The 52,873-nt window shown below is 51.8% G+C and carries 24 protein-coding genes (1 of these 24 cut by a window edge); 11 read left to right on the forward strand and 13 right to left on the reverse strand.

Annotation, left to right across the window (positions count from 1 at the left end; genetic code table 11):
- Positions 1-1,189: the 3' portion of an ammonium transporter gene (locus B2952_RS07655; RefSeq protein ID WP_290734517.1), read on the forward strand. The gene continues 77 nt to the left of window position 1, outside the view; 1,189 of the gene's 1,266 nt are visible here — the last part of the coding sequence; its start codon lies off the left edge, out of view; it ends in the stop codon at positions 1,187-1,189.
- 99 nt (positions 1,190-1,288) lie between these two features.
- Here B2952_RS07655 and trpA read toward each other — a convergent pair whose 3' ends face one another.
- Entirely contained in the window at positions 1,289-2,038 is a 750-nt protein-coding gene (gene trpA, locus B2952_RS07660) for a tryptophan synthase subunit alpha (protein WP_290734515.1), read from the reverse strand.
- 80 nt (positions 2,039-2,118) lie between these two features.
- A complete protein-coding gene (gene trpB / locus B2952_RS07665) occupies positions 2,119-3,393 on the reverse strand; it encodes a tryptophan synthase subunit beta (RefSeq protein WP_290734513.1) in 1,275 nt (424 codons plus the stop codon).
- A gap of 555 nt (positions 3,394-3,948) precedes the next feature.
- On the opposite strand from trpB, the gene B2952_RS07670 reads away from it, so the two are divergent.
- Together B2952_RS07670 and B2952_RS07675 are read left to right on the forward strand one after the other, a co-directional pair.
- On the forward strand, positions 3,949-4,836 hold the full coding sequence (locus B2952_RS07670) for a hypothetical protein (protein ID WP_290727431.1): 888 nt from the start codon (positions 3,949-3,951) through the stop codon (positions 4,834-4,836).
- A 34-nt stretch (positions 4,837-4,870) separates the two neighbouring features.
- The gene (locus B2952_RS07675) at positions 4,871-5,854 is read left to right on the forward strand and encodes an FISUMP domain-containing protein (protein ID WP_290730118.1); all 984 of its coding nucleotides are present in this window, start codon (positions 4,871-4,873) and stop codon (positions 5,852-5,854) included.
- A gap of 44 nt (positions 5,855-5,898) precedes the next feature.
- Here B2952_RS07675 and B2952_RS07680 read toward each other — a convergent pair whose 3' ends face one another.
- The 9 genes from B2952_RS07680 to B2952_RS07720 form a co-directional block, all read right to left on the reverse strand.
- Positions 5,899-7,404 (reverse strand): bifunctional indole-3-glycerol phosphate synthase/phosphoribosylanthranilate isomerase, encoded by a 1,506-nt coding sequence (locus B2952_RS07680; protein ID WP_290730115.1) that lies wholly within the window; start codon positions 7,402-7,404, stop codon positions 5,899-5,901.
- Between the two features lie 40 nt (positions 7,405-7,444).
- Complete coding sequence (locus B2952_RS07685; RefSeq protein ID WP_290734511.1) at positions 7,445-9,040, reverse strand: bifunctional anthranilate synthase component II/anthranilate phosphoribosyltransferase; 1,596 nt, start codon at positions 9,038-9,040, stop codon at positions 7,445-7,447.
- 1 nt (position 9,041) lies between these two features.
- Complete coding sequence (locus tag B2952_RS07690; protein ID WP_290734509.1) at positions 9,042-10,511, reverse strand: anthranilate synthase component I family protein; 1,470 nt, start codon at positions 10,509-10,511, stop codon at positions 9,042-9,044.
- A gap of 369 nt (positions 10,512-10,880) precedes the next feature.
- On the reverse strand, positions 10,881-11,882 hold the full coding sequence (gene gap, locus B2952_RS07695) for a type I glyceraldehyde-3-phosphate dehydrogenase (RefSeq protein ID WP_072811949.1): 1,002 nt from the start codon (positions 11,880-11,882) through the stop codon (positions 10,881-10,883).
- A gap of 195 nt (positions 11,883-12,077) precedes the next feature.
- A complete protein-coding gene (locus B2952_RS07700; protein WP_290781562.1) occupies positions 12,078-13,976 on the reverse strand; it encodes a hypothetical protein in 1,899 nt (632 codons plus the stop codon).
- A gap of 43 nt (positions 13,977-14,019) precedes the next feature.
- Positions 14,020-16,206 carry a hypothetical protein gene (locus tag B2952_RS07705; protein ID WP_290730100.1) on the reverse strand — a complete coding sequence of 729 codons (2,187 nt, stop codon included), beginning with the start codon at positions 16,204-16,206 and terminating at the stop codon, positions 14,020-14,022.
- Between the two features lie 8 nt (positions 16,207-16,214).
- On the reverse strand, positions 16,215-37,901 hold the full coding sequence (locus B2952_RS07710; RefSeq protein WP_290734503.1) for an LEPR-XLL domain-containing protein: 21,687 nt from the start codon (positions 37,899-37,901) through the stop codon (positions 16,215-16,217).
- A gap of 115 nt (positions 37,902-38,016) precedes the next feature.
- Positions 38,017-39,147 carry an FISUMP domain-containing protein gene (locus tag B2952_RS07715; RefSeq protein WP_290730141.1) on the reverse strand — a complete coding sequence of 377 codons (1,131 nt, stop codon included), beginning with the start codon at positions 39,145-39,147 and terminating at the stop codon, positions 38,017-38,019.
- A 137-nt stretch (positions 39,148-39,284) separates the two neighbouring features.
- On the reverse strand, positions 39,285-39,623 hold the full coding sequence (locus tag B2952_RS07720; RefSeq protein ID WP_290727442.1) for a DUF3467 domain-containing protein: 339 nt from the start codon (positions 39,621-39,623) through the stop codon (positions 39,285-39,287).
- Between the two features lie 308 nt (positions 39,624-39,931).
- Here B2952_RS07720 and B2952_RS07725 point away from each other — a divergent pair, with 308 nt between their 5' ends.
- From B2952_RS07725 to hepT, 6 genes are all read left to right on the forward strand, one after another.
- Positions 39,932-41,404, forward strand: a complete 1,473-nt coding sequence (locus B2952_RS07725; RefSeq protein ID WP_290734501.1) for a carboxypeptidase regulatory-like domain-containing protein — start codon at positions 39,932-39,934, stop codon at positions 41,402-41,404.
- Positions 41,405-42,199: an efflux RND transporter periplasmic adaptor subunit gene (locus B2952_RS07730; protein ID WP_290734499.1), complete on the forward strand. Its 795-nt coding sequence runs from the start codon at positions 41,405-41,407 to the stop codon at positions 42,197-42,199.
- Positions 42,199-43,746 carry a TolC family protein gene (locus B2952_RS07735; RefSeq protein WP_290734497.1) on the forward strand — a complete coding sequence of 516 codons (1,548 nt, stop codon included), beginning with the start codon at positions 42,199-42,201 and terminating at the stop codon, positions 43,744-43,746. The genes B2952_RS07730 and B2952_RS07735 overlap by 1 nt, the downstream gene beginning before the upstream one ends.
- Entirely contained in the window at positions 43,739-45,178 is a 1,440-nt protein-coding gene (locus B2952_RS07740; protein ID WP_290731810.1) for an efflux RND transporter periplasmic adaptor subunit, read from the forward strand. The genes B2952_RS07735 and B2952_RS07740 overlap by 8 nt, the downstream gene beginning before the upstream one ends.
- Before the next feature lie 47 nt (positions 45,179-45,225).
- The gene (mntA, locus tag B2952_RS07745; protein WP_290734494.1) at positions 45,226-45,636 is read left to right on the forward strand and encodes a type VII toxin-antitoxin system MntA family adenylyltransferase antitoxin; all 411 of its coding nucleotides are present in this window, start codon (positions 45,226-45,228) and stop codon (positions 45,634-45,636) included.
- A gap of 108 nt (positions 45,637-45,744) precedes the next feature.
- Positions 45,745-45,957, forward strand: coding sequence for a type VII toxin-antitoxin system HepT family RNase toxin (gene hepT / locus B2952_RS07750; protein ID WP_290734492.1), 213 nt, complete (start codon positions 45,745-45,747; stop codon positions 45,955-45,957).
- 197 nt (positions 45,958-46,154) lie between these two features.
- Here hepT and B2952_RS07755 read toward each other — a convergent pair whose 3' ends face one another.
- Entirely contained in the window at positions 46,155-46,325 is a 171-nt protein-coding gene (locus B2952_RS07755) for a hypothetical protein (RefSeq protein ID WP_290734490.1), read from the reverse strand.
- Positions 46,326-46,640: 315 nt separating this feature from the next.
- Here B2952_RS07755 and B2952_RS07760 point away from each other — a divergent pair, with 315 nt between their 5' ends.
- Both B2952_RS07760 and B2952_RS07765 read left to right on the forward strand, forming a co-directional pair.
- Positions 46,641-47,897, forward strand: a complete 1,257-nt coding sequence (locus tag B2952_RS07760; RefSeq protein ID WP_290734488.1) for an ATP-binding protein — start codon at positions 46,641-46,643, stop codon at positions 47,895-47,897.
- Positions 47,898-47,988: 91 nt separating this feature from the next.
- Positions 47,989-51,846 carry a transglutaminase domain-containing protein gene (locus B2952_RS07765; protein ID WP_290734486.1) on the forward strand — a complete coding sequence of 1,286 codons (3,858 nt, stop codon included), beginning with the start codon at positions 47,989-47,991 and terminating at the stop codon, positions 51,844-51,846.
- A gap of 122 nt (positions 51,847-51,968) precedes the next feature.
- Here the strand turns inward: B2952_RS07765 and B2952_RS07770 are convergent.
- Positions 51,969-52,873: hypothetical protein (locus tag B2952_RS07770; RefSeq protein WP_290734484.1), on the reverse strand; the 905-nt coding region annotated here is incomplete at its 5' end.

Below are 52,873 nucleotides of genomic sequence, written 5' to 3' on the forward strand. Positions count from 1 at the left end.
CATGCTGGTGTTCATCATGGGTCTTGGATTCGCCTGCGTTGAAGCGGGCCTCGTGCGCGCCAAGTGCGCTGCCAACGTCGCCTTCAAGAACATCGCGGTCCCCGCCATAGGCATCACGATGTACGCCCTGCTAGGCTTCGGCCTCATGTATCCGGGAACCTTCAACGGGATTCTCGGTTTCGCGGGCTTTGGCATTGGCGACTGGGCGAATCCGGCCAGTTTCACCTCCGCCTACAACGGCCACTTTACTTTGTTTGCAGACTGGCTTTTCCAGGCAATGTTTGCAGCGACCGCAGCAACGATTGTCTCGGGCGCCGTGGCCGAACGTGTGAAACTCAATTCCTTCCTGGTCTTCACCATTGTCTACGTGGCTTTCGTCTACCCGATTGTGGGTAGCTGGACATGGGGCGGCGGCTGGCTTTCGACCATCGGCAAGGCTGGTTTCCACGACCTCGCCGGTTCTACCCTCGTGCACTCCGTGGGCGGCTGGGCAGCACTTGCCGGCGTAATGATTCTCGGGCCCCGTATCGGCAAGTACGTGAACGGCAAGGTACACGCCATCCCGGCACACAACATTCCGCTTGCAACCATCGGTGTATTCATGCTGTGGTTCGGTTGGTGGGGATTCAACGCAGGTTCCGCACTCAGTGGCGACCCGAAGGCTACTAGCTGGATTCTCGTGACCACGAACCTCGCCGCCGTCGCGGGTATCATTACCGCGACGCTCACGAGCTGGATCGTCTCGAAGAAGCCCGACGCCACCATGGCGCTGAACGGATGCCTTGCCGGCCTCGTGGCAATCACTGCCGGTGCAGACGTGGTGACTCCGCTCTCCTCCTGGATTATCGGTGCCTTCGCTGGCGTACTCGTAGTCGGCGCAGTATTCATGTTCGACCGCCTGCACTTGGATGACCCGGTCGGCGCCCTCTCTGTTCACCTGGTGAACGGCGTGTGGGGTACGATTGCCGTGGGTATCTTTGACATGACGGGCAATTACAGCGTGCTCACTCAGCTCATCGGTGTTGCCGCCTACGCCCTACCCTGCTTCGCCGGCGCTAGCCTGATTTTCTTCGTCATCAAGAAGACAATGGGCCTGCGCGTCACGGAAAGGCAAGAACTCCGCGGCCTCGACCAAAGCGAACACGGACAAGAATCCTACAGCGGATTCCAGATCTTCAGCAACATGTAAACTCCCACCAAAAACCAAGAACGACCCCGACAATCGCCGGGGCCGTTTTGTATTTAGATTCAAATTCAGTATTCGAACGAGACCGTTTGAATTCCGATTTTATCCGACAAGTTCGCGGGCCTTCGCTTCGATTTCGGCGATGGCTTTTTTGCGGCCTTCGGCAGAATCTTCGTTACCGAGCACGATATTCACGAACACGGAGCCTGCAACCACGGCATACACGTGCTTGCTAAGCACCTTGGATTGCTCTCCATTGCGGATGCCGAATCCGCCGAGCACCTTCGCGCCCCCCTTACCGACGGTGTCGATAAAGTCGAGCGTCGCCTGGTCAATGGTGGTTTCGCTGCCGGTGGTACCCGCGCGGAGTGCAGCGTAGATGTACTTGAAGCCCTTGGAGGCCATCGTTTCGAGGCGTTCCTTGGTCATGGAAGGTGCCGCGACCGGGATGTTTTCGAGGCCGTGCTTCTTGCAAGCTTCGGTGAGGCCTTCGTCGCAATCGAACGGCAAGTCCGGAATGATGCATGCGGAAACACCTGAGTCCTTGCACATACGTACAAAGTTGTCTATACCCGGCGTAAAAGCGAGCGAACCATAAGTCATGATGTAAATCGGCGTTTCGGGGTGGCGTTCGTGAATCTTCTTCACGATTTCAAGACCCTGCTTGGTGGAATAACCCTTGTCAAGAGCAATGGTCGATGCCGTCTGGATGGCCGGACCGTCGGCACTCGGGTCACTGAAGGCGAGCTGGATTTCAAGGATGTTCGCGCCACCCTTCACGAGGGCGTCGGCGATGGCGATAGAAGTTTCTGCGTCCGGGAACCCGGCAATGAGATGAGACATTAAGTTCATAGTGATAACTCTTTGATTGAAATGTTCTAGTGAAAAGTGAAATTATTCATCATCAATTATCAATTATCATTTATCAATCATCAATTATTCATTATCTCGGCGTCGTGGATGTCTTCGTTGTTTTCGAGGCGCTTGAGTTCGGCCTTTAGGAATTCCTTCCACTTTTCGGGGCGGAACACCGGACTCGTGATGAAGATGTCCTTGTCGCCGCGGCCACTCATGTTGATGACGAGCGCCTTGTCCTTCGGGAGTTCCTTCGCGATTTTCATGGCCGCGGCGCCGGCGTGCGCACTTTCGAGGGCGAAGAGGATTCCTTCGTTGCGAGCGAAGAACTTGACCGCATCGAGAGCTTCCTTGTCGAGGAATGCCGTGAATTCCACGCGGCCGGATTCGCCGAGGGCGGCAAGCTGCGGCCCAATTCCCATGTAGTCAAGACCTGCCGAAATGGAGCGCGTCGGCATGGATTGACCGTCTTCGTCAATGAGGAAGCGGCTCTTGTAACCCTGCACGATGCCTTCGCGGCTCGCGTTACCCGTCATGCGGGCGGCGTTCTCGCCTACGTTCGGGCCAATGCCGCCGGCTTCCGCACCAATCAGGCGCACATTCGCATCGTTGATGAACGGCGTGAACACGCCGATGGAGTTGCTTCCGCCACCCACGCAAGCGACAACGGCCGCAATGTCGATGTTACGCTCGGCTGCCTGGCGCTTGACTTCTTCGCCGATGATGGACTGGAACGTACGGACAATATCCGGGAACGGAGCCGGACCGAGGGCAGAACCGAGCACGTAATGCGTGTTCTTGAAATTCGTGGCCCAGTCGCGCATCGCCTCGTTCACGGCATCCTTCAGAGTGCGGCTGCCGCTCGTAACCGGCACGACCTTCGCGCCGTACATTTCCATGGTCGCCACGTTCGGCTGCTGACGGCGAACATCGACTTCGCCCATGTACACCACGCATTCGAGGCCAAGTTTGGCGCAAGCGGCTGCGGTAGCGAGCCCGTGCTGGCCGGCACCCGTCTCCGCAATGATGCGGGTCTTGCCCATCTTCTTAGCGAGCAGGCATTGACCGATGGCGTTGTTGATCTTGTGGGCACCCGTGTTGGCAAGGCCTTCGAGCTTGATGTAAATCTGAGCGCCACCCAACAGTTCCGTTGCCGTCGGAGCGTAATACAGCGGGGTCTCGCGCCCAATGTAGTCGCGCTGGATGATGCGCAGTTCTTCGAGAAATTCCGGATCGTGGATGTACTTGTTGAATGCCGCTTCGAGGTCGTCGAGCGGGCGGCGGATGATTTCGGCAACGTACTTGCCGCCGAACTTGTCAAAGAAACCGTTGTTAGAAACCGTTGATGTCATTTTTATTTTGTCGCGCCTTTTGCGCCTTGAGGTTAATGGTTATGGCTTCTGGTCCACCCGGAAGACAAAAAAAGAGGCTTCCGGTGAGTCCGAAAGCCTTTTACAAACACTTGATGAAATCAGCAAACCGGACTCTATTTCGTAGAGCCCCACCACCAACGGTTGAAACGGATTACTGCATTCATCTTCATGTACCCAAAATTAGGAATGTCTCTTTTTGGTGGCAAGGGGTGGCTCGGAGAAAAAAGAAAAAAATGAAGGCTTCCATCACCAGGAAGCCTTCTACTAAACACTTGATGAAAAGGCAAGTCCTGAATCCCTTTTCGTGAGAACCCTGCCGCAAGCGGCCAGAGCGGATTGCCCGTTTCATCTTTATGTTATGCAATATATATACTAATTCGTTGTCTGTCAATAGGTTAATGTCATATTTTTGTAAAAAAATCTGTGATAATCCTCATTTTTGAGCTTTTTTGCAAAAAAAACTCCCGCTCGGGTAAACTTTTGTTTATTTTCAATACTTGAACAATCACCCTATAAAAAGAAAGAGCAAAATATATGAAGACGCCCCTCAAGTACACGCTTACCCTTGCAGGGATTATGATGTTTGTCGCCTGTGGCGATGATAGCAGCAGTTCTCCGGCAGCTAGCGGAAACAAATACATCCTTCACGAAGACAAGCAGACCTTCGGCATCATTCACGACCGTTGCTATGTCAGCGAAAGCAACACACGCTGGGACGAGAACGTGGACACGTCCTGGTACCACTACAAATTTGTCGGAAACAAGCTAGTCGTATTCGCGGACGGCAACACAGCCGACAAGCATTACGAATGGAACGGAGAAGAGGCCGAAGACTCGGAAAGCAGCCAAGTAATGGCCGGAGGCAACAAAGGCAACATTTTCGGGACATGGAAAACAACTACGGAACGCTGCCGCTACGAAGATGGCGAAATTGACTGCGACAACAATAAAGAAGACGAAGAAAGCAACTCGACAATCTACGTTCTGGATGTTTCCAAAAGCAATCTTACCATGTCCTGGGAAATGGAGAAGAACTATTGCCCGGCAGAAGACCTTGAATATGATATTGAAGACCTCCTCGATTACAACGATGTAGAAGAGTATTCCGTATCATCATCCGATTGCAACACGGTCAAGTTCAAGGCGAACGGCAAGTCCGTGACGGCAACGATATCCATGAGCATTGACAAGGAAAATGTCGCTACGAGAGAGGTCACCTACACATCCGGAAGCAAGACCTGTCTATCTAGTTTCAAGAAGGTAAGCAAGATGCTGCAGATTCCCGAATCCCTGTGCAATGCCGATGACATGAGCAAATACATGAAGAAAACGCCCGGCTATCCTCATAAATATCAAGTCGACAACGACGAGGAATTCTACCCATGCCTTTCTGACATGCTCGGTGTGGAAATCGAATACTAAGACTACAACGCGGCGATAAACACAAGAGATTTATATGGACGCAAAATCGCTTACTTGCCTAGTATTTTCACTTATTGCAGGCGCTTTTGCCCAAACTGGCGAAGGCGTTCCTTTTACTGATTCCAGGGATGGAAAAACATACGGCACCATAGAGATTCGATTCCAGCCATGGATGACGGCCAACATGAACATAAAATTGCCAGGAAGCTTCTGCTACGAAAACGACGAGAGCAACTGCGAGCAGTTCGGTCGCCTGTACACTTGGGAATCCGCACAGAAAGCATGTCCTGAAGGCTGGCATATTCCAACATTCGATGAATGGAAAGAGCTAGTCGACAATGGTTCCACCATCGAAAACGAACATGAATACTGGCGAGGCTATGACGCGCTGCACATTCCCAAGTTCCTCGGAGGATTCAAGAATGCCAAGGGCAAGTTTGAATTAAAGGAAGTCCGCGCCGACTTCTGGACCGGGACCGAGAAGGACAAAGGCAAAGCGCATTATTGGTTCTGGAGTCAATCCTCCAAAAAATTCGGCAACGCCGATTATTCCAAGAAAGGCGCCATGTCAGTCCGATGCGTCTCTGATTGTCAAGGCGGTCAATCCGGTTATTGCGACGGGACTATGGCACGTGCCGAGTGGTGGGCGGATTTCCAGAACAGCCGTGTTACATCGTGTTTCAATGGCACAAACATGGGTGCTTCCGGGTATGAAGGAGAGCATTACGTTGTCAAGAACAACGGAACGGAATTTGATTGCATGAATTTATGCCCCGACGATAACGAAGGTCCTACATGCTTGGAAAATTCAGACCTTGTCGTCAAGGCAAAAATCACCAACAAGGGTTTTGCAAAGGCACTGAACGATAAAGACAACCGGGTTTTCTTCAAGCAGGACGACAACAAGAAAATACAGGTCTGCGTGTCAAAAGATTCAAAAGACATTGACGGTTTTTGTATCCCGCTCAATGATGCTGAAAAATTTCTGACGCCCTTGGCAAAGGAATTATTGAAGTAATAAACTTACAAGACCCTCCAATGGAGGGTCTTTGCATTACGGAATTATTCGACCGACAACTTTTCAAACAGCGCCCGCAATTTCTCGGGGTCCTTGATTCCGGGAGCGTCTTCGACACCGCTGGAGACATCGATAAGTTCGGGGCGGAACTTTTCGCAAATCGTGCCGACATTTTCGGGGGTGATTCCGCCGGCAAGCCAGAGCGGGATGTCTCCTGCTTTTTCGCGAAGCAGGTTTTCGGGAATGGTCTTTCCGGTGCCGCCGGGAATGCCTTCGACTTTCGCATCGAGCAAGATGCGGGGTTCACCGTGGGAGCGGAGGGCCGAAACTTGTTCGAAGTCAGAGGTTTCGCCTACGCGGGCAGCGCAGTAATGCGCATAGTCGGCGTCGGCAGGAGGCGTAATGCCGTGGAACTGCACCGCATCAAGCACACCTTCGCGGGCAAGCTTAATGGCGGTCTTGCCTTCGGGGGATTCTGGGTCTGTGATAACTCCAACAAGAATCGGGGTTTCTGATTTGTCATTGCGAGCGGAGCGAAGCAATCTCTCCTTAAAACTGCGCACGAATTCTTCGGTGGTCAGGCGCTTTGTGGTGCTGAAAACAAACCCGAGCATGTCGGCTCCGAGTTCGGCGGCAAGCAAGCCGTCTTCTTCGCGGGTGATGCCGCAGATTTTAACGAGGGGGCGGCGGGTAGCGCGTCGTTCCGCGAATTTTTTCCAGAACTTGCCACGAGCATTTTCGCGCCCGCTTTCGAACGCGGCCACAACTTCTTTTGCGAGCGGCGGATTCTTGGCAACCGCCTCCCCCACGAGAATTCCCGTAAAGCCAAGGCTACGCGCATAGTCGGCGTCGGCCGGCGTGTGGATACCCGATTCGAAAACCGCCTTTGCCGGGAGTTTACTGCGGACGCTCGCAGGCACCAACGGATCGGTGTGGAACGTCGCGAGGTCGCGGGAGTTCACGCCTGCGACAATCGTTTTTGCGGCATCTGCCCCGAGCGCGCTTGTGACGACCGAAAGCTTGCGGAAATCGTCCTTTTCACGGACTTCTACAAAAGCCTGCATGTCGAGACTTTGGGCGCGCTTAGCCATCTTCACGAGTTGAGCATCGTCGAGAATTCGGGCGATGAGCAAAACGGCGTCGGCGCCGCAACGGTAGGCGATGTTGATTTCGTCTTCGTACAGCAAGAAATCCTTGCGGAGTACGGCGCAGGTATGCAACCCCTGCTGACGACGCATTTCCATCAGGTCTGCAACCGCAATCAAGTCGCGGAGCGACCCCTTGAAAAAATTCCCTTCGGTCAGCACCGAAACCGCCTGCGCATGCGCTTCGGCGTATGTCGTCGCTAGCGCCACCGGATCCAAGTCTGGAGCGATATCGCCCTTCGAAGGCGATGCGCGCTTGACTTCGAGAATCGCACCCGCATTGCCGAGAAATTCCGTATGGCCTACGCGGCGCTTTTCCGGAATGTCGATGCCAAAGTTAAGCCCAAGCCGCTCGATATCGGCTTTGCGCATGCGCACGATTTTTGCAAGAATATCTTCACTCATTTTGCTGCCATTGTCATCCCCGCGAAGGCGGGGATCTCTGTTACGAATTTGTTTCGACCTTGACTTCTTCGATCTTCTTCAGCACAGAGCCGTCTTCCATCGCCTTCATGGCCTTGTCGAAGCCTTCCTTGATGCTGGCTGCCTTCTTGCTGATGTAAAGGGCGGCACCGGCGTTCAGGGCGCAAGCGTACTTGATGCCCGGGCGGCCCTTGCCGTTCAGCACGTCGAGAGCGAGGTTGAAGTTGTCGACGCCCGTACCGCCGGCGAGGTCTTCGGGATCCACGGAGGGGATGCCGAAGTCCTTGGGGTCGATGCGGTAAGTCTTGTACTCGCCATCTTCCAGAATTTCGGCGATGGTCGTCGGCACGCAGGGCGAAATTTCGTCGTAGCCATCGTCACTGATGGCAACCATCACGCGCTTCGCGCCGAGGGCCTTCGCCGCCTTGGTGAACGGTTCCAGCACGGTCGTGCTGTAGACGCCGAGCATCAGGTATTTGGCTTCGGCCGGGTTCGTGAGGGGGCCGAGCAGGTTCATGATGGTCTTCACGCCGAGAACGCCGCGAACCGGGCCGGCAAAGCGCATGGCGCTGTGGTAGACAGGCGCCATCAGGAACACGAAGTTCGTCTTGTCGATGACGCTTGCAGCTTTGTCCGGAGTCATGTCAAGCTTGAAGCCTGCAGCCGTATAGAAGTCGGCGGCACCGGACTTACTAGAGACGGCGCGGTTGCCGTGCTTTGCAATCTTTGCGCCACAGCTTGCAGCAATCAGGCCGGAGAGCGAGCTCACGTTGAAGCTGCCCTTGCCGTCGCCACCGGTCCCCACGATGTCGGTGAGTTCGTCGCCGCTGTAGGGGAACTTGCGCTTCTTGCTGCTGAGCACCTTCGCGCAGCCGGCGATTTCGTCGGCAACAGGGCCCTTGCTGGAAAGTGCCGTCAGGATTGCGGCCATCTGGCGTTCGTCCATAATGCCGTCGGTCAAGTCTTCCATGAACATTTCGGCGGTTTCGCGGCTCAAGTCCTTGCCTTCGGTAAGCGTGTTCAAGATTCCACGCACGTCAAGCGGTTCGCGACGGTAGTTGAGGAACGCCTTGAAGAATTCGTCGGCGCGGCCGCTGGCAATGGATTCCGGATGGAACTGCACGCCTTCAATCGGGAGCGTCTTGTGGCGGATGCCCATGATGTCGCCGTCGGTGGCGCGGGCGGTCACTTCGAAATCCGGCGAAAGCGTCGCTTCGTCAACGACCAGGCTGTGGTAACGCGTGAAGATGTTCTTCTTGCCGATGGTGCGGAAGAGACCCTTGCCGTCGAGGTCGATTTCTTCGGCGATGCCGTGCTTGATGAACTTGGCCTGCACAATCTTTGCACCGAATGCGTAACCGATAGCCTGGTGGCCGAGGCACACACCGAGAATCGGGAGCTTGCCCGCAAAGTGCTTGATAGCTTCCACGGAGATGCCGGCGTCTTCGGGGCGGCCGGGGCCCGGGCTCACGATGAGGCGGCTCGGGTTCAGCTTTTCGATGTCTGCAATGGTACATTCGCGGCTACGGAGCACGCGGATTTCTTCAGTGGTAATCTTGGCCAAAGCCTGGTAGACGTTGTAAGTAAAAGAGTCGTAGTTATCGATAATGACGATCATCTTAGTTTTCTCCTTCGAGCACGGCGCGGATGGCACCCAATTTTTCGTTCGTTTCTTCAAATTCGCGGTCAGCATTCGAGGCCGCGACAATGCCACCACCGGCCTGCAGGCTGATGGTCTTACCCTGCTTCAAGCAGCAACGAATAGCGATGCAGAAATCCAAGTCGCCATCCGATTCCATGTAGCCTACGGCACCCGCATAGAAGCGACGCTTGACCTTCTCCAATCCAGAAAGGATTTCGATAGCGCTGATTTTCGGGGCGCCACTCACCGTACCAGCCGGGAAGCTGGAGCGCAGCACTTCAATCGCCTTCTTGGTCTTGGAAACCTTGCCCTGCACGTCAGAGACCAGGTGAATCACGTGGCTGAACTTTTCGCATTCCATGTACTTGGTGGTTTCCACCGTACCGGCTTCGCAAACGCGGCCCAGGTCGTTACGGGCCAGGTCCACGAGCATCAGGTGTTCGGCGCGTTCCTTCGGGTCGCCCTTCAGGTTCTTCATCAGGGCTTCGTCTTCGGCGTCGTCCTTACCGCGGCGACGGGTACCAGCAATCGGGTGAATCGTCGCAATCCCTTCACGTACGCGCACGAGGCTCTCCGGCGAGGCACCGATAAACTGGTGCGTACCGTAATCGAGGAAGAACATATACGGAGACGGGTTCACCGTGCGGAGCCTGCGGTAAATGTCAAGTGCTTCGATATCGCTTGCAAACTGGATGCGGCGAGAAGGCACTGCCTGCACAATGTTGCCGGCGATGATGTGTTTCTGCAAGGCTTCGACCTTTTCCACGTATTCCTTGCGGGACTGTTCCAGGTCGGTCATCGTAATGCCCTTGCCGTACTGCGGTTCGGGAGCGAGGTAGCTGAAGTCCAAATCGGCAAGACGTGCTTTTACGTTCTCGATAGCAGCCTTCAGGTCAATCTGGTGCTCTTCATAGTTCAGAGCGAACAAGTGAAGCTTTTCGGTAAAGTGGTCAAACACGATGTAGATGTGACCCACCAGGAATTCCGCTTCGGGAATGTTGAGTTCGTCCACCTGCGGAGCGAGGCGGATGGTATCGCAGCGGGCGCAGAATTCGTAGCCCAGGTAGCCCACGCCCGAGGAGGGAATCGGAATCTGGTTGGGCGGCACCGTATTTTCGGCCGAAATCAGCGTCAGCGCATCGAGAATATCGCCCTCGCCTTCCTTGAGGAACACGCTTTCCTTGCCGTCAATGATGATGCTCACGTCGTTGTCGTTCTGGCGCAGACGGAAGCCCTCGTCCACCATCAAGGTGGAGTAACGGCTACGGCCGTGCGAGAAACTCGCGGATTCAAAGATGGCCTTCGCACCGAGCTTCTTGCCGAGCGAAAACGGGGTGTAACGTTCGCCCGGGAGCGCCACGTAGATGCTATCAGTACGCGGTTCGTAACCAGGCTGTTGTGTGATGTGGTTGGCCGGTTTGTTCGGCGACTTTGATGTGTTGGTCATTTTATCCTCTGGTTTAAAATCTCGTTTCCTAGTGTTCAGGTAGGCAAAGACTTTGGCGTCCGGAGGATTTCAGCGATTTGGGTAAAAGAGAAAGGCCTCCGCGAGTCCGGAAGCCTTTGCTTAAAATCTTGGGTGATTTGCGACAAATACCGGGCTCTATGTTAGAGTCCGCGCCACCAACGACGGTTGAGAGTTGCACATGTCACAAAGTTCATCATGCCACAAAGATACCTAACGAAACATATGTTGGCAAGGGATAGCACCGAAAAAAAGAGAAAAAAATTTCAACCCGCATCGATATATAAGATACTTTAATATATAAAGAAGGCCCCGCCGAAGCGGAGCCTTCCTGTAAAACTCGCTAGAGAATTACTTGGTGATGACGCGGGCCATTTCGCAAACCTTGTTGCTGTAGCCCCATTCGTTATCGTACCAGGCGCAAACCTTCACGAAGGTCGGGTCGAGCTGGATACCAGCCTTGACGTCGAAGATGGAAGTGCGAGCGTCGTTGCGGAAGTCGGTAGAGACGAGAGCTTCGTCGGTGTAACCGAGGATGCCCTTGAGTTCGCCTTCAGAAGCTTCCTTCATGGCCTTGCAGATTTCTTCGTAGGTAGCCGGCTTTTCGAGTTCGGCAGTGAGGTCAACGAAGGAAACGTCGGAGGTCGGAACGCGGAGGCTCATACCGGTGAGCTTACCGTTGAGCTGCGGGAGAACCTTGCCCACGGCCTTGGCAGCACCCGTAGAAGACGGGATGATGTTTTCGAGGATGCCGCGGCCACCGCGCCAGTCCTTCTTGGACGGGCCGTCAACAGTCTTCTGCGTAGCAGTAGCAGCGTGAACGGTGGTCATGAGGCCACGCTTGATGCCGAACTTGTCGTTGAGGACCTTGGACATCGGGGCGAGGCAGTTGGTGGTGCAGGAAGCGTTGGAGATGATGTCCTGGCCGGCGTAGGTCTGGTGGTTCACACCGTAAACGAACATCGGGGTAGCGTCCTTGGACGGAGCGGACATGATGACCTTCTTGGCACCGGCCTTGATGTGGGCGCGGGCGAGCTCGTCGGTCAGGAAGAAGCCAGTGGATTCCACAACGACGTCAACACCGAGGGCACCCCAAGTGATGTTGGAGGGATCCTTTTCGGCGAACACCTGAATCTTGTTGCCATCGACGATGAGGAAGTTGCCTTCGAAAGACACGTCGTGCTTGAAAGCGCCGTGCACGGAGTCGTACTTCAGCATGTAAGCGAGGTAGTCAACGTCGAGAAGGTCGTTGATACCGACAACCTGAATGTCCTTGGAGAAGTTTTCCACAGCAGCGCGGAAGACCATACGGCCGATGCGGCCGAAACCATTGATACCGAGTTTGAGAGCCATTATTGGATCCTTTTGTTTATTGTTGAAATTGCTAGCCACCTTTAGGGTGGTGCTTTGCTGGCGTCAAAGATACAAAAAAAGGCGGTCTTTGTGTAGTTCTGGAGTAAAAAAAAGACAAAAGACCGATATTTAGTGATTAAGGGAGCACGGACTCCCCCGCTTGCCCCCTCCCCGACCGGCAGGGGCGGTTCGGGACTAGTTCCCGCTGAACCCGAGCGAATCCTCAAGCCACGTATCGGTGCGCTGTACCGAAAGCCTGCTCTGGTAAGCCTTTCTGCCCGCCCGATGCTGCGCCCAGCGCACCGAAAGGGCGGAAAAGGGTCCAAGGTGCCTGAACGCCACGGCAAGCGCGTTCGGCAGGTTACGGCGCAGCACATCGTCTTCGAACGAGGCGTAGTGGCTCACGCTCCCCGGGTCGCCCTGGCGTGCCGAACGGCCGAAAAGCTGGCGGTCAATGCGCGAAGAAGGGTTGCATTCCGTCGCAATAACGTGGAGCCCGCCGATTTTCTTGACCTTGTCCGGAATCTTGATGTCGGTACCGCGGCCGGCCATGTTCGTCGCGACCGTAATGGCCCCGAACTTGCCCGCTTCGGCCACGATGGCGGCCTCTTCCTCGCAGCGCACCGCATTGATAATCCGGCAATGCAGGCCCTTCGATTCGATTGCCGAGGCAAGGTATTCGCTTTCGTCTATGTCCTTCGTGCCAATCAGGATGGGGCGGCCCTTCTCGTGCATGCGGATGACCTCCTTCACGATGGCGCGGCGCTTGGCGTCCTTGCTTGCGAAAGTCTTCAGGTGCGATACCTTGCGCTTGCTCTTGCGGTGATTCGGGATGCACACCACGGCAGCACCATAGATTGTCCAGAATTCGGCGGAGGCCTCCTTGCCCGTACCCGTCATGCCCGAGAAATTCCTGTAGAGCCTAAAGAAGCGCTGGAAGCTCATTCGCGCCTCCGTCTCCTTGAGGCCGCTCATTTCGAGCCCTTCCTTGATTTCTATCATCTGGTGCAGCCCGCCGTTCCACGAGCGCATGGGCATCTTGCGGCCTGTCGATTCGTCGACAATCACCACCTTGCCTTCCTCGACAACGTAATGGCGGCCACACTCGAACAGTTCGCGGGCCACAAGCGCCTGCCGCACCAAATCCTTCAAAAAACCGGCGCGGGCAAACGAAATCTCTTCGCCGATATCGTCCAGGCGGGATTCCATATCGACAACAAAGCGTATGGTGCGGTTCTTGTAGTCCACCTCGTAATCCGTACGGCGCTTCAGCTTTTCGGATACCTTGTACGCAAGGCGGCACGCCTCGTTGAACTCGTCGTTCTTCTTTTCGCGCGAAATAATCAGCGGGGTCACGGCCTCGTCAATCAGCACGTTGTCGGCCTCGTCGACTATGGCCGTATAAAGCCCGCGCTGCACCAGGTTCGACTTCAGGCGTTCCATATTCATGGTCGTGGCGCTAACGAGCCGCTTGCCAAAATCCTGAAAATTCCCCATCGCAATCCGGTCGCGCAAAAAGTCGGCCAGCACTTCCTTCGCCGTAGAATAAGTCACGTCGGCCGAATACCCCTCGCGCCGCTCCGCAGGCTTCATCGCACCCGTCACCGCCCCGACGCTCACCCCGCAATACGAATAGAGCGGCTTCATGATTTCGGCATCGCGTGCAGCCAGGTAGTCGTTCGCCGTAATCACGTGGCACGGGCGCTTGCTCCAGCCCCGCACGGCGGCACACATGGCGGCCGTAACCGTCTTGCCCTCGCCAGTCGACATTTCGGCGACATACCCGCGGTATAGCGCAAGCGCTCCCGTCAACTGCTCAATATACGGCCGATACCCGAGAGTCCTCGACACGGCCTCCTGCACCAGGGCAAACGATTTCAGGAGAGCGCTCTTCGCGAAGGGGCGCTTGAGTTCGGCCTGCATGTCCGCCATGCGCTTTTTCAGGGACGCATCGTCGAGCTGCGTAAAAGAACGGCTCCACAGGTCGATACTCCGGGCATCTTTCAAAAGCCCGCGCAGCACTCCCCTGCGGCCCTTGAACTTCCCGACCATCCGCGACATCAGGGCATCGAGGCCCGTCGGGATCTTTTTCACTTGCTTGCAAGATGTCAGTCGGTAGTTGTCGGTAAGGTTCATATTACATCTTGTAGTACTTTTGCAGGGCCTGGCGCGCCTTGCGGATTCCCTGCAGGGCTAGCGGAGTATCCTTCAAATGGAAACGAATCTTGCCCGAACGGCCGTGCGCCCAGTCAATGCCCGCCAGGGCCGCATCGTCCCTGTTGATTGTCGCACGCACCAGGTAGACGGGTTCCGCAGTACGTTCGCCATACCCATCCCCCGCACCGCCCGAGGCACGCGTCTCGATTTCGCCACCGCCAAGCCACCCGAGCGCAGCGGAAGGCAAGCGGTCACGCGCCGCAGGAATAGCCGAAACGCTATCGACAGGGATTTCGGTAAAGGCGTCGCCGCTGAGCCGCACCGAGACCTTGCGCGGCTTTTCCGTGAACAGGCGAGAGACCTCCTCCTGGCTCACCACCGCCAAAAAATCGAATGCGGTCGTATCGAGCACCATCCCCATCGAATCGCCACGCTGCATAAAGCGGCCCACGTACTCGTCCGGGTTCTTCACGTCCCAAATGCCGTCCATCGGGGCCACAAGCGTCAACTTGTCGCGGTAGCGCAGCAGGTCGCCCAGTTCCTGCCTCAGCACGCCCAGCCGCTTTTCGAGCGGCAGCATATTTTCGGGAGCGCGGTCCAGCGCCTGGTAGTAGGCCTGCACGGCCTCCCTCACCTGCGCACGTTTTTCCTCAATCGAAAAATCGAGTTCGCGGTTTTCGAGGACCATCAGCGTATCGCCCTTCTTGACCTTCGCCTTTTCGCCGCGGAACACACCGGCAACAAGGCCGCCCTCGCCCACCGTCGTGTTTTCGTACCGCGCCGCCTCTATAACGCCGGGAGCCTTGAACGTGTCGGGAACGGGCAGGTAGAACAAAAGCGATATGGCACTGCCGAGCACCAGAACCGTCACGAAAACGGCTCGGTTACGCACCAGCGCAAGCCCGGGGCTTGCGAAGATGTACTTGAGGAACTTGCCCACCGGCATAATCACCATCGTCAGGCAAAGGAGGGCCCCCATGATAAACGAAAGTATCAGGTAGTGCTGCGAGATGGTGACGATGAACCCCGTAAATAGGAAAATCCTGTAGATCGACGAGGCGACTCCGTAAACCGAATAAATCACGCGTTCGAGCCAGGTCTCGGCAACCGCCTCGGCATCGCGCTTGAAGAACACGTAACGTTCCAGCAGGTACTTGAGGTGGCGTACCGAATTCTGCTGCAGGTTGGGCATGTCCAGCAAATCGGTCAGGATATAGTAGCCGTCGAATCGCATGAGCGGGTTGATATTGAACAGCACGGTCGAGACCGAAGCCATTATAACAACGTTGTACGCAAGATTCTTGGCGAGTCCACCGCCAAGGTTCGCCCAGACAATCAAGGCGACCGAGGCGATAAAGAATTCCGTGAGCATGCCCGCGGCCCCCACCAGAGCGCGCCTCGACTTCTTGCGGAACGACCAGCTCGCCGTCGCATCCACATACGGAAGAGGCACGAGCAGCATGAACATCACGCCCAGCGTGTGCACCTCGCCCCCGTAGCGCTTGACGACGCTCGCATGGCCGAATTCGTGCAAGAGCTTCACGAACACGGTACACACGTAGACCCAGCCGATATTCGACGGCGAAAGGAATCCCGAACTCTGGTCCTTGAGGGCATCGAAGTTCTCGATTCCGTATTTCGCGGCGACGATAACCGTCGCAAGCCACACGAGCGCGAAAGGCTTGCTCAGCAAGAAGCGGATAAGCCAGCGCAGCTTGTTGAGCAGGGCGTCGGGGTCGAACAGCGGCACCTTCAAGAAGAAGATGTTCAAGAGCGAGGCCTTGACCTTCTTCTGCTTCTGCTTTCGGTTGCGCTCGAACAGCTTTGCGCCATCGTCCACGCCCGTGTACATGAGCATGTTCGCCTGGTACAGCTGCGCAAGCATCTCGATGACTTCGCCCTGGCCGGGCATCTCGCCTTCGCTACCCTTGAGCATGGCGCTCCACACCTCACCCACCGTCTTGTCGGGCGAAAGGCGCGACACGAAGTCGTATGCCCCGCGAGGCAATCGGTAATACTGGTTCGTAAACGGTTCGTAAAGTACGTACCAAAGTACACCGCGGTAGGTCTGCCTGTGGACGCGGACACTCGCCCTGAGGGAGATCTTGCTCCCCGCAAGGCGGTACCACGACTCATGGAATATCTTGCGCTGCTGATCGAGGACCATAGAACAGATTACCGATGAGCAACAGTTGCCATGAGCGAGATGGTGTCTCTAGAAGTAATTCTCAAGACAATCTTGTGTTCACCCACGACAGTTGCCACATCAGGAATGTCGAATTCTGCATAGTTCTGCAAATACACCGTCGGGTCAGTCTGCTGACCATCCCAGGTGACAGACAGCTTATGCCTCGTGTTGTCGGAGCAGTTCAACTGCAGGAATACGTTCGGATGGTAATACTGGTTGCCCTCGTCCCAATCCGTAATCACGATTTCCACAGTCTCGCCGGCAGCAATTTCAACCAAGGTCGAAGTTCCTTCCTGGTCAATCACCACCGTTCCGTCGTCTGGAGCCACAACCGGAGGCGTCGGCGTAGAGGCTTCTCCACTGCCCTCTTGCCCGTCGTCATCGACAATCACGGGTTTCGGCACCACAAGCTGCGCTGTGCTGTCGGAGCCCTGCGACGTGAGGTTCCTGCCTTCGCCAACATCGATGGTATCCTTGCGGTCGTTTTCGTTCGACACGGAAGTATCGATACCCTGGATGAGGTTCTGGTCGAGCCTGCTCTGGAACTGCCACTTGTTCGCGTTGTCGTTGTCGAGGTAGTTCTGGTGCTGCGTCGTGTCGATGGTATGCTGGTCGAGCGCAATCTCGGTATTGGGAGTGAACACGCCCAGCGGGTTGTTGTGTTCGAGCACGAGGTTCGCGCTTCCACCGAGGGCGATATCGTCGCCCGCGCCCATCGTAATCGTGTCGGCACCTTCGCCACCCACGGCAACGTCGCGGTCCCTGCCCGTCGTGATCGTATCGTTGGTCGAAATCGAAGTCACCGCATCGTGTTCGATGGCAACAGACTTGGCCTCGATAACGCGGTTCTTGAACTTCGAGACATCCGCGACATCGGCATCGTAAGGAACATCCATGTCGAATACGAGCTTCGCATCGTCGCCATAGACGAGGTCCTTGTCGTGATCGCCGCCGAGGTCCGTTTCGCCGGCATAGCGGCCATCGCCCGATACAACCTGCACCGCCGAAATCATCGGGAGGTTCTTCGGATGCTGACCGGAGCTCGTGTAGATGTTCCTGATGCGGATATCGGCGACATCGCCCGACACGCCGCGGAACACCACGTAGTTGCCCACCAGTTCAAGGCGCGGAGCCGCCGAATCATGGGCCGAATCGTTCAAAGCCATCTGCAGCATGCGTTCGGCTTCGCTCTGCGACGAGCAGGTAGCCTCCTTGTAGTCGCCGTCGAACTTGTGGCCCGTCCAGTCGTTCAGGTAACGGTATTGAGACACGCCATTGTGACCCGTAAACTTCACCTGGTACAGGTAGTTGTACGTATCGGTATCGTTGTTGTCGCCACCGAGGTAGATGTAGAGGTCGTAGGTCGAAGAAACCGTATTATTCGAATTGCTCACGAAGCTGTTCATGTTCTTGAGCTTCAGGACAATCTCTTCGCTCTGCTGTGCCGCAAGGTAGGTGTTGAACAGCTTCGAGTTCGAAGTGTCACCATCCAGTTCATCGTAGTTCTCGATTGTGAAGCTTGCGACGGTCTGGCGCTGCCCGTGGTTCTTGCCGTAAAGCTGAACCTCGACACCCTCCTCGACAGCATACGGATTGCTCGCCGTGGGGTTGTTCGAAAGGCTGTTCATCTTGTTGTTGTACTCGGGAGAGGATTCCTGACCGCGCACAGATTCCGATACAATGACGCCACGGTCGTTGCGGTAGAAGTTGTGCCAGTCGGTATCCACCACGACGCCTGCCGCCTCACCCTGCGCAATCGCGTCCGTAGAATCGGAATGCTCGCGGGTAAAGTTGATGGAGAGCACGTTGATGTCCTCCAGCATCGTGTCGGCGGCCGCAGTCGCCTCGGCATTGATCGTATCCGCCCCGACGCCGCCCACAACGGTATCGTTGCCGTTGCCGGTCTTGATGAGGTCATCGTAAATCGCATCGATGTTCGTGATGGCCACAGATTCCGCAGTCGAGATGGTCGAAGCCGTAGATTCGTCGCTGTCGCGGTCGGTAAGCAGAATCTTCGCGTTGTCGCCGAAGACAACGTCGTTGTCGTGGATGCAGTAGCGTTCGTCACCGAAGGTGGTGATATCGTCGCCGCCGGTACCGCCCACCACGATATCATCGCCGAGGTCGGTACGGATGGTATCGTTACCGCCGAAATCGATATCGGTCGTCGCGGCGACATCCTGCTTGTGGAGCGTGCCCCTGACCTGGATAGCGGCGATGCCCGGGAGATTCTTTCCGTTCTGGGCATTGGGATCCGCCTCCTCGATAACCACGCGGATGCGGTCGGCAGCAACGCCCTCATCGACCATAAACACCACGTAGTTCGCTTCCATCGCGGAAGCGGCCGTTTCGGCAGTCGAGCGTTCGTAGGAACCATGGAAGTTGTGACCAGCATTGTCCTTCACATAGAAGGTCTTGATCGGATCTTCCGAATCGTTTGTATACAGGCTCACCTTGCGAATGCTGTTGTTTGCCGCAGAATGAGAATCCGGGATGTCGAGGTACACCACCACCCTGTAGCTGGTGAAGTACTGGGCAAGGCCGTCCATCTGGACATCGAGTTTATTTTCGCACTGCGCGTTGGGAGCAGTCGTCATCAGGCCCGAATTCATGAGCTTCGCGTTCTTGTCGTACTGCGCATTCCAGAGGCCAAGGTTGTAGGCCTGCAGGTTGATGCGGTTGTCCGTACTCGTGTTGCGATGGCTCTCGATGCCGCCGTAGCTCACGCTCACGCCGCTTGCGCGCACGCGGGTTTCGTCGGCAGACTTTTCGCCCGTCGCATCGAGGTTATCCATGTTCACGACTTCGCGGTCATCGTTGCCGTATGTACCTGCAAGCGAGCCCGAGATGTTGTTCCAGTTGCTGCTGCGGTAATCGTCGCCGTTTTCCTCGTTGTACGCACCGACAAAGTCGCCCGCGTTGAGGCCCGTCTGCGAAGCACCCTGGAAGTTGAAGCTGAGGGTCGCCTCTTCGTAGACATCCGGGACGTTCTGGCGGTCGCCCACCTGTTCGAACGCCTCGTTCGCGTTGCCGCGGAATGTCGCGTAGGCGTTGTCGCCGAACACAACATCCTGCCCGTTGCCCGTCGTGATATCGTCAGAATCGAGACCACCAAAGACAACGTTGTCACCATTGCCAGCGATGATCGTATCGGCTCCGGCCGTTCCGTCTTCGCGGACAACGACTTGCTCGTCCTTGTCAAGCGTTTCGATGTTGCGGCCTTCGTTGGTGACATATATCGCATTGAAGTCGCGATCGACCTTCGCGAAGCCACCATCGCCGAGGATGATGTCGTTGCCGGCTCCCGTGGTGATTTCGTCGGAATCCATACCGCCCATCACGATGTTCTTCCCATCGTTGGTATGGATGACATCATGGCCACCGTCCTGTTCGGACTTGGTCTGCACTGTACGATATGTATCGTAAATATCGTACCTGCCGCCGTCACCCACAACAACGTTGTCATTACCGGCAATATCGATTATATCACCATCGGCACCACCCATAACGACATTCGTGTCGCCAAAGATGTCGATATCATCGTGACCGCCGATATCATCACTCGTGGTTTCGACGTAGCGAAGGCCGGAGTTGATGAACTCATTCACCGTTGCCGCATCAGGCTTCTTGTCGTAATTGGCAATGCCGCCATCACCGAGGACAACGTTTTCGCCACCGTGGATTTCAATATCATCGTCAGCAAATCCGCCCATAGCGACATTGTGGCCACCATAGACCTTTATGTGGTCTTCGCCACCAATGCCATCACTCTGAGTCTGGATATAGGCCGAATCAGAAGCTTCGTTATTGTATTCGCCTCCATCGCCCAGCACGATGTTGTTATCGCTTGTTGCGCCATTCTGCGTACCGATAGTGATGTTATCGCCATCAAAGCCACCCATCACGGCGTTCTGGCCGCCATAGATGTTGATAGTATCGACACCGCCATTTTCATCGTCAGTCGTCTTGACGGACTTGATTGCCTCGTAGACCTTCTTCTCGCTGTTCCATTCACGAACGGCGATGCCACCGTCACCGAGGACAATGTTGTCGGCACCGTAAATATCGATTCCATCGCCCATGGCACCACCCATAACGGTATTCTGGCCGCCATAAATCTTAATGGTATCTTCACCACCATGGATAACGACAGTGTCGTCAACCTCTTCTCGAGACGTTTTGACAGTCACCTCGCCCTTATCTTTGTCGACAACATAGGAGCCGCCATCGCCAAGGACGACGTTTTCATTACCATTCTGATTTTCATTATCATCTTCAGCGTTTTCATTGCCATCACTGGTTTTTCCGTCGCCAATGGTAATCTTATCACCCTTGGCACCACCCATAACGGCATTCTTGCCACCATGGATGTTAATGGTATCGATGCCGCCATTACTATCGTCCGTCGTTTCGACAGACTTGATGGAATCGTAGACCTCATTATCCGCATTCCATTCGCGGATAGATTCGCCACCATCGCCGAGGACAATATTGTCGGCACCATAAATGTCAATATTATCGCCGGCAACGCCACCCATGACTGTATTCTGACCACCATGGATAGTGATTGTATCGACAAAATCAGGTTCTTTATCCTCAGTCACCGACAGATCATGAGTATGAACCTTCACCTCGCCCTTATCTTTGTCGACAACATAGGAGCCGCCATCGCCAAGGACAACATTTTCATCACCATTGATCTTGACTTCTTCGCTGTCGTCCTTGTTTTCTTCGCCAATCGTGATTATATCGGCACCAGCGCCACCCATAACAGTATTCTGGCCGCCATAGATTTCGATAGTGTCCCCAGCGCCGACCGAATCTTCCTCAGTCTTCACGGATTCAACCGCAGCATTGACCATAAAGTTTTCGGTCGTAGCGACACCCGGCGTAAAGTTGGCAACACCACCGTCACCAAGGACAACGTTATCGGTCCCATTTCCCTTGCCGGCTTCGCCGATGGTGATATCGTCATCACCATTTCCGCCCATGACAACGTTATGGCTGCCGACAATACCAATGGTATCTTTCTCACCAATAGAATTATTTGTCGTCTGAACCTTTTCGAGGCTAATCTTGATGTTGTTTTCGCGCCAAGACGTTGCCGAACCTTCGTTATGGAAGTTCACGACACCATTGTCGCCAAGAACAACGTTCTTTTCTCCGGTTACAGAGATATTGTCGCCACCAAAGCCACCGACAACAACACTCATCTGTCCGCCGGCAGTAATTTTATCGACTCCGCCCTCGTTAGGCATTACGGACGCAATAGAAGTCGCCCCACGGGCAATGCCATCGGTCTGCTTTTGGATGAAATTACTATCTCTATCCTTAGGAATAGTTGTGAAAATAACATCACCCGCTTTATGCTCACCGGAGTCTTCCTTATAATAGCCAAGCTCCGTAACGACATTATTGCCATCCATATACTGGATGTTACCCTTGTCACCAAAGGCGATAATACCCTTATCGACATCGATGGTGTCGTTTCCAGCACCGCCCAGAACAACCATACCGTCCTTGGTAATCAAGCTTCCCTTTGCGGTAATCTTATCGTTGCCGCCCTGGGCGTTGATAACCAGCTGACCGTCGTTAGCGTTATAATCCGTAACGGTAATATCATCATCGGTCTCACGATTATCGGTTTTATCGTCGCCGGTATTCACGACCGTGAACGTCTGGAATTCTTTTTCTGTAGTCTGATTAACATGGCCATGAATGGTCTTAGAGATATTGACGGTATCCTTACCTGTACCCAAATTGAATTCGCCAAATTCGAACTCGCTTGCAACAACCTTTTCCTTGAGTTCTGTATGCGTAAACTTGACGGAATCGTCAACGCTTTCCACATTGGCATTTTCAAGAGCGCTGTTGGCATCGACATTCGAATCCTGGTTATTCACGAATATACGATCAACACAGTCGTCTTCGCTTTCAAAGAGGTAGTCCTTCTGCCCAGCGAACATAGCCTTGAATCCGCTCAAGGAAGTTTCAATAGACTTGTTCAACGTGAGAGTATAAGTACCCTCCCCCACAATGGGGTCACCATCAATACGGAACCATTCTGATTCGTTCTTTTCCGAAACAAACTTGACCGTACCACCCTTAGTAGGAGTCTCTCCTTCCTTGATTTCGACAATGACTGTATTGCCAGAAACAGACTTCACGCTAGCCAAACTGTCTAAGTCATAGGTATTTTTCTCATTAAACTTCGAAGCCCAAACAAAGCCGGAATCGCTTTCAATCTTATGATTATAATGGAGAAGTTCCGGATTATCGACACCGGCAATGTCGCTTGTTCCCTTACCATAAGCATCAACAATGCCTTCAACTTGGTTAATACGCTTGTCGCTATTTCCATCGAAAGTAACGATACCGTATTCTTCATCAATGGCATCTGCTTTTGCGAAAACAGTTATTGTATTTGATGCAGACCCTTTCTTAAATTCCAGAACAACGGAAGATTTCGCTATTCCGTCTTTATTATCATAAATCAAGAGTTGAACTTCTTTATTTCCGTCCAACATCTTAGATATAACTTCGGAAGCAGACACCTTAACAAACAACGATTTACCGTCAGGTATATCCTTGTTGTATGTAATATCGAAAGTCATGGAGTTCCAACTCGTATCACGTTCTGTGTTTCCCGTCGGAACATGATGTCCATCCTTCAATTCCGTCTCGAGATACTTTTCAGCAAGCACATACTGATTTTGTTGAGCAGTATCACCAACGCGTTTAATCGTCAAGAAATCGCAGGGTTTGAAGGAATCACCATTTTGGATATTCGTTTCCGCACCAGCAAACGTGCCTGAACCAACAGAAACCTCACCATGCAATGTCGCGAGTTGCTGGTTCGACGTATTGAAGAATACCAGGACATTTCCGTTCAGCTCGTAATAAATATCCTTCTTTTCCTTCGATGCTTTATCTGCGCCACAGTAGACAGTCTCGGTTCCATATTTAACAGAAGACAAACTGGCAACATCATCGTAAGCAAGATGGATTTTCGACCCATCAAGTTTCATTGTATTGGAACGATAATTAACGATAAGAACCTTATCTTTTAGGTCATTTGTATAATTCTTTATGGTCAAAACACCTTTGTCATCTATACTGGTATATTCAATTGTCTTATCGCTATTTTCCAGATAAACATGGATGTTCGACTTATTCGCACCATGCAATTCGACGCCAAATTCGCCCAGAGCAACAGCACTTCCACCAATCGTGTACTCCTCGGTCCTCGTAAGCAATTTCTTCGCTTCGTCATTTTTGGAGACTTTTTTATCATCCTTAACACTCAGCGAGAATGCCGTTGCAGACTTGGAAAGCAGTTTTTTAAGTATTTCGCCTTTATTCGTATAAGTCCAAACGCTGCTCAACGAAATTGACTTGACAACATCTTCTTCGGACAAAGAATCCGAAAGGGCCTTGACATTTATCTTTACCGGTTGCGTATTTTTTCCATCAAAGACAATCTGAACATGATCCGAATATGTTGTGTCAGAATCTTTCTTAATCAGGATTCCCCTGTCACCAGCCTGAAGCATGGACGTGGAAAGCAACGGAATGTTCAAGTCGACCGTAATCGACCCTTCTTTCAGGTTTCCGGAATAGCCGACAAAGAACGAACCAACTCCACCTTCCTGAATGACAAGCCCATTATCAGCAATATATGTTTCAGAAGTAGACACAAACACGGCAGGAGCTGCGCTCGTATCCATCACAACAAATTTCTGCTGATACTTTTTGTCTTCCAAATCAGAATTTACAAAACAGATCTTCTTTTCATCGTCATCCAAATCATCAGAATCAGCCGACAACACTTCATATGTCAAAGTATTGGTCTGACCATCGGTATCGGCATTTCGAAGCGGACGACTATCCAAATCAAGACCACCAACAGACACGGTATCATTGCCATGACCGCCGTTTATCGTAGTCGTCTCACCCGCATTGTTGCTGGCGACATAGAATTCATCGTCACCCGCACCAGCTGCAAAATTCGAGTATTCTACACCGGCAACCTTGATACCACCAGATTCAGAAAGCAAGCCTTCCTTCGTAATAACAACAGTATCGTCACCTTCGGTGCCATAGACATTTACGCTATCTATTCCGGTTCCACCATCAATCGAGCGAGTTCCGTTGACAACGATATCCCCACTCATAGTCTTATAGTTGTATACCGAGAACGCATCGTTGCCACGGCTGCCAGCCATGTTCAAAGAACCGACGTTGCGCAGAGCGGTAAAGGTATCATCACCAACGCCACCATCAATGTTCAACTTAGAACCTTCAGACACACCTTCACTCAGGTATTTTCCATCGGAATTCTGAATAGTTTTGAATCCATCTTCAGAAGCGATGTTCTGTGTACCAGCCTTTCGATCGGAGTTGTAGAGCTGTCCAACCTGGAAGGTATCGTTTCCGGCGCCGCCATCAATATTCGTTACAGCCGCAGTACCATCAACGACAACCTTGTCATCGCCACCGTTCGCATACAAATTAACAACGTCGATACCATTCGTAAAGTTGACGCGTTCGATATTCTTGTTGGCATTCGTACTGGACACGTTTCCATCTTCAGGCAACAACGCTACAAAACCAAGAGTCCCAGCTTCGTTCATTCGCATCAACAAGTTGTCTGCATATTCCGTGGCTTCAATAGTGAGCACATCCCTATCGAACTGGCCTTCTCCAGAATCGGTGATGTTCACATAACTGGTTTCGCTTCCGCCCATCAAGTTCACGAAGATTTGGTCGCTGCCACCCTGGCCATCAACGAAATCCAAGCCGGGGCCGGTCTTGATTTTGTCATTTCCGTCAGTCGGCCCACTTTTGGCATCCTTGTAGAATATTCCGCCCAAGCCAAGATTTTCGCCAAAGGTGATCTTTTCTCCATTAAACGCGTCTGAGCCTTTAGTATAACCGCTAGCAACTCCCTTATCGCCATACAGGCTGTCATTACCAGCGCCGCCATCGATGACATCGTTTCCTTCACCACCATAGATGATATCATTATCGATACCACCCTGGATGTTGTCGTCACCATTACCGCCATCAATGACATCGTTACCGATGCCACCTTCAATGACGTCGTTTCCTCCGGCGCCGTAAATCAGGTCATCGCCTTCGCCACCATAGATGTGGTCTATGCCATCTGAATCAGAATCCTCACCACTCAATTTAGCGTCAGTACCATCTTTGAATTTAGCACTATCAAGAGCAAAACTGAATTCCGATTTAGCGACTTCAAAGTTATTTTTGGCAAACTGGTTTGCAATAAGTTCTTTACTGAAGAAATCCTTACTAAATTCGGAATCAACGTTTATCTGTATCAGATTGCCACCATAAACGATATCGTGACCGGAACCGCCATAGATATCATCATCGCCCGAACCGCCAAATATACGATCGTTTCCGCGTTCTCCATGAATTTCATCATCGCCGGCGCCACCGTCAACCCGGTCGTTGCCCGAACCACCAAAGACCGTATCATTGCCTTTGCCGCCAATAATCAAGTCATCGCCACCATCGAGGCTGACATCGCTTCGAGAAGCCCCCCCAACGGTTCCATTATCATAGAGAGCCTTGCCGCCATCACCGAATATCAGGTCGTCACCATCGAGTCCGTCGATTTTGTCGTTACCGGCACCACCGAAAATGACATCATTTCCGGCACCGCCGACAATGACATCGTTACCGGCGGCACCAGCATCTACATAGCCTTCGACATAGAATTTACCATTCTTTTTACCTTCATCCTCATCGGGAGGTACATACCCATCATCGCCATAGATGATATTCATACCACCATTAGCACCAATAATGGTATCATTACCGGCTCCACCAACGATAATTACGGTATAGCCATTCAAGTCGAGTTCGGAAAGGTCGATTACATCGTCACCTTCGCCACCATAAATTTCAAGGTTGAGACCGGCCTTTCCAGTCAACTTGATGTAGTCATCACCGGCATCGCCATTTATTCGATGCCATTTACCCTTTTCTGTACTTACTTTCTTGCCATCGCCCCATTTAACTTCTGCATCCTCCGTCAATTCCGCAATGTATGTTTCATTACCATCTTCGAGAGTGGGATTATCATTGTCAGTCGAAACTCTGTCGCCAGCATTCGGGCCAATATGCGCCACAATATTGCCATTCTCGTCCTTTGAAGCCATCACAGGCGCAAGTTTATGTTCGTAATTGAAACTGAACAGGGTTATGTCGCCCGTAATATTCCACTTTTTCGTGGTAAGCCACAAATCCACATACGCATAGAGTTTGGCTGTAATCGCTCCGTTCACATCGAATATGCCGAACAAGCCCAATTCGCCAATGATTTGCTTCATTTCGCTGAGGCGAACCTTGCCATCCTTGTTGGGGTCAAACAGATTGAAACCAACGTTGATGCCCACACCGCCACCGACACCGGCACTCACGCCAGCATTGAGTTCGGCGGCGGCTGTCAAGCCGCCATAGAACGAAAGTTCGTTGACATCGACTCCATTTTTGTCTTTGTCCATCACATAGAAGCCATTGAGCAAGCGGCCATAGTCCTTACGGCCACTGCTAATCCACTGGCGGATACCCAGCGTGTCGTAACCAAAGCCGAGCTGGATAGAGGCGTTGAACGTCACGCCCAGGCGCGCACCGAGCGGACCCCAGATGCGCACGAACGTATTCCAGTCAAAATCAAAGCAGAGCGTGGGCATCGTGTATTCGACAAGGGGAACATCTTCGCCAAGCAGCATCTGGAAAATCTTCGACGGATCACTCCAGATAAAGTTCCAGCCGCCGTCGTCTTTGAGTTTAAAGCCCTGATCTTCGAGCTTTTTTTGGGCTTTATTGGCAATATCCAGTTCCGGATCTTCTAAACCCTTAGCATATTTTTTGATATTGTCATTTATAACCGATCTAGAAGACTTTCCTTCAAGAAAATCTTGCGTGGATGTGTCACCAGTGGAGCCGCCCATTCCCGGTCCCGATTTTACCAACTCAAAATCACCCAGATTAACCTTTACTCCAGTACCATTGGAAGTCGATATCATCTTGGATATCGAAATAAGGTCCTTGATGGCGAGAATCATTCCATCGTCAAACTTGCCCTTGCTGTATTTTTTGGCAAGGTCGAGCGGGGTTATCTTGATTCCCAGGTCATCGAGCACCGGGAACGGGGTCATCAGGAAGTCGATAAGCGGCTCAAGCGGTTCTATGACCGTCTGAATCTTGGAAACGATAGGCCCGAGCACGCCCCCGATAAAGGAACCCATATCGAATTCAAGATTTTTGAATGCCAGGGATTTTATAACGCTATCTTTATCTCCTTCTTCATTAATCTTCTCGTACGCCCAGTCAAATTCAAAATCACCCGAAATGTTAGGGAACTTGGGCGTATCGCGGCCGGCATCCTTGCCGACACCGACATCTATACCGGTATAGATATTGACAGACGCTTCAAAGTCAAACGTAGGCACGGCAAAAGCATCGGACACTTTTACCAAGCCGTATTTTTTCGTAAACAGATTTATCTTATCTTTTGGATCATCATTGGTCTTTTCTTTTGTAATCCATTCTTTCACTCCATCCGCATCGAGCGGCTCCGAAGCGCCAAGTCTGGAATCGTATGTCTCCGCCGAAGAATCACTCGGATTATTCAAGTCGACTCCGAAACTTAGTTCAACAGCAGCTTTGTGATTATTACCATCTTTATCTTTTCCCTTTGTCGACAACGTCAAGCCGAGCCCAGCCAACGAGGCGCTTATATCAGCATCTAACTCAGCCGTAGCCTTGACATTGATTTCATTGCCGTCGTTAAAGATAAAGTAGAAACCATTCTGCTTCGAGATACCGAATCCGAATTCCAGCGCCCAAGAGAGCGAGAGATTGAGACCGCCATCCGCGGCGAGCGCCAGTCCGGGGAAGCCGAGATCAAAGCCCACCGAGGTCCCGAATTCATACACGCCGCCCAGGTTGAAGTACCATTCCGCCGATTCCTTGGTGCTGCGGTACCACGTCCCCTTTCCGTCGACTTGTTTCCACCCGGTCTTATCTCCGTTCCAACCGAAATAGTAGGAATCGCCTTCGTCTGAACCGACATCATATTCCGGAGTCAGGAAAAAGCCCAATCCAAACAGGTCGTTCATCTTTTTCGCGACCATCTCGGCTGTCAAGCCCGTCGATTCGTAAACAAACTTCGAGAACGGGTCAAGTACCTTGTTCTTCAACACACTCAAGAAGTCGACACCGGTACTCAAGGCAGAACCCACAACCGGAACAGACTTGATGGAGTTTGCCATACCGCCGTTGATATTGCTTTCGAGCATTTCGAACAGATTGTTCAAGCCAGACACAGCAAGCTTAATCTGGCTGAACCAGTCCATGTTCGCAAAATCGGCAAGTTCCAATATCCTTTCGTACACACTCGAGAAGTCAGCAATCAACCGCCCATCGAACTGAGATTTATTGTCTTCGTTCCCAAGCCTCAGGCCAAAATCAAAGCTGTCATAAACTTTATTTGCGTCGGTGAGTTCGCCATCTTTCCAGTCCTCCTTGATAGCACCCATTATTTTTTCGACTTCGTCTTGGGCATTATCGAAAGACGTGCAATTGACTAATTCAACGGCATTATTATTGAATCGGCCCACAAGGACATCGCCCAAGGACATCTCGCATACGGTAATCGGGAGTCGTCCGAAAAGAACAATAGGTAAAGCATAATCAATCTTAACGCCTTTAGGATCATTAATGGAGAAAGAACCAGAATCTTTACCGCTCACAGAACCCAAGAAGGCCACCTTGCCGTGGATAAACGACTGCTGGTCCTTATTCTCGCCAACAGAAATCAAGTTGCTGAGCATGCCGCTGCCACCGCCCGTGACACCCAAATCGAAATTCAGTTTGTCGCCCGAAATTGCAATTTCGGCACCAAATTGAATGGGTTCCGTAAGCACAAGGTCAAATTCCTCGCCAAATACCACCTTTGCAGAAAGCGCAAACCAGAAATCACCAGAGACATCCAAGTCAATGTTTCCCTGGACGCCGGAATCCTCTTTGCCAAAGCTGAACCTATGGCGTACACCGATAGCCTTTACCACATCGAAGTCAAAGAAAACTGCCTGATAATCCTTGTCAAACCTTATATTAAAGAGCTTTTTCCCGTCTGTACGCGAAGAAAGATTGAATTTTTCAAGATAAGTATTCAGCAAATCACCGAACTGCTGGAGGCTTGTAATCTTTTCGGCTCGGAGCGTCGAGATAATGCTGCGCAAATCGTTCGCCACACTTACCAAATCACCAACAGTCTTGTTGATAACCGGAATCTTTTTATCCTTAACTTTATCCGTAACATCATCTATACGTTCAATCAGATTTTCAAGCACTACATAGAGCTTTTCTATCGAGAAATTTTTGAAGCTGTCAAGTATGCTCTTAACGCCATCACCCAGTTCAACATTACTGGCCAACCTATAATTATCTTGTTTCAATTCAGTGTTCGTATCGTCTTCAAAAGACGCAAACTCATTGGGTTTTACGATCTCAAGAGACACCTCAGCCAATTCTATGTCATAACCAAACAAATCCGCATAAGCGGTTGCAGTAAATTTATTTGAACCATCAACAAGCCCCAGCGTCACGGGATTTACTTTATACCCAAATATATTATTCGATTCTTTCTTTTCAGTTTTTTCCAAGTCGAATTTTAATTCAAGCCCAACGTCTCCTTTCGCAATAAGGTCTGCTCCAACGAATTTATACGAGGCCGAAGCACTTGCAACATATTTTGCAGTTGCCCAAGTTTCCTTTTTATCGGCATTATCAAGCGTATCCCCGTCAATCGAAACCGTCGATACAGTAAGAGTTCCAGCCTCAACATCAACGTTTTCTATTTTATAATAATCATCACCGACAGCAATATAACCGCCTACAGCATAAGAAACATCTGCTCTAACATCATTACCTTCTGCAGATTTAAGCTTAAGACTAACGGAATTTCCTGATTTACGCACCTCCTCAATTTCGTGCAGGTCGGTTCCCATCGAAACGGCAAGGGTTGCTCCAAGTTTAATTTCTTCAAGGCTAATCTTTTTCGACCAGTCAAGATTCTGAAGTGCAGAGCCTACAATACGGAAAGAATCCGTCGAACTCTGAGATGTTCCCGATTTCTTTTGAGCCTTTTGTCCCGAACTAAAGCCAAGCCATTCGAGAGCCTTACTGGAACCAAAGGACGTCAAGGTAAATTCTTGACTTCCAAAAATTTCCAGATGGTCATCCACAATTTTTATAGTATAATCAGAACCAAGTTGAGCATTAATATTCTCAAGAAGGCCTGCAAGTGTCTGCGTTTCGAGATTGCTTGCAGTCAAGCAATCCTGGAAATCGACAGGTTTATCGCCTATCTTAAAATCGGTCTTATCAGCCTTTATTTCTTCAGTAGTCCCGACTATTTTGACTTCATCATTTACAGAGAATACAATATTCCCGTCAACCACCATGACCGAAGATATTTTGGAAAGAATATCATCGTCTTGCGTACAATTGTCTATCGTATCTTTAATCGCCTTTGCAAGAGACGAAACCGAAGAGCATTGTTCCGTGTTGACATATATTGTTTCAGAATCATCGTTGACATCGGAGAATTTCAATTCCAAGATATGATCGAACCATTCGACAGATGCACCATCAGTGCTCTTTAGCGAAATACACCAGGCATCTCCTTTCTCTTCTTTTTCAAATTTGAGATTAATTGAGTCTATAGTAAATACAAATTCATTGCCTAAGCCATCAGGAACATCTGAATCTACATATTTTTTGTATAGGTCCTTGAATTTTTCTGCCACAGAGTCAACATCATCAGCTGCGTTGTCAAATTCTATAAATACTTTATTTGTACCACTAGCAACGAGCGCCCCATGCTTTCCGATCGAAGGAGTAAGTTCACCGGAGATTCGCATGTAGGTAATCTTTTTACCATATTCAGCGCCATTATCATAAAGGTAATAAAGGATATTGTCGGTATCCAGATTTCCCTGAATTCTTCGAGAATCGCAACCGAAAATAATATTGTCCTCATCAACATCCACCACATACAAGCCATATGTGTTCATGATGGAACGACCCTTATCCACTTCATCAATAGTATTCTGAATAGAAAGATACTCGTTCAATTGATCTTTAAGATTTTTACCCTGAATATATCCATCGCCAAGTTTTTGAAAAAAATCATTCTTAATTTTTACATCTTTCGGACTGTCTTCTCCAGATTTAAGAACATGAATAGTCCATTCATCATCTCTCTGAACCTTGTACATCGTCTGCAGGTTCGTACCGGAGAGCTTCAATTCGGCAAAGGAATCGCCACCGGAGGTCTTTTTATCCAGATTGTCACCCTTTTCAATAACAAATTCTTGTTTTGATGTGATAACAATTTGCCTTGACGACGTGTAAGAGATTTCAAAATCCGTTTCAGATGGTGAATTTTCGTACCAGTCAGACCTTAAAGAACTTAACGAAACCCCTTCTTTTATCTTAACTATTCCAAGTTCCGATCGACCTTCTGTTTCTTTAACATTCGAAGTTAATTTGATGAACAAATCTTCATCAAAGGTTTTTTCTGAGGGAATCTCATAGGTGATGTACCATTCATTTACAGAAATATCCTTTTGAACGCCGTCAACTTCTCTTAAAGCCTTCGTCGGATTTTCCTCGTTATCAAGCTCAAATAGACCTATTTCAGAAAGTTTCGCATCTTTTTCTAATTTCTCGCCAGAGAAATCAATTTTCAAATTAAATGAAATCGTAGCATCGGCTTTTATCGAAACGTACCCATGTGTAGAAATATTTTCCAATTTGTCCTTAAGCACATTGGCCAAGTCAAGCCCGAAGGCCTTTTCGACGCCGAACTTCAAAGCGAAATCAAGCAGAACAATATTGTTTTCGCCCTCTACTGGTTGGAGCGAAACAACATTATCATCTACGCCAAAAACCGTTCTCCAGGATTTATTAAACACCTCAACAAACGTGCTAATGTTACCAAAATTCTTTTGGTACTGGCCTTCCACACATTTCATGAGGCCGAAATCGCAGTTTTCAGAACCATCCCCGTAAACAACCGCTTCAACCTTATCGACAATATCTACGACCTTATCAATAGAGCCGTCAAGGAAGTCGAGCTTGGTCTTACTTTCAACCAGGCTACGCAGAGCAGACTGTAACGAATTCAGCACCACATGGACCTGATTGATCAGCGAGTCTCCTGAAAGAGACATATATTGCTTGATACTATTCGGAAGCGTCCATTCTCTTGAGTCAAAATTGTATGAAAAGTTGTCACCATCCTCATTCGTAATCTTAGGAAGTTCAAACGAATCTCCGGCTTTCAAAGTAAGGGAGCTGTAGCCCAATTTCAGCTCTTTGGGCTTTACGCCATCTCCGATGGAAACGCTAAAATCAACCTTCCCGCCATCAATCTCAACTTCAAAGAGGCCTAAATTCATCGAATCAAGCGAAGTGCTAAAATCCAGGTCTACACGTTCCAAATCGACGTTATTAATGGAAAGTTTTCCATCTTTATCAACTTTAATATTAAGTTTTAAATATACCGTGCATTCCGCACTTAACGACGCAACATCAAAAATACCCAAATTGAAGCCGCCATCGCCAAGCAACTGGAGTTGTTTAGGAGAAATGGCAAACAGCAAGGAATGCTCGCCCTCTTCCAGAGCAAGAGATTGGGCGGCGATCGTATTTGCGCCGAGCAAATCAACCAGATTAGTGCCATCCCAATTTTCTGAATACTCTTTTGTGAAAATCTGAATTTTATCCAAAGGCACCAGGCCATTGACATAACCAGAGAACGCATCCTTTATTTTGTTAAAGTCAAGTTTTCCATCAGCGAAGGCATTGCTTACACCATATTGTGCAATTTTCCAACATTCATTGAGATTTTGGGCAATTTGTTTTATGGTATAGTCCTGACCAAGCACAGAAAATTTCGGCTCGTTTATGAACGGAATATTAATATTTTCTAAGGCTTCAAGAATGCCATCTAACGAAAGGAAATCGCTAACATCAAGTTCATCATTCAACTCAACATTGGAAATTTTAACTTCTCCATCACCACCAACTGTCAATTTTAGACAATCATCATCAATTTTAAGCAACCCACCAAGGCTACTGCTTGTTATACCAGGAGCTTTCAGTTCAAATTGTTTAAAATTATAACCAAAATCGACAGATTCTCCATCCATGCTAACGGAAACTTCTATTGCAAAAGCAGCCTCAATTTCGAAATCACCCAAATCAGTTTGCACACATTTAATTTTCGGGCACAATTCGACAGTAAATACACCTCCATCTATATTAATGGGGGTCTCGTACAAATCCTCAGCCAGAAGGTCATAGGAATTTTCCTCGCCAAATTTCAGATTAATTTCCGAGAAGAAATCCCCCAAATTATTTGTACTAACAAAACTTTCAACAATCGTTTTAGCTTTACCAAGATCTAAGGTAAAATTATCATCGGCATAGGCAATCTGGTTGCGAAGAGCAAGAAGAACGTTATTTTTGAAATTATTGACTTTATTTAGAATACCCGAAATCGTGTAAGAGTCATCGCCAATTTTAAATTCATTTCCAAGATACGGAATCGACAAGTTTTCAACAATATTAACTATGCCGTCAAGGAAGTTTTCCGGCGAAAGGATGTTTTCCAAATTGGTAATTTCATCGGGGAAATTCCACTTTCCATCACTATAACTGAATCCAGGTTTATCTGTAGTGTCTTCAGGCTTTTTCTGTTCAAGCAAAGTGACTTGACCGTACATCAGTTTAAGAGAGTCATACTGAAAACTGCATGCATCAATCCTCTGATTTTCACCACCTACACTCGCCTTGAATTCAAAAGACTCTCCTTCGAGTTCAGCAGAAAGTCCACCAGGCAGCGAAATTGTATTCTTATCTTTCTGCTGTTTCAACTCCAACGTCATCTCGTCGAACTTGACACCATTCAAGTTTATCGAGCCGTCATTCTCAACATGAAGGGTCAGCGTCACATCGAACGGGCAACTCATGTCGACCGTGCCCAAATTGACACCTGCAAAACTTACATTTTCAAGACTCTTCTCAGGAGTAAATCTGAACGTAAGTTTGGCACACTGGCTGCTGTCGTCAATGGAGAATTTCAGGACCGTCTCAGCAGTCTCTCCTTCACCAAAAACCGGACAAAGATTATCAGAATCGCCTGCATTAGAGCCCTGTTTTACAATTTCGACGCTTTTAAATATTGATTCACTATCAAGGACATCGCTCAGAGCCCTCTTCAAAGTTTCAATCGTCACATCAATACTTGAAGTCGCCCCAGTAGACAATTTCGCTGCACCTGAGTAAAGAGCCTGCACTATAGCGTTATGAGCGCTTTCCGCATCCGAAACGATAATGCTAGCAAGATCGTCAACTGCTTTTTGTTCTTCTCCTATTTTAAACTCAAGAGGGATGTCTACATTTTCAAGCAAGCTAGTGATAGCAGCCTTGAGCGCAAAATTTCCGCCCAACTCGAATTCCGGGTAGTCCACTTTCCAGCCATTAGTGACGTCATACGAGACCTTCACGGAAGAATCTCCGCTGATTGCAAACGGAAGACCTTGAACAGCACCCCCAATATCTACGCCAAATCCGAGCTTTTCCAATCCAAGCGTATAATCGGCTTTTCCGTCAACAGCTTTGATAGTCACCTTTATGGCAATCTCGGAATCCACACCAAGAGTATTATCCAAAATGAAGAGAGGAAGTTTTAACTTGTCAAGCGAAGTTTCGTGGAGCGAGAAAACGAAAGTATATTCCTTGCCTGTAAAGGTCGGCAGCACGGCAGACTGCAGTTCACTACCCCATACATTGTATTCCTGCATAGAGCCCGACGGAACAATTTTTATACAGTCGATAATATTCTTAAACTCATCAGCCCCATCTTTTTCAACCAGGCTCGCAAACTTATTTCTCAACGCATCGGCATCGAGCTTGGCAACCTTCGGGTCTCCACTTCCAAGCAAAGAAACAGACGCTTTCAAAGCCTTGGAAACGTTCTCCCACGTATTGGAAACAAAATCTAAGATACCCAAAACGGTTGTCTGAGTTTCTTTTACCTTCAAATCGAGATTCGGGATAGATTTATTATTTGTAAAATTTTTAACAACAGGATCAAGAACGGCACTCAGCGAGATTCCTTCAATTATGGATTCGAAATCGAACTCGCTAGCCAGCCATTCCCCGTCGACATACGAAATTGTTATACTGGCATCAGCAAAGTCTTCTAAAGACAATGTGATATCGAAGCCGGAGAAATCAAACCCATCAAAAGAGACCTTTCCGCTCTGGTCAATATTGAGCTTGATTTTCAAAGCGGCAGAAACATCGGCCTTGGCATTCACATTGAAAGAATCAATGCTAAAGCCATCCATCGCTATATTTTTCTTTGCAAAGCCTAGCGTAAACTCGTTAGAGCCGACATTCAGCGCAATTGACGGCAATTCCGTCGGTTCGCCAATCACCTCCGCAAAGATGTCAACAGCATCGGTTTCGCCCATTTTGAAAGTGACACTATCGAACAATCCGCTCAAATTGGTACCGACGACACTTTCAAAGAGAGCCTTCAAACGACCGGCATCAACAGCCACTCCTTCGGCAATGCTTTCAGCACCCTGTACAGCCTCATTTACGCCACCCGACAGGGCAAGCGAGATTCCCTTCCAGGCTTCATCCACTTTACCCGCAAAGTCAACAACGGACAAAACATAGTTTTTCGGTTCTTTTTCGCCCGGGTTTTTCTTGGCTATAGCAAACTTGTAATTGGCAAGGTATGGAACGTTCCGGACTGCGCCCAGCAGGCCCTCCAGCGAAAAAGATTCCCCGCTAAGCAGGTCCGTAAAGTTGGTTATCTCGGCAGGCAGCGTCCATTTTTCATTGGCATAGGAGAAAGCCCCCTGCGGCAGACTTGCCAACATTGCGTCGCCAACGTTCAAATCAAGCTTGTCGTAGGTCAAGCCCGCATCAAATTTATCCACATCAAGACGATTATTTCTATTGACGATGGAAAGTTCCAAGCCGAACGCTCCATTCTTGAAAACCGCACTGATTCCCTCCAGCGAGACGCTCTCGATATCCGTCTTTTGCATATTCACGTTCAAATCTTGCAGGGCGACATTACCGAACGTAATTTTCCCTTCTGCATCCATGTTGAACGTAAACTTCACATTAATCTCGGTGCTTACACCAACACCTTTCAGCGAGAACATACCGAGGTTCAATTTATCGAACGAGCCCGCGATCGGCTTAATCTGCATGACAAGGCTGTTTTCGCCCTCAACGAGGGCCTTCGTGTTACCCTCTACATCAAACGCATAACTATCTAAAACATCTCCCCATTCTGCAATATTGGCCGCCACGAACGAATCGATAGACGACTTGAGCTGGGTGAGGTTCATTGTCATGTTCTCAATAGAACCATAGATTGCACCGGGAACGAAGCTCCAGAAATCTTCCAGTTCAGAGGCAAATTCCGCTACCGACATTTCCTCTTTTTGTTCACCCGAACCAACAGGAATCTTTATGCTGTTCAGAATAGGAAGTTTCTTGGCGGCAACGGACTTGAGCACCGTACCCAGAGAAAAATCCTTATTCAGCTTGAATTCCGGGACCTGGACATCGAGTTCACCATCGTTGGTCGACACTTTCAAGACGCCCTCATCGGCCACATAGAACGGGAGATTGGCGATTTCGCCCACCTTGAATTCCAGGTCCACATTCTTGGTCACACCCTCATCAGGCGCATAACTGAGGGTCATGTCCGGTTTTGCTTCGGCATCGGATTCAGTTTCGGAAACAGCGATATTCATGAACTTGGCTGAAGCTTCGGCAATGTCGATGGAGATTTCAAGCTTATTGACCTGCGGCGCAGTGATCTCGAAATCATCGTCGCTATCGAAGAAAGTGCCACTTCCGTCCTTGTCCAATTCAACAGAAATGCTAGCCTGTGCAGCAGCAGAAAGATTGGCAGAACCATCTACCGAAACCTTGCCCCAAGAACCGAGGTCGACACCGAGATTCTCAAGCGACTTAGATTCAGAAAGGTCGATACCGACAGTGAGCCTAGAACCTTCCGCAGAGAACGTGAGTCCCCTGTACTCTTCGCCCTGTTCGCTTTCAAGGAAATTCTTCACATAGGTATCCACAAGCTTCGTAAGGCTAAGCTTGGTGATAGGTTCAACCCCTTGTTCAAGGTTGGCATTCGCCTGCTCGATAGCAGTGCGGGCCATATCCAAGGACTGAGTAAGCACGTCATTTACTTTGTCCGCAATAGTCGTTTTCAGGGTGTCTACACTTTCGCCAAACATTGTGGTAAAGGAGCCGACAGATTCCGCAAGACCAAGTTTAGAAGCATCGAAACCTTCAATGGAATTGACAGCAGCAGACACCTGTTCGCCCATATTCCCAGAGATAGATTCAATCTGTTCCGCATAATCATTCAAGTGCTCTACATCAAATCCAGGATCGGCATCCATCATCAAGCGAGGCTCGAGAGATTCGATCTTGTAATTGTTGCGGGTGGACTTTTTAGCCTTGGGAGCAGACTTCTTGATGTTCTTGTTGTTGGACTTGACATTCTTGGACATGATTTTCGCCTTTTTAGTTAAAACTTTTTGTGTGGAATTTGAAAAAAATTCCATTTGGGATATACAAATTACAGCGCACTTCCAGGTGCGCTGTACTTTGTGTCAAAATTTGTGATTATTCAACCTTCACGCAACGGACGGAGAAGCCATATGTTTTTAAATCCCCATCATCTGGTTGCGGAGCTCGCTCATTTGAGCCAGATACATAGCCACCCGTTGCGTATACAGTCACATCGTAACTATGCTCTTGCGGGTAAAACCAGAAAGCAACCTTTTTAAGAGATTTAAACACACCTCCCTCAGGGTCCCTTAATCCAGCGCCAACTAGGGAGAACCCGGTTGTATTCTTCCCGCTAAAGCCATGCATTGAACGCAAGCCCTTGATGCCATCATCATTTCCTTCGGCTGTACGAACAACAATATAATCTTCATATGTAAAAAGCCTCCAACCATCGGGACAGATTCCCTGGTGGTTCGGCTGAATCAAATCGGCACAACTTTCAGTATTGCAGCGGCTCGGCAACTGCATCATCTCGGCCCACTGGTAGAGGCCACCGAATTCATCGCACTTGGTAGTATCATTGTTGTAGCAGTAGCGCTCAACCTTAGAATCATTATTTTGGTCGTTTTCGCCGAGCACCATCTCGCCGATATTCAAGTTTTCTGCCATAACTGTCACCGACACGTTTCCTGTTCCCGTTAATGGATGTCCCGTTATCGTTATGTAGTAATAGCTACGACCATTGCGCGGATCCGTAAATGTCTTATAACGATTTTCACCAATACGCCAATCTTCTGCTAAAGCATCGGAATGGTCAAACGGCACATATTCACTGCTGCTGGACTGTTGTGTGACGCTACTGGAAGAGGACTTCGCGCTGCTGCTGGATTTCGCAGAACTGCTAGATTTTGCAGAGCTACTCGACTTCGCCGAACTGCTACTCGACAGATCCTCGACCGGAGCCGAGGATGACGAACGCACGGAACTGCTCGAAGCGACGCTGGATGACGAACGCACCGAGCTGCTCGACTTCGGTGCAACGCTGGAAGAAGACGACTTCGCATTGACACTCGAAGATGACTTCGCGCTGAACGAAGAGTTCGACTTTACAGAACTGCTGCTGGCATCGTCGCAGTCCTCGCAGACACTCGACGAGGAATCTTCCCCGGGCCGCACGAAACTGCTCTCGTCGTCATCACAGGCGGCAAGCGCAAGCGTCAATGCAAGAGCAAACACAAGACGCACAGATCCTCGCCGGAGTTTATCCCGGCCTACGTGCCGGGACCCAGATGACTGCAGAAATGCGGTTACCACATGACCAAATGGTGCTTTTCTAATGATAGACATACTCTTCGTTCCTTCTATCCCAAAATTATTAAAGTTTAAGCCTTTTTGGCGGCGGGTTTGGCTGCGGGAGCCTTCGATGCGTCGGTCTGCACGCCGATATCGATGGTGCCGAACTTGGCCTCGTAGGCCTTGAGCGTCGCGGCGAGCATGATGGCGAGCCTCTTTGCGGTGTACGGGGTCATCACCACGCGTTCGGCGATATCCACGTTCACCTTGCCCTGCCCCATGCTCCATGCCTGGTTCAGGCCCAGGAGCATCATGATTTCTTCGCGGCCGCCCACCACGTTGGTGGCGTTCACGTAAAGGCTCTTCATGTTGGAATCGTTCCACACGACTTCGGGCTGTTCATTCTGGGCTTTCTTGTTTTCGGGCATATAAAATCTCCAATATGGTTTTTGTTATTTTGTTGTAATTTTAGTAAATTATTTTGTCCACTATTTAATAACAGACAAAATATTTATTACAAAAAGTATACAACACTTGCTATCTCCATCCCCGACAAACATTTAGCAATCATTGTAAAATTATATTTTACAAGACACACCCGCGCAAGTTGTTCTCAAATACAAAAACAACATAACACTATTTTGTCCGTTATTGACAAGTTTGTCGAAGTATTCTATCTTTCCGTCCCGTTTTGGGATGTTCAGATTTTTAAATAGTCTCGAACAAAGGAAACAGGATGAACAAACTAGTCACCCTTCTTTTTGCGCTTTTCCTGGCCGCATGCTCGGTCACGGATTCCGAAAGCGACGACTATTCCAAGTGGGAATTTTCAGGCTACGTGCTCGACGCCAGCAACGGCAAGGGGCTAGAGGGAGCCACCATCAGCTACCAGGTTGCCGACGGCAAAACGCTGACGGCCACCACCGACGAGGACGGCGCCTTCTTCATCGACAGGCTCCCCTACGGCTCGATAAGCTTTTCGTTCAGCTACGCAAAGGTAAAAGGCAAGGACACGCTCCATTACGCCCCCAAGGTGCGCACGGTGGGTTCCACCAACGAATCCTCCTCGATGCACGGGATCGTGGCGAGCGTGAGCAACGTAATCCGCCTCAGCCCCCTGAACGCGGGAATCACGGGCGAATACTACATACATGATCCGCAGACGGGCGCCGCCCTCCCCGTCCAAAAGGCAAAGGTCTGGATAACCCACGCCGACACCTCCTACATCAACCTCGACGAGGATTCCTTCAGCACAAAGACGGATTCCCTGGGCAAGTTCGAGTTCGAGGGGCTCCCCGCCGATTCGGGGCTACTGCTGAACATCGCCCCCTACACCCACAACGGCCTGCGCTTCACCCTGCCCGCCACGGTGCTGCCGAGGCTCGCCGCCGAATCGAGCAAGGACATCGGCCGCGCCTACCTGCCGCAAGACACTTCCATCACGGTCCCGTTCCGTATCAAGGCGAGCAACGTCATGGATACCGACCAGAAGGGCTACAAGAACGTATCGCCCCTCGCGGTCCCCTACTTCGTTTTCAACGAGGCGATTACTGAAAACAACCTGGGTGTGAGCATGACCGGCGACTCGGCCTTCATCCTGACGCCGCAGGTCAAGGGCGACACACTGTTCCTCAAGCACGACAGGCCTCTCCCCGCAAGCACCGAGTTCTCGACGACGATAGTCGCCTACACCAAGAAGAAGAACGAGCGCATCGAAATCTCGCTCGACGGGGCCTCCGCGTTCACCACCGACCGCGGGCTCTACGCGGTCACGAGCAACGCCTGGCCGCAAAACGAGAAATACAGGGCCAGTTTCTCCATCGACGACACGCTGTGGGTCAAGTTCTCCGAAAAGCTGAGCAAGAACGTGGAACGCGTGCAGTGGCACTTTATCGCGAAGGCATCGAGGACCATCTCGTGCAACGGGAGTTTCGCCACGGCGGACGCCTGGATAAGCAAGGACACGCTTTTCGTGCAGATGCGCGAGAAGATTCTCGACGCGAGGACACCGGGCGATTCCGTGGGCATGGACGTCACCGTCTACGCCGAAAGCGGGCTCTACCTCGAACACCTGCTCATCATGACCGAACTCGAAGTCCCGCCGTCTTCTTCCAGCGTGGCCGACAGCACGGCAAGCTCCAGCAGCGGGGTGCCCGAGTCGTCAAGTTCAGCCGCAACAGCGTCCAGTTCGAGCAGCTCGTCGACCTAAATGAAACCGCTGTTTTTGACAACCGCCCTATTCGCCATCGGTTCGGCCCTCGCGGCCGGTTTCGACGGCGTGACCGAACCCATCGACCAGGCAAAAATCGGATTCACCGTCCCCGGCAAGATCGACCGCATCTGGGTCAAGGAAGGCGCGTTCGTGCACAAGGGCGACACGCTCGTGAACCTGGTCAAGACGGAGGAGGAGCTCCGCGCCCGCATCACAAAGATAAGCGCCGAAGACACCTCGAGCGTCGTTTCGGCACGGGTCAAGATGGAGACCTACGAAAAGGACTGGACGGTAACCAAGAAGCTCTTCGAAACTTCAAATTCCGTGAGCGCCGAACAGCTCTGGGAACGCGAGATGAACTACCGCGTAGCGAAGGCCGAATGGGAAGCCGCCAAGGTGAGCAAGTCCAAGGATTCGCTGGAACACCGCATGGCCCGCGCGCAGCTGCAGAAGCAGTATCTCATCGCCCCGTTCGACGGCGAAATCGTCTCCATATCCAAGAACCGTAGCGAAAGCGTGGAGGCGCTCGAACCCATCGTCGAAATCGCCGACGTCCGCACCTGCCGCATGACCGCCTACATCATCGCGAACAAGGCGAGCAAGCTCAAGGTGGGCCAGACGGTAAAGCTCCTGCTCGACGGTTCGTCGCAGGCCCGCAACAAGAAGGGAACCGTCGAATATATCTCGCCCGTGGTCGACAAGGCGAGCCTGCTCCGTACGGTCAAGGTCATCTTCGACAATTCCAACCGCTCCGTAGAACCCGGCGTCACCGGCAAGATTATCCTGCAATAATGCCCATGCACGCCGCATACCTGCCCCCGTTCGCTCTCGCGCTTGCCCTCGTGGCGGCACAATCGCCCGCGGCGGAGGCCGATTCGGCAGGCACGACGACTCCAGGGGATTCGCTGGTGCTCGAACTCGACGAGGCGCTCAAGGTGCTGGTCGAAAACAACGCCGACGTGCAGGAGGCGAAATACAACTGGATTGCCCAGGCCGAAATGGCAAAGGGCACGTACGGCGAATTCGAGCCGCACCTCGTGGGGCGCATCAACAAGGAACGCGCCGACAAGCCTAGCGCGCTCTTTACCGAGACGCGCGACGAATACAAGATTGGCGTGCAGGGCAAGCTCCCCACCGCCACCGAATACAACATCGGGTTCAACCAGGCGACATACACCCACAGCGAATACACCTCCGAGCTCTATTTCGGCGGCGAACTGCGCCAGCACCTGCTCAAGGACGGACTGCTCTACTTCGCGCCCACGAGCAACCTGCGGCAGGCCCGCCTGCAACAGGAAATCGCCTACCAGAAATACCGCAGCGCACTCGGCGAAATCCTCGACAAGTTCTACGAAGCCTACTGGAACTACTATTACGCCGAACAGACGCTGCAGTTCGCCACGAAATCCGCCCAGGTCGCAAAGCAAATCGCCGAAGACGCAAGCAAGCGGCAGCAGCTGGGCATGCTTTCGGCCCTCGACCAGCAGAAGGCCATCGCCGAATACTCCGACCGCGAAAGCGCGAGGCTCTCGGCAATCGACCAGCTGAGAAGGGCGAGGCTCGAACTGTTGCTCACGCTCTCATCGAGCAAGTACGTGCAGGACTCCCGCCCCCTCGCCATAAGGCCCCCGAACGACAACGATACCGCAGCGGGCCCCATTACGCCCGCAGCGGGCGATTCGAGCGCAAACGCAGATTCGTGCCGCATGCACCCCGCCTACCTGCAGCAGCTTGCAGAACTCGACCTGCGCGAAGAGGGCCTAAAGCAGCACCGCACCAGGGCGCTCCCCACGCTCGACCTTGTCGGGAACTACGGCATCCGCAGCCGCGACAGCGACGCAAGGCGCGCCGTGCGCGACTTCAAGCATGCCGAAAACAGGCAGACCGTACTTTCGGGCGGAATCGAAATCGACATTCCCCTGTTCGCGAACATGGGCGAACGCCACCAGGCCGCCGCCGAAAAGATAAACGTGCGCGCCGCCCGCGTGAGGCTCGCGCTCATCCAGGACAAGCTTGCCGAAGAACTCCGCAACCTGCAGAAAAGGGCGACCGAAATCCGCGAACAGACGAGGCTCAGCCAGATCGCGGTCACCTACCACGAAACCGAGCTGCAAGAAGAATTCAAGAAGATGGAACTCGGCAAGAGCAACTACCACGTGATTTTCGACATGGAAGAGGACCTGCGCAAAGCCGAGCAGCGCCACCTCGAGAACATCCGCGACATGCACCTTGTCGACGTCAAGCTCCTGCTCGCCAAAGGCGCGCTCCTCCGCGAAAACGGACTCGAGACATGGAACCAGGGCACCCCCACCCTACGCAAGGAACTGCTGAATGAATAAGACGACGCCACAGATCGACCCGGCCAAGATACTCAAGGCAATGCAGGGCGCGCTGAACAGTTCCAACGCGAAAATAAGCCAGATGACGCAGGTGTTCGACGTGGCACAGACCGTACTCGCCTGCGACAAGTTCAAGACGGCAAGCCTCGCGCTCGCAAGCGGGCTCTGCGACAAGTACGGCGCCGAACGCGTGAGCCTCGGCTGGGTCAAGCACGATTACGTTGTACTGAAGGCGCTCAGCCATACCGACCATTTCGAAAAGAAGATGCAGGTGGTGAGCGACCTCGAGGGCATCATGGAAGAGGCCTACGAGCAGGATGCCGCGGTGATCTACCCCGCACCCGAAAACAACGTTCTCTCGATTCGCGAACATGAGCTCTACAGCGCGGCCTACCACACAAAATACATCCTGACAGTCCCCATCCGGAACGGCGAAGACATCGTGGGCGTAATCTGCTGCGAACGCAATTCCAGGCCGTTCAGCGACCTCGACAGCGAACAGGTGTACCTGACGTCCACACTCTGCAGCGCACGCCTCCTGGAACTCTACACCAAAAGCAGCTGGTTCGGCCTGCGCATGGCAAGGGCTATACGCAAGGGGCTTTCCAAGGTTTTCGGGATCGAGCACACCTGGGCAAAGCTGCTCGGGCTCATCGCCATCGCGTTCATCCTGTTCGCGACGCTCTTCCCGCTTCCGTACAAAGTAAGCGCACCGGCAATCCTCAAGACCGACAAGATAATCTACACCACGGCCCCGTTCGACGGCTACATCGATACCGTATTCGTAAAGCCGGGCGACGTGGTATACAGGGGTTCGCCCCTGCTGCGCCTCAACCAGACGGAACTCAGGCTCGAAGAAGCCGACCTCATGGCCCAGGAACAGGACAGCCGCCGCGAAATCCAGAAGGCGCAGGCCGCGCACGAACTCGCCGAAATGCGCATACACCAGGCGCGCCTCGCCCAGACCCAGGCAAAGCTCAAGACCGTGCGCTACAAGCTCTCGATGGCGACAGTGGTCGTGAACGTCGACAGCGCCATCATCATCGAAGGCGACTTGCAAAAAAGGCTCGGCGCCCCCGTGAAGCAGGGTTCCGAACTGTTCCAGATGTCATCCATCGAGAACATCTACGTCGAAATAAACGTCCCCGAACAGGAACTCCGCAACGTGACCATCGGGAACCAGGGCCTGCTCGCCGTCAAGAGCCGTCCCGACTACGCCTACCGTTTCGAGACCAAGCGCGTAAGCCCCACCGCCGAAGTCAAGGAGCAGGAAAACACGTTCGCCGTGCGCGGCGAGTTCGTGTACGGCACACCCGCATGGTTCCGCCCCGGCATGACGGGCATCGCGAAGATTTTCGCCGAAAAGCACACTCTCTGGTGGATCCTCTCGCACCAGGCCATCGACTACCTGCGCATAAAGCTCTGGTGGTAAAAAAATTTATTTTCCCACTTTTTTTGGGAAAAATCTATATTAAAGGCATGGCTGAATCGTGCGAAAAACAGAATATCACTGCAAAGCTAGTCGAATATTTCGGGAATAAGCCCGAAATCGACTCGGCAATTCTGTTTGGCTCCCTGGCCAAGAACCAGTTTAACGAGCACAGCGACATCGACATCGCCGTCCATTCGCAGAGCGCCCTCTCCTACGACAGCCTTGCCAAGATGCAGGTGGAACTCAGCCTGCTGTGCAAAAGGGAAGTCGACATCGCCGACCTCTCAAAGGCGGAAGGACTCTTTTTGCATCAGATCATGACGACAGGCGAACGCATCAAGTTCAACCACGACGTGTTCCACAAGTACATCATGAAAGCGCTGTATTTCTACGAGGACTTCCTGCCCATCCAACGCGCCTGCCGCGCCGAAAGAATCAAGAGGTTTCTCAATGGATAAGGACCTACTGCAAAAAAAAATTGAAATGCTAGCCAACTGCATCGAGCGAATCAAGTCACAGAAGGTGGCTAGCCTCAAAGATTTGGAAGCCATGTCACCCCCACCACCATGGCCGACACATTCAGGTTCCTCGCCGAGAAAAATGTCATCTCGAAGGAGAATGCGGACAACCTAGCAAAGGCCGTCGCATTCAGAAATATCGCGGTTCATCAATACGACATCTTGGACAACAAGGTCATTTTCCAGATTGTATCTGGGCACCTGAACGACTTTACGGACTTCGCCGCAAGCGTTGCTGCACTTCGCGCACAGCATTCTTAAACATTTTTTTACCAACACCCCCTCTAAAAGCAAAGAAGCCACGCGTATGCGGATAAAAAATTTACGGGGAAAGACTATTTTGACAAAAAAAAATTTGCGGGAAAATATGATTTTAACAAAGAAAAATTTGCGGGAAAATAAAAAAATTTATGTATATTTAGACATGTTCGGGGGATAAAACATGCCGAAATTTACATTTAAACGCAAAATATACGCAAAAATGCTCGTGCAATGAGCAATAACCCTGCATCCCTACAAGAATATGGTTTCCATTTACCAAGCGAATCCATTTTTGAGGGATAGTTTGTCTCATTTTCCCCTGTTTCGTAAAAAAAAGACATCCTTTCGGTTTCTTCTGCTTTTTTCATATTGGCCATCCTTCCCGCATCTCCATAAAAAGCGAGTTGTTAATTTTCTTGCCATCAATGTAAACAAAAAAAACAAGTCAAGTATTTTTGGATTGCGGCCTTTTTTTGGGACTGATTTGTGATGAGCGTCACTAGTCATACTTGTCCAGCACACATCGTCAAATTCGTGGCATTTTTTAGAAAAAGATTGTCAAATTCGTGGCATTTTTATATATTAACATCGTCAAATTCGTGGCAAAATGAGGTCAAAACATGTTGAAACGAAAGTTCTCAGAGACCCTAAAACAGTGGAAAAAAACAAAAAAAAGGGAATGTTTGCTCGTAAATGGGGCCCGCCAGGTCGGCAAGACCTTTATTATAGATGTTTTTGGCCGTGAAAATTACAAAAGCTACATCTACCTGAACCTGTTCAAAAATCCAGAATACAAGCAAATTTTCGAGGGAGAACTCGAACCGAACGAGATATACAAGCGAATTTCGCTACTAGTCAAAAAAACAAATTTTATCGAAGGCGACACGCTTATTTTCATCGACGAAATTCAGGTCTGTAGCAAGGCCAGGACAGCCCTCAAGTTTCTCGCCATGGATGACAGATACGACATAATCGCGTCCGGTTCGCTGCTGGGGCTGCATTACAACAAGCTAGGCCAGAATTCCGAAGAGATTTCCATTCCTGTCGGCTACGAGCGCGAAGTCGAAATGCATTCTCTCGATTTCGAGGAATTCCTTTGGGCAAACGACGTGAGCGAAGAGTCCATCGAGAACCTGAAAGAATATTACACACAAAAAAAAGCACTGCCCGACGCCATCAATAACCTGTACCAGAACAAGCTTCGTGAATACCTTGTTGTGGGAGGGATGCCAGAAGTGGTGAACACATTTATCTCGACAACAAATTTTCAACAAGTCTTTAATGCACAACAGAAGATTTTCAAAGCATACGAAGACGACATCCAGCATTATGCAACCAATACGGAGCGGCCCAAAATACGAGCCTGCTACTACTCTCTCCCCCGCCAGCTGTCAAAGGAATACTCGAAATTTCAGTACAAGACCGTCGAGAAAAACGGAAACGCAAAAAAATACGGGAACGCACTGGACTGGCTTGTCGATGCGGGACTCGTCAAACTGGTGCACAACGTGAGTTTACCCGAAATGCCGCTCAAGGCCTACGAACAGCCCGAAAACTTCAAAGTCTATGTTACCGACATCGGCCTTGCAACGCACCAGTTCGGCTTCGAGACGCAGTCGGCCCTTGTACGCAAGGAACTGAAGGGGCATGCAAAGGGAGGCATCTACGAGAACCTGATTTTCGACATTCTCAACAAGCGCGGGCTCAATCTGAACTATTACAAAAATGGCGAGAATACGCAAGAAATCGAGTTCGTTTTCGAGCACTCCGGCAAAGTCGTTCCTGTGGAGGTCAAGTCGAAAAACGGACAGACAACCTCGATGAACGAATTTATCAAAAAATACAGTCCGTCGCTTGCGATAAAACTGATTGACGGAAACATCGGCATCGACGGAAACAAGGTAAGCCTGCCACAATTCATGGCGATGTTTTTGCCGTAATCTAAACAATTTTTTACAAACAAAATACCATATTCCATGCGGGAATAAAAAATGCAGGGCGGGCGCAATTCGTTTTTGTATCTTTGCTCTCATGATGATTCCAACGTCTAAAAGATTTACCCGTGTGGCCGGTCTTCGCGGCCGCCCCGCACAGCAGAGTGCGGGCCTGTTTGCGCTGTTCCTTTTCGCATCCCTGGTTTCTTGCGCCGGAAACGGCGACCCGTTGACCAACCCGGAACCGAAGGCCGACGAGAGCGGCGCCCCCGCTACCGCGGCGCAGAGCTATTACGACTACGATAATTCGAGCGCAGCTTCGGCGGGCTCGGGCACGAATGTTAGCGCGGTTCGCAATCCGGACGGCACCATCGGCAACGCGGGCTTCAGCTTCAAGTTCCCGGGCGGCGACTGGACGGTCATCGGCGGCGAGGATGGCGCCCCCTACGAGTTCTACAATGCGAATTCGGGCAGGCGCGCGGTGCTACGCGAGGTAGCGCTCGACGAAGGCGAGCCCATGAACCTCATGGACCGCGCCCGCATGGAAATGCAGAGCCTGGAATCTAGCGGCAAGAAGGCGACCTTGAGCGAGCTCAATCCCGAAGAGGCGTTCGGCACGACCGGCGCGTTCTTCGACATCGCGGGCAAGCGCTACGAGACCCCGTACGAGGCAGTGGGCATGGTAACGGGCAACGGACGCAGCGTCTACACCCTCACGCTTACCGCAACCGACAACGTGCCCGGAAAGGACATGCTCAAGGAGGAATGGAGGGAATTCTTCAAGGGGTTCACCCTCAACGAAATCGCCGAGGAACAGGGCCCAGAACTCTCTCCGGAACGCATCCAGAGCCACACTTCCGCAGCGCTCGGCTACACCTGGAGCACAAAGGACACGCTTTGGCACTTCTGGAACGGCATCGCGAAGCAGAACAACGACCCCGACCTGGTGCTCACCGACAAGTCCGAGGAAGTCTCGTTATTTGTATATGGCGCAATCCTCCCACCCGACGTCATCGGCCAGCAGGACATGTTCAAGGTGCTCCTCACCCGCCTCGGCGTCGACCCGAACAACCGCACGCTCGATGCCCGCCGCGTGAAGGTCGGCGACCGCTACGCGCAGGAATTCACGCTCACCCACATGGTCGGCAAGTTCGACTTTAGCTACAAGGGACGGTTCTTCTACGAGAACGGACGCGGAATCCTGATTGCGGCCTGGACGCAGGGCGCGACGCAGAAGAAATACGCGAAGGCGATAGACAACGCCATCGAAGGGCTCTCCGTGGGGGCCAAGCCCGCGCAGGCGACCGACGCCGAAAGCACCAGGAAGCAGAACAAATTCAACGCCGCCGTCATGAACCAGGTGGGCATCCTCCGCCTTGTGGAAGACCAGCCGCTCGTGGCGCTCAGCTACTTCGAGCGCGCGAACAAGATGGACCCCGAGGAACCGCTCTACCTCGTGAACTGCGGGTTTATCTACCAGATGAAAGAACTCTACGGCCCGGGCATCGCCTACTTTACAAGCCAGATGCCGCTGGTGCGCAAGAACGGGAAACTCCTCTCCATCCTCGGCGAAATGTACGAGGTGCTGTTCGACTACAGCCACGCCCGCGAATGTGCGGAAGCGGCGCTCCAGTTCACGCCGAACAATCCCGAATACGTCATCAACCTCTCCGACGCGCTCTGGGGACTCGGACAGCGCCACCAATCGCTTGTTGTGGTGCAGCGCCTCTATGACACGCAGCCGAGCAGTCGCCTGGGCGTGTACCTCGCAAAGACCTACATGGGCCTCGACCAGTACGCCGAAGCCGTCGAAATATTATATGGGGTACGAGGCCGGTTCGGGATGAGCAAGGATTTGGGCGAAACCCTCATGGACGCCCTCATGTTCCTGGGCCGCTACGAGGAAGCCCGCGCCATCAGCGAAGAGACTCTCCAGAAGGAAAAGAACGATTACAAGCTGTGGACCATGCACGGTAAAATCCTCTTCTACAGCCACAACTACCGCGACGCCGAAAAAGCGCTCACCAAGGCGCTCTCGCTCAAGGCCGACAACGAAGACGCGAAGAGCTTCCTCAGCGCCACCAAGGCGTTCCTCGGGAAGGCCGACAACCGCACGCTGCAAAAACCTATCACGCCCGTGGAAGAACGTACCGCGAACATCAAGAGCCTGCTGAGCGCAAAAGCCAAGCAGGAAGCCGTCGAGGGCGACTTCCCCGCCGTGGTGCACTACCGCAAGGAATGCCTGAAGGCCGAAAAGAACCAGCCGTGGAGCAGGAGCGAGGAAATGCTCATGGAAATCCTCGACGTGCGAGGTGCCGCCATCTACCGCGAGTTCACCTTCGATTTTCTGCCGGGTTACGACCGCATATTCCTCAACGCGCTCGAAGTGTACGACAGCAACTGGAACCTGAAGCAGAAGGCTAGCCTCAACGGCGCCTACATCACCTACGCGACCGAAATCGGCGGCAAGAACGAAAGCCAGATGGCGCACTTCCCGCTCTCGGAACTCGCGCCGGGCGACTTCATTTATCTGCAGTTCAGCCGCACCGCCATCGAAGCGAAGGGCATGATTCCCTACACCGACTTCGTGAGCAGCAAGGACGTTCCCGTGGGCCAGTCCATATTCCGCGTGTACGCCGACACGAACGCGTTCACCACCGAGGAATACGGACCGCTTGAGCGCGAGAACATCAAGGGCGGGCGCGAATGGAAAATCGAGAGCCCGGTCGTGATGCGCAAGGAACTCTACATGCCCGTGTACCGCGATTTTGGCGCAGGCCTGATGCTCACCGGCAAGCAGCAGTGGAAGGAAGTCGGCGAAGACTACCAGAACCTCATCAAGCACCAGTTCAAACAGGCTGTGAGCGTGCGCGAGAAGGCATTCGAGGTGAAGGGCAACAAGATTGGGAACGAGGCCGTCAAGGCAATCGCGAACTTCGTGCGCCACGATATCCGCTACCGCGATATCCGCTTCGGCGGCCACAGCCTTATCCCGCAGACCGCCGAAGTGACGCTCAAGGAGCGTCGTGGCGACTGCAAGGACATGGCTCTATTGCTTAAAGAAATGCTCGCGACCATCGGCGTCAAGAGCTACCTCACCGCAATCCACCTCACGGAAGAAGGCTTCTCGCAACTGCCGACCATCCAGCAGTTCAACCACATGATTCTCTACGTGCCCAAGCAGGACCGCATAAGCGAGATGTGGATCGACGCGACCGACAAGACAGGCAACGACCGCCCCGTCCCGCTCGACATGGAAGGGAAAGTCGCCCTCATCATCGACGGCGAGAACAGCCGCGTGACGCAGACGCCGATACTCGAAGACAACCAGGAACACAAGATTGCGATTGACCACAGGCTCTTTATCGGGAACGACGGCACCTGCGAGTTCCGCGATTCCGTGACGCTGGAAGGCAAGTTCGCAAGCGCCATCCGCAACAAGTTCTACGGGCGCGAAGTCAAGGAGCAGGAAAAGCTCATGGAAGACTTCATGGCGCAGGGCGTACCCGACGTGAACATCTCGAAGGTCGAAATCAAGAACCTCGACGAGTTCAACAAGCCTCTCGTTCTCGTTACCACCTACGGGTCCAAGGCGTACTTCGGGCAGGGCGGCGAAATGAAGGGGCGGTTCCCCAACGTTTGGGAGCGCAGCCTGTTCAAGATGCCCAAGGTCGCAAAGCGCCACCACCCCATCCGCATGCCGCACGAGACGCAGTTCCAGTACAGCCTCACCGTAAAGGCTGCCGACGGCAAGAGCGTGAACGTGGTCGGCCCGAAGGCACTCGCCCGCGACGCTGACTACGTGAGCTTCGAGAAGGGAGTAAACGCCGGGGCGCAATCTTCCATCAAGTGGACGACGTTCGCGCTGTACGCCGACCCGAGCGAATACAACAAGATTCGCGAGGAATGGGACTACCTGCTGAGCGAAACGAGCCCTATGATTACGATAAGGTAATCACGGCATACAAGTATGCCGTGGAGCTTGCTTGCGCAAGCAAGGATGCAAAAGCGAGCCGCTACATAAAACGCAAATTAGAAAAGGCCCCGGACGGGGCCTTTTAGTTTTAAGCGCTGGAGCTAGTTTTCGTCGAAGTCGGCGAGATCTTCTTCGGCTTCCTTGAGGTCGGCCGCATCCGGGCCTTCGCCAAAGTCCTCGTCATCCGCCTCGTCGAGCGAGTCGCCGCCCATCGAGCCGAGCGTGTATTCGACCTTGCGGGCTTCCTTGGACTGTCCGAGCTTGAGGATGGCGGCACATTCTTCGCAGTAGCCGAGGTCCTTGTCGACCCAGAATTCCGGAGAGACGAGATTCTTGTTGCAGCGGGTGCAAATCTGCGTCGCGACTTCACGGGTAAACGCGAGGTTCTGCTCTTCCAGTTCCTTGAGAATACGTTCGGTCAATTCTTCCTGCGTCTCTTCGGCAAGAGAAATCTTGTGGCGGATGGCCATCGTCGGCTTCTTCTCGAGCTGCTTCAGTTCGGAAGACACCTTCTTCTGGTTGACCCTCTCGGCATCCTCGTTGATTTCGGTGAACATGATGGTCTTCGAGAGCTTCTTGCCACCCTCGAGCAACAGGGCGAAGGGAACGAGCTTCTTCTTGTCGTTCACCGGAGCGGGCTTGGCCGGTTCCTTGGCGGGTTCATTGACAACTTCCTTGACGGCAACGTCCTTTTCCTCGGATTCCACCTTCGCCGGTTTCTTGACAGGAGCCGGTTTCTCTACCGGAGCAGGCTTCTTCTCAGGAGCGGGCTTTTTTGCAGGAGCGGGTTTGGCCGGGGCCACAGGCTTCTTTGCAGGAGCCGGCTTTGCAGCGGGCTTGGCCGGCTTCTTTGCGGGAGCGACTTTTACCGGAGCAGCCTTCTTCGCAGGAACGGCTGGCTTTTTCGCCGGGGCGGCCTTTGCAGGAGCGGCCTTCTTCGCAGGGGCGGGCTTCTTCGCGGGAGCAACCTTCTTGGCCGGAGCGGGCTTCTTTGCAGGAGCGGCCT

It is taken from the genome of Fibrobacter sp. UBA7003, assembly GCA_002449765.1.
Taxonomy (GTDB): domain Bacteria; phylum Fibrobacterota; class Fibrobacteria; order Fibrobacterales; family Fibrobacteraceae; genus Fibrobacter.

Coding starts and splice junctions, on each gene's coding strand:
- gap (WP_072811949.1), bottom strand. CDS start 11,882: ATGGCTCTCAAACTCGGTATCAATGGTTTCGGCCGCATCGGCCGTATG.
- B2952_RS07675 (WP_290730118.1), top strand. CDS start 4,871: ATGGACGCAAAATCGCTTACTTGCCTAGTATTTTCACTTATTGCAGGC.
- mntA (WP_290734494.1), top strand. CDS start 45,226: ATGGCTGAATCGTGCGAAAAACAGAATATCACTGCAAAGCTAGTCGAA.
- B2952_RS07710 (WP_290734503.1), bottom strand. CDS start 37,901: ATGTCCAAGAATGTCAAGTCCAACAACAAGAACATCAAGAAGTCTGCT.
- B2952_RS07740 (WP_290731810.1), top strand. CDS start 43,739: ATGAATAAGACGACGCCACAGATCGACCCGGCCAAGATACTCAAGGCA.
- trpB (WP_290734513.1), bottom strand. CDS start 3,393: ATGACATCAACGGTTTCTAACAACGGTTTCTTTGACAAGTTCGGCGGC.
- trpA (WP_290734515.1), bottom strand. CDS start 2,038: ATGAACTTAATGTCTCATCTCATTGCCGGGTTCCCGGACGCAGAAACT.
- B2952_RS07730 (WP_290734499.1), top strand. CDS start 41,405: ATGAAACCGCTGTTTTTGACAACCGCCCTATTCGCCATCGGTTCGGCC.
- B2952_RS07755 (WP_290734490.1), bottom strand. CDS start 46,325: ATGAAAAAAGCAGAAGAAACCGAAAGGATGTCTTTTTTTTACGAAACA.
- B2952_RS07680 (WP_290730115.1), bottom strand. CDS start 7,404: ATGAGTGAAGATATTCTTGCAAAAATCGTGCGCATGCGCAAAGCCGAT.
- B2952_RS07690 (WP_290734509.1), bottom strand. CDS start 10,511: ATGACCAACACATCAAAGTCGCCGAACAAACCGGCCAACCACATCACA.
- B2952_RS07670 (WP_290727431.1), top strand. CDS start 3,949: ATGAAGACGCCCCTCAAGTACACGCTTACCCTTGCAGGGATTATGATG.
- B2952_RS07705 (WP_290730100.1), bottom strand. CDS start 16,206: ATGGTCCTCGATCAGCAGCGCAAGATATTCCATGAGTCGTGGTACCGC.
- B2952_RS07720 (WP_290727442.1), bottom strand. CDS start 39,623: ATGCCCGAAAACAAGAAAGCCCAGAATGAACAGCCCGAAGTCGTGTGG.
- B2952_RS07735 (WP_290734497.1), top strand. CDS start 42,199: ATGCCCATGCACGCCGCATACCTGCCCCCGTTCGCTCTCGCGCTTGCC.
- B2952_RS07725 (WP_290734501.1), top strand. CDS start 39,932: ATGAACAAACTAGTCACCCTTCTTTTTGCGCTTTTCCTGGCCGCATGC.
- B2952_RS07685 (WP_290734511.1), bottom strand. CDS start 9,040: ATGATCGTCATTATCGATAACTACGACTCTTTTACTTACAACGTCTAC.
- hepT (WP_290734492.1), top strand. CDS start 45,745: ATGGCCGACACATTCAGGTTCCTCGCCGAGAAAAATGTCATCTCGAAG.
- B2952_RS07765 (WP_290734486.1), top strand. CDS start 47,989: ATGATGATTCCAACGTCTAAAAGATTTACCCGTGTGGCCGGTCTTCGC.